Annotated in this window: 57 protein-coding genes, 1 tRNA gene and 3 pseudogenes (2 of these 61 running past the window's edge); 34 read left to right on the top strand and 27 right to left on the bottom strand. The window is 70.6% G+C overall.

Translation table 11 applies throughout. The features are described from left to right. From dnaB to ACQPXG_RS45930, 3 genes are all read left to right on the top strand, one after another. Positions 1-1,758: the 3' portion of a replicative DNA helicase gene (gene dnaB / locus ACQPXG_RS45940; protein ID WP_433465438.1), read on the top strand. It extends 867 nt beyond the left edge of the window; the window shows 1,758 of its 2,625 coding nt (coding positions 868-2,625); the start codon falls outside the window, past its left edge; it ends in the stop codon at positions 1,756-1,758. 106 nt (positions 1,759-1,864) lie between these two features. Further along, a complete protein-coding gene (locus ACQPXG_RS45935) occupies positions 1,865-2,356 on the top strand; it encodes a hypothetical protein (RefSeq protein WP_433465437.1) in 492 nt (163 codons plus the stop codon). 189 nt (positions 2,357-2,545) lie between these two features. After that, positions 2,546-3,295, top strand: a complete 750-nt coding sequence (locus ACQPXG_RS45930; RefSeq protein WP_433465436.1) for a hypothetical protein — start codon at positions 2,546-2,548, stop codon at positions 3,293-3,295. A gap of 148 nt (positions 3,296-3,443) precedes the next feature. On the opposite strand, the gene ACQPXG_RS45925 is transcribed toward ACQPXG_RS45930, so the two are convergent. From ACQPXG_RS45925 to ACQPXG_RS45910, 4 genes are read right to left on the bottom strand one after another with little or no spacing between them, the layout of a single operon-like run. Further along, positions 3,444-4,646: an ABC transporter permease gene (locus tag ACQPXG_RS45925; protein ID WP_433465435.1), complete on the bottom strand. Its 1,203-nt coding sequence runs from the start codon at positions 4,644-4,646 to the stop codon at positions 3,444-3,446. Next, on the bottom strand, positions 4,643-5,347 hold the full coding sequence (locus tag ACQPXG_RS45920; protein ID WP_433465434.1) for an ABC transporter ATP-binding protein: 705 nt from the start codon (positions 5,345-5,347) through the stop codon (positions 4,643-4,645). Before ACQPXG_RS45920 ends, ACQPXG_RS45925 begins: the two co-directional genes overlap by 4 nt. After that, complete coding sequence (locus ACQPXG_RS45915) at positions 5,344-6,495, bottom strand: hypothetical protein (protein WP_433465433.1); 1,152 nt, start codon at positions 6,493-6,495, stop codon at positions 5,344-5,346. The genes ACQPXG_RS45920 and ACQPXG_RS45915 overlap by 4 nt, the downstream gene beginning before the upstream one ends. A 12-nt stretch (positions 6,496-6,507) precedes the next feature. Next, the gene (locus tag ACQPXG_RS45910; protein ID WP_433465432.1) at positions 6,508-7,011 is read right to left on the bottom strand and encodes a hypothetical protein; all 504 of its coding nucleotides are present in this window, start codon (positions 7,009-7,011) and stop codon (positions 6,508-6,510) included. Between the two features lie 116 nt (positions 7,012-7,127). Here ACQPXG_RS45910 and ACQPXG_RS45905 point away from each other — a divergent pair, with 116 nt between their 5' ends. From ACQPXG_RS45905 to ACQPXG_RS45890, 4 genes are all read left to right on the top strand, one after another. Further along, the gene (locus ACQPXG_RS45905) at positions 7,128-7,784 is read left to right on the top strand and encodes a response regulator transcription factor (protein ID WP_433465431.1); all 657 of its coding nucleotides are present in this window, start codon (positions 7,128-7,130) and stop codon (positions 7,782-7,784) included. An 8-nt stretch (positions 7,785-7,792) separates the two neighbouring features. Next, the gene (locus ACQPXG_RS45900) at positions 7,793-8,992 is read left to right on the top strand and encodes a sensor histidine kinase (protein WP_433465430.1); all 1,200 of its coding nucleotides are present in this window, start codon (positions 7,793-7,795) and stop codon (positions 8,990-8,992) included. A gap of 157 nt (positions 8,993-9,149) precedes the next feature. Further along, positions 9,150-10,871 (top strand): NAD(P)/FAD-dependent oxidoreductase, encoded by a 1,722-nt coding sequence (locus tag ACQPXG_RS45895; RefSeq protein WP_433465429.1) that lies wholly within the window; start codon positions 9,150-9,152, stop codon positions 10,869-10,871. Next, complete coding sequence (locus ACQPXG_RS45890) at positions 10,868-12,298, top strand: hypothetical protein (protein WP_433465428.1); 1,431 nt, start codon at positions 10,868-10,870, stop codon at positions 12,296-12,298. The genes ACQPXG_RS45895 and ACQPXG_RS45890 overlap by 4 nt, the downstream gene beginning before the upstream one ends. A gap of 7 nt (positions 12,299-12,305) precedes the next feature. Here the strand turns inward: ACQPXG_RS45890 and ACQPXG_RS45885 are convergent, their stop codons facing one another. Beyond that, entirely contained in the window at positions 12,306-12,878 is a 573-nt protein-coding gene (locus ACQPXG_RS45885) for a PadR family transcriptional regulator (RefSeq protein WP_433465427.1), read from the bottom strand. Between the two features lie 138 nt (positions 12,879-13,016). Here ACQPXG_RS45885 and ACQPXG_RS45880 point away from each other — a divergent pair, with 138 nt between their 5' ends. Together ACQPXG_RS45880 and ACQPXG_RS45875 are read left to right on the top strand one after the other, a co-directional pair. Further along, positions 13,017-13,418, top strand: coding sequence for a nuclear transport factor 2 family protein (locus ACQPXG_RS45880; RefSeq protein ID WP_433465426.1), 402 nt, complete (start codon positions 13,017-13,019; stop codon positions 13,416-13,418). Between the two features lie 119 nt (positions 13,419-13,537). Beyond that, entirely contained in the window at positions 13,538-13,966 is a 429-nt protein-coding gene (locus ACQPXG_RS45875) for an MmcQ/YjbR family DNA-binding protein (protein WP_433465425.1), read from the top strand. Here ACQPXG_RS45875 and ACQPXG_RS45870 read toward each other — a convergent pair. The 4 genes from ACQPXG_RS45870 to ACQPXG_RS45855 all read right to left on the bottom strand — a co-directional run bounded on the left by ACQPXG_RS45870 (position 13,963) and on the right by ACQPXG_RS45855 (position 16,657). Continuing rightward, positions 13,963-14,472: a GNAT family N-acetyltransferase gene (locus ACQPXG_RS45870; RefSeq protein ID WP_433465424.1), complete on the bottom strand. Its 510-nt coding sequence runs from the start codon at positions 14,470-14,472 to the stop codon at positions 13,963-13,965. The genes ACQPXG_RS45875 and ACQPXG_RS45870 overlap by 4 nt on opposite strands. Positions 14,473-15,064: 592 nt before the next feature. Further along, positions 15,065-15,640 carry a DinB family protein gene (locus ACQPXG_RS45865; RefSeq protein ID WP_433465423.1) on the bottom strand — a complete coding sequence of 192 codons (576 nt, stop codon included), beginning with the start codon at positions 15,638-15,640 and terminating at the stop codon, positions 15,065-15,067. Positions 15,641-15,675: 35 nt separating this feature from the next. Beyond that, positions 15,676-15,795, bottom strand: a complete 120-nt coding sequence (locus ACQPXG_RS45860; protein WP_433465422.1) for a DUF397 domain-containing protein — start codon at positions 15,793-15,795, stop codon at positions 15,676-15,678. Between the two features lie 4 nt (positions 15,796-15,799). Then, positions 15,800-16,657: a helix-turn-helix domain-containing protein gene (locus ACQPXG_RS45855; protein ID WP_433465421.1), complete on the bottom strand. Its 858-nt coding sequence runs from the start codon at positions 16,655-16,657 to the stop codon at positions 15,800-15,802. A gap of 122 nt (positions 16,658-16,779) precedes the next feature. Here ACQPXG_RS45855 and ACQPXG_RS45850 point away from each other — a divergent pair, with 122 nt between their 5' ends. Beyond that, positions 16,780-17,169: an ATP-binding protein gene (locus ACQPXG_RS45850; RefSeq protein ID WP_433465420.1), complete on the top strand. Its 390-nt coding sequence runs from the start codon at positions 16,780-16,782 to the stop codon at positions 17,167-17,169. Positions 17,170-17,273: 104 nt separating this feature from the next. Here ACQPXG_RS45850 and ACQPXG_RS45845 read toward each other — a convergent pair whose 3' ends face one another. After that, positions 17,274-18,755, bottom strand: a complete 1,482-nt coding sequence (locus tag ACQPXG_RS45845) for an MFS transporter (RefSeq protein ID WP_433465419.1) — start codon at positions 18,753-18,755, stop codon at positions 17,274-17,276. Between the two features lie 282 nt (positions 18,756-19,037). Here ACQPXG_RS45845 and ACQPXG_RS45840 point away from each other — a divergent pair, with 282 nt between their 5' ends. Further along, positions 19,038-19,712 carry a TetR family transcriptional regulator gene (locus ACQPXG_RS45840; RefSeq protein ID WP_433470172.1) on the top strand — a complete coding sequence of 225 codons (675 nt, stop codon included), beginning with the start codon at positions 19,038-19,040 and terminating at the stop codon, positions 19,710-19,712. A 6-nt stretch (positions 19,713-19,718) separates the two neighbouring features. On the opposite strand, the gene ACQPXG_RS45835 is transcribed toward ACQPXG_RS45840, so the two are convergent. Both ACQPXG_RS45835 and ACQPXG_RS45830 read right to left on the bottom strand, forming a co-directional pair. Beyond that, on the bottom strand, positions 19,719-20,243 hold the full coding sequence (locus ACQPXG_RS45835; RefSeq protein WP_433465418.1) for a GNAT family N-acetyltransferase: 525 nt from the start codon (positions 20,241-20,243) through the stop codon (positions 19,719-19,721). 10 nt (positions 20,244-20,253) lie between these two features. Next, a complete protein-coding gene (locus ACQPXG_RS45830) occupies positions 20,254-20,715 on the bottom strand; it encodes a MarR family winged helix-turn-helix transcriptional regulator (protein ID WP_433465417.1) in 462 nt (153 codons plus the stop codon). An 89-nt stretch (positions 20,716-20,804) separates the two neighbouring features. Here ACQPXG_RS45830 and ACQPXG_RS45825 point away from each other — a divergent pair, with 89 nt between their 5' ends. Next, positions 20,805-21,188 carry a nuclear transport factor 2 family protein gene (locus ACQPXG_RS45825; protein ID WP_433465416.1) on the top strand — a complete coding sequence of 128 codons (384 nt, stop codon included), beginning with the start codon at positions 20,805-20,807 and terminating at the stop codon, positions 21,186-21,188. A gap of 2 nt (positions 21,189-21,190) precedes the next feature. Here ACQPXG_RS45825 and ACQPXG_RS45820 read toward each other — a convergent pair whose 3' ends face one another. The 3 genes from ACQPXG_RS45820 to ACQPXG_RS45810 all read right to left on the bottom strand — a co-directional run bounded on the left by ACQPXG_RS45820 (position 21,191) and on the right by ACQPXG_RS45810 (position 26,119). Further along, positions 21,191-24,436: a DUF4132 domain-containing protein gene (locus ACQPXG_RS45820; protein ID WP_433465415.1), complete on the bottom strand. Its 3,246-nt coding sequence runs from the start codon at positions 24,434-24,436 to the stop codon at positions 21,191-21,193. A gap of 41 nt (positions 24,437-24,477) precedes the next feature. Beyond that, entirely contained in the window at positions 24,478-25,266 is a 789-nt protein-coding gene (locus ACQPXG_RS45815; RefSeq protein ID WP_433465414.1) for an SDR family NAD(P)-dependent oxidoreductase, read from the bottom strand. A gap of 76 nt (positions 25,267-25,342) precedes the next feature. Continuing rightward, the gene (locus tag ACQPXG_RS45810; protein ID WP_433465413.1) at positions 25,343-26,119 is read right to left on the bottom strand and encodes an alpha/beta fold hydrolase; all 777 of its coding nucleotides are present in this window, start codon (positions 26,117-26,119) and stop codon (positions 25,343-25,345) included. Positions 26,120-26,261: 142 nt separating this feature from the next. Between ACQPXG_RS45810 and ACQPXG_RS45805 the strand changes: the two genes are divergently transcribed. Beyond that, entirely contained in the window at positions 26,262-27,119 is an 858-nt protein-coding gene (locus ACQPXG_RS45805; protein ID WP_433465412.1) for a helix-turn-helix transcriptional regulator, read from the top strand. 9 nt (positions 27,120-27,128) lie between these two features. On the opposite strand, the gene ACQPXG_RS45800 is transcribed toward ACQPXG_RS45805, so the two are convergent. Beyond that, complete coding sequence (locus ACQPXG_RS45800; RefSeq protein WP_433465411.1) at positions 27,129-28,250, bottom strand: methyltransferase; 1,122 nt, start codon at positions 28,248-28,250, stop codon at positions 27,129-27,131. 18 nt (positions 28,251-28,268) lie between these two features. Here ACQPXG_RS45800 and ACQPXG_RS45795 point away from each other — a divergent pair, with 18 nt between their 5' ends. Then, complete coding sequence (locus ACQPXG_RS45795; protein WP_433465410.1) at positions 28,269-28,640, top strand: YrdB family protein; 372 nt, start codon at positions 28,269-28,271, stop codon at positions 28,638-28,640. Then, positions 28,637-29,011, top strand: a complete 375-nt coding sequence (locus ACQPXG_RS45790) for a DUF6086 family protein (RefSeq protein WP_433465409.1) — start codon at positions 28,637-28,639, stop codon at positions 29,009-29,011. Before ACQPXG_RS45795 ends, ACQPXG_RS45790 begins: the two co-directional genes overlap by 4 nt. Here ACQPXG_RS45790 and ACQPXG_RS45785 read toward each other — a convergent pair. Continuing rightward, complete coding sequence (locus ACQPXG_RS45785) at positions 29,008-29,865, bottom strand: helix-turn-helix domain-containing protein (protein ID WP_433465408.1); 858 nt, start codon at positions 29,863-29,865, stop codon at positions 29,008-29,010. The genes ACQPXG_RS45790 and ACQPXG_RS45785 overlap by 4 nt on opposite strands. 95 nt (positions 29,866-29,960) lie before the next feature. On the opposite strand from ACQPXG_RS45785, the gene ACQPXG_RS45780 reads away from it, so the two are divergent. Then, on the top strand, positions 29,961-31,349 hold the full coding sequence (locus ACQPXG_RS45780) for an MFS transporter (protein WP_433465407.1): 1,389 nt from the start codon (positions 29,961-29,963) through the stop codon (positions 31,347-31,349). Between the two features lie 13 nt (positions 31,350-31,362). Beyond that, positions 31,363-32,118 carry an SDR family NAD(P)-dependent oxidoreductase gene (locus ACQPXG_RS45775; protein WP_433465406.1) on the top strand — a complete coding sequence of 252 codons (756 nt, stop codon included), beginning with the start codon at positions 31,363-31,365 and terminating at the stop codon, positions 32,116-32,118. 45 nt (positions 32,119-32,163) lie between these two features. On the opposite strand, the gene ACQPXG_RS45770 is transcribed toward ACQPXG_RS45775, so the two are convergent. Then, positions 32,164-32,526: a nuclear transport factor 2 family protein gene (locus ACQPXG_RS45770; RefSeq protein WP_433465405.1), complete on the bottom strand. Its 363-nt coding sequence runs from the start codon at positions 32,524-32,526 to the stop codon at positions 32,164-32,166. 186 nt (positions 32,527-32,712) lie between these two features. Here ACQPXG_RS45770 and ACQPXG_RS45765 point away from each other — a divergent pair, with 186 nt between their 5' ends. The 3 genes from ACQPXG_RS45765 to dnaN all read left to right on the top strand — a co-directional run bounded on the left by ACQPXG_RS45765 (position 32,713) and on the right by dnaN (position 35,929). Next, complete coding sequence (locus ACQPXG_RS45765) at positions 32,713-34,185, top strand: AlkA N-terminal domain-containing protein (protein WP_433465404.1); 1,473 nt, start codon at positions 32,713-32,715, stop codon at positions 34,183-34,185. Between the two features lie 9 nt (positions 34,186-34,194). Beyond that, positions 34,195-34,704, top strand: a complete 510-nt coding sequence (locus ACQPXG_RS45760; RefSeq protein WP_433465403.1) for a methylated-DNA--[protein]-cysteine S-methyltransferase — start codon at positions 34,195-34,197, stop codon at positions 34,702-34,704. A gap of 79 nt (positions 34,705-34,783) precedes the next feature. Further along, positions 34,784-35,929 carry a DNA polymerase III subunit beta gene (gene dnaN / locus ACQPXG_RS45755; protein ID WP_433465402.1) on the top strand — a complete coding sequence of 382 codons (1,146 nt, stop codon included), beginning with the start codon at positions 34,784-34,786 and terminating at the stop codon, positions 35,927-35,929. Positions 35,930-35,951: 22 nt separating this feature from the next. On the opposite strand, the gene ACQPXG_RS45750 is transcribed toward dnaN, so the two are convergent. Next, on the bottom strand, positions 35,952-36,530 hold the full coding sequence (locus ACQPXG_RS45750) for a helix-turn-helix domain-containing protein (RefSeq protein ID WP_433465401.1): 579 nt from the start codon (positions 36,528-36,530) through the stop codon (positions 35,952-35,954). 103 nt (positions 36,531-36,633) lie between these two features. Here ACQPXG_RS45750 and ACQPXG_RS45745 point away from each other — a divergent pair, with 103 nt between their 5' ends. The 6 genes and pseudogenes from ACQPXG_RS45745 to ACQPXG_RS45720 form a co-directional block, all read left to right on the top strand. Continuing rightward, the gene (locus ACQPXG_RS45745; protein ID WP_433465400.1) at positions 36,634-37,119 is read left to right on the top strand and encodes a DinB family protein; all 486 of its coding nucleotides are present in this window, start codon (positions 36,634-36,636) and stop codon (positions 37,117-37,119) included. A 398-nt stretch (positions 37,120-37,517) separates the two neighbouring features. Continuing rightward, positions 37,518-38,183: a B3/B4 domain-containing protein gene (locus ACQPXG_RS45740; RefSeq protein ID WP_433465399.1), complete on the top strand. Its 666-nt coding sequence runs from the start codon at positions 37,518-37,520 to the stop codon at positions 38,181-38,183. Then, a complete protein-coding gene (locus ACQPXG_RS45735) occupies positions 38,183-39,064 on the top strand; it encodes a DMT family transporter (protein WP_433465398.1) in 882 nt (293 codons plus the stop codon). Before ACQPXG_RS45740 ends, ACQPXG_RS45735 begins: the two co-directional genes overlap by 1 nt. A 44-nt stretch (positions 39,065-39,108) precedes the next feature. Further along, a complete protein-coding gene (locus ACQPXG_RS45730) occupies positions 39,109-39,330 on the top strand; it encodes a DUF397 domain-containing protein (protein ID WP_433465397.1) in 222 nt (73 codons plus the stop codon). A gap of 280 nt (positions 39,331-39,610) precedes the next feature. Further along, positions 39,611-41,281, top strand: a complete 1,671-nt coding sequence (locus ACQPXG_RS45725) for an IS1182 family transposase (protein WP_433465396.1) — start codon at positions 39,611-39,613, stop codon at positions 41,279-41,281. An 81-nt stretch (positions 41,282-41,362) separates the two neighbouring features. Continuing rightward, positions 41,363-42,406, top strand: a pseudogene (locus tag ACQPXG_RS45720) (IS701 family transposase); the annotation flags it as partial. A gap of 589 nt (positions 42,407-42,995) precedes the next feature. Here the strand turns inward: ACQPXG_RS45720 and ACQPXG_RS45715 are convergent. The 6 genes and pseudogenes from ACQPXG_RS45715 to ACQPXG_RS45690 form a co-directional block, all read right to left on the bottom strand. After that, the gene (locus ACQPXG_RS45715) at positions 42,996-43,607 is read right to left on the bottom strand and encodes a hypothetical protein (protein ID WP_433465395.1); all 612 of its coding nucleotides are present in this window, start codon (positions 43,605-43,607) and stop codon (positions 42,996-42,998) included. After that, positions 43,607-44,206: an RNA polymerase sigma factor gene (locus ACQPXG_RS45710; protein ID WP_433465394.1), complete on the bottom strand. Its 600-nt coding sequence runs from the start codon at positions 44,204-44,206 to the stop codon at positions 43,607-43,609. The genes ACQPXG_RS45715 and ACQPXG_RS45710 overlap by 1 nt, the downstream gene beginning before the upstream one ends. A gap of 271 nt (positions 44,207-44,477) precedes the next feature. Then, positions 44,478-44,792, bottom strand: a pseudogene (locus tag ACQPXG_RS45705) (transposase); the annotation flags it as partial. A gap of 767 nt (positions 44,793-45,559) precedes the next feature. Beyond that, positions 45,560-45,647: transfer RNA gene (locus tag ACQPXG_RS45700), tRNA-Ser, on the bottom strand. A 10-nt stretch (positions 45,648-45,657) separates the two neighbouring features. Next, positions 45,658-46,095 (bottom strand): tRNA adenosine(34) deaminase TadA, encoded by a 438-nt coding sequence (gene tadA / locus ACQPXG_RS45695; protein ID WP_433470171.1) that lies wholly within the window; start codon positions 46,093-46,095, stop codon positions 45,658-45,660. An 88-nt stretch (positions 46,096-46,183) separates the two neighbouring features. After that, positions 46,184-46,621: a hypothetical protein gene (locus ACQPXG_RS45690; RefSeq protein WP_433465393.1), complete on the bottom strand. Its 438-nt coding sequence runs from the start codon at positions 46,619-46,621 to the stop codon at positions 46,184-46,186. Positions 46,622-46,807: 186 nt separating this feature from the next. Here ACQPXG_RS45690 and ACQPXG_RS45685 point away from each other — a divergent pair, with 186 nt between their 5' ends. Then, positions 46,808-48,133 (top strand): alkaline phosphatase family protein, encoded by a 1,326-nt coding sequence (locus ACQPXG_RS45685; RefSeq protein ID WP_433465392.1) that lies wholly within the window; start codon positions 46,808-46,810, stop codon positions 48,131-48,133. 21 nt (positions 48,134-48,154) lie between these two features. On the opposite strand, the gene ACQPXG_RS45680 is transcribed toward ACQPXG_RS45685, so the two are convergent. Continuing rightward, positions 48,155-48,640, bottom strand: coding sequence for a tRNA adenosine deaminase-associated protein (locus ACQPXG_RS45680; protein WP_433465391.1), 486 nt, complete (start codon positions 48,638-48,640; stop codon positions 48,155-48,157). A gap of 155 nt (positions 48,641-48,795) precedes the next feature. Next, a complete protein-coding gene (locus ACQPXG_RS45675; protein WP_433465390.1) occupies positions 48,796-49,152 on the bottom strand; it encodes a hypothetical protein in 357 nt (118 codons plus the stop codon). A 77-nt stretch (positions 49,153-49,229) separates the two neighbouring features. Between ACQPXG_RS45675 and upp the strand changes: the two genes are divergently transcribed. The 7 genes and pseudogenes from upp to ACQPXG_RS45640 form a co-directional block, all read left to right on the top strand. Further along, positions 49,230-49,868 carry a uracil phosphoribosyltransferase gene (gene upp, locus ACQPXG_RS45670; protein WP_433465389.1) on the top strand — a complete coding sequence of 213 codons (639 nt, stop codon included), beginning with the start codon at positions 49,230-49,232 and terminating at the stop codon, positions 49,866-49,868. 197 nt (positions 49,869-50,065) lie between these two features. After that, entirely contained in the window at positions 50,066-50,302 is a 237-nt protein-coding gene (locus ACQPXG_RS45665) for a hypothetical protein (protein WP_433465388.1), read from the top strand. Between the two features lie 147 nt (positions 50,303-50,449). Then, positions 50,450-50,608 (top strand): hypothetical protein, encoded by a 159-nt coding sequence (locus ACQPXG_RS45660; RefSeq protein WP_433465387.1) that lies wholly within the window; start codon positions 50,450-50,452, stop codon positions 50,606-50,608. Positions 50,609-50,615: 7 nt separating this feature from the next. Beyond that, positions 50,616-51,125: pseudogene (locus ACQPXG_RS45655) on the top strand (PH domain-containing protein); the annotation flags it as partial. A gap of 411 nt (positions 51,126-51,536) precedes the next feature. Then, positions 51,537-52,982 (top strand): helix-turn-helix domain-containing protein, encoded by a 1,446-nt coding sequence (locus ACQPXG_RS45650; RefSeq protein ID WP_433465386.1) that lies wholly within the window; start codon positions 51,537-51,539, stop codon positions 52,980-52,982. A 129-nt stretch (positions 52,983-53,111) separates the two neighbouring features. Beyond that, a complete protein-coding gene (locus ACQPXG_RS45645; protein ID WP_433465385.1) occupies positions 53,112-53,837 on the top strand; it encodes a FadR/GntR family transcriptional regulator in 726 nt (241 codons plus the stop codon). 93 nt (positions 53,838-53,930) lie between these two features. Beyond that, positions 53,931-54,097, top strand: the 5' end (the start) of a protein-coding gene (locus ACQPXG_RS45640; protein WP_433465384.1) for a CynX/NimT family MFS transporter. 1,087 nt of this gene lie beyond the right edge of the window; the window shows 167 of its 1,254 coding nt (coding positions 1-167); the start codon lies at positions 53,931-53,933; its stop codon lies beyond the right edge, outside the window.

Here is a 54,097-nt window from a genome sequence, read left to right as displayed (position 1 = left end):
CAGTGGCGCACCTCGACCCGTGCCAGCCGACGGCAGCAGGCCGAAACGAAACGCTCTTACTACTGGCCTGATGAGGCGATCAACCGCGTCCGCTGGGCAACTGCGGACGCCAACGAGCAGCCCCGAGGGCTCATCACCCATCGCGAGGCGATGGCCGAGGTCGGAGCGGAGTTCAGAGATGCCCTCTATGCGGTGACGCGGGAACTCGGTCACCGTGGTGAGGTGGACACGACCGTTTCGAAGCGCCAGCCACGTTACGAATGCACGAGCCTTTATCGAGGTTTGTTGCACCGGGTGGTCCGACCCATGAACTTTGCGACCACCGCGCAGCACCGCCCTATAAAGACGACCGAAGAGATCGCCTCCACCCTGCGCAGTGACGCAGACAATCGCCCCAACCATGCTGTCGAAGTGGCCAGGCCGTTCCAGCTACCTGAAGCAGGGCTGCCGATCGAGCCGTACATCCTTGGGGCTTGGCTCGGGGATGGGTATAGCTCACAGGGTGTGCTGACCTGTTTTGATGAAGAGATACTCGCCGAAATAAGGTCGATTGGTCAGTTCGTCGTTTCGCCGCATTCGACGCCAGGGCGCTACGGGCTTCTAGGGCTTAAACGCGTTCTCTTGGATACCGGGCTGCTCAAGCGCAAGCACATCCCTGACATGTACCTGCGGGCATCCGAAGCCCAGCGACGGGCATTGCTGGCCGGGATGCTTGACACCGACGGGTATGTCTCAGAGATCGGGCAGGTGCAACTTGGGTTCGTCAACAAGCGGCTGGCCGAAGACGCTCATGAGCTCATCCTGAGCCTTGGCTATCGCGCGACGGTGACGACAAAGAAGGTCAAGGGGCGTTCTCCGGAGACCTCGACCTTCTGCCGGATCCACTTCACTCCGGCAGAGACGGTGTTCCGGTTGCCGCGTAAGGCGGCTCGGCAGCGGGCAAAGGTCCACCCGAAGACGCGGGTGCGATACATCGTGGATGTGCGGCCTGTCGAAAGCGTGCCAGTTCGGTGCGTCCAGGTGGACAACGCGGACCACATGTACCTGGCTGGACGTTCCTGCATCCCCACGCACAACTCGACGCTGGCACTCGATTTCGCCCGGGCTGCGTCTATTAAGCATGGGTTGACCTCGGCATTCTTCAGTCTGGAGATGGGGCGGAACGAGATCACCATGCGGCTTCTGTCCGCCGAGGCGCGGGTGGCGCTGCACGCGATGCGGTCCGGCACCCTGCAGGACGAGGACTGGACGCGTCTCGCGCGGCGCATGAGCGAGGTCGCCGAGGCGCCGCTGTTCATCGACGACTCGCCGAACATGTCGATGATGGAGATCCGCGCGAAGTGCCGACGTCTCAAGCAGCAGCACGACCTGCGGCTCGTCATCATCGACTACCTGCAGCTGATGAGTTCGGGGAAGCGCGTGGAGAGCCGCCAGGTCGAGGTTTCGGAGTTCTCTCGGTCGCTGAAGCTGCTCGCAAAGGAGCTGGGCGTCCCGGTCATCGCGTTGTCGCAGCTCAACCGTGGTCCCGAGCAGCGGACCGACAAGAAGCCCATGGTGTCCGACCTTCGCGAATCTGGATCGATCGAGCAGGATGCGGACATGGTGATCCTGCTGCATCGCGAGGATGCCTACGAGAAGGAGTCGCCGCGCGCCGGTGAGGCCGACCTGATCGTGGCCAAGCACCGCAACGGCCCCACCGCCACCGTCACGGTCGCCTTCCAGGGCCACTACAGCCGCTTCGTCGACATGGCCCAGTAACCCCCGCCCGGCGCGCGGGACGGCACCGCAGTCAAGGGACGCGCTATCGGGCGACCGCCGAGTTGTAGAGTGCGCTCAACGCAACCGCCACGTCGTGGAGCCGCAGGTGAGCATGCCCGCCGAGCCGCCTGAGCTGAGGCGCCTGGGAAGCCGCCGCCGTCTCCCCGGCGTGTCCGCGATCGTGTTCGTCGCAGTGATCTTCGTGTTCCCAGGCGTGCTGCTCGCAGCCGGAGCGGTGTCCGGGGCGTCCAGGACGGTGGATGCCTATGAAGCCGCGCATGAGGGAGTCGCCGGAACCTTCACCGTGGAGTGGAGCGACCGCAAACCCAAGGGCGGGTACAAGACGAGCGGCATGTTCATCTCCTCTGCGGGCACCGTCCCAGACGTCCGCTTGGACGGTAACCACCGACATCGGTACGGCGAGCGGTTCCCGGTGCGGGCATCCGGACCGCACCCGCACGAGGTCTACCGGAACGGCTCGAACCCCTGGGTCGGCGACCTCGTCACGACCCTGCTCGCCGGGGCGCTTCCCGTCTGCGCACTGGTCATGGGGGTCGTCATCGTGATCAGGAGAGGTCGACGCCGGTCGCCTGGGTGATTCCGGCGTGTTCACATGGCCCAGTAACCCGTGGCCCTGCCACCGGCCGGGCGTCCCTGCCCGGCCGCGTCGGCTCGATGGCCGCATCTGCGTCGGGCCGGACGGTTGTCACTAGCGACTACCGGACATCGGTGTCGTCAGGCTCTCGGAGCCGTCACAGATCTGGACCCAACGAAAAGGAAGTGAACCATGGCCAAACATGGTCCGCAGAAGATCACCCGGGAACGTCTGAGCGACCTGGGCTTCCACGCCGTCCCGTCGGCGGACGGCCCCTCCTACGTGATCGTGGGGGCGGTCAACGACGACCTGGAGGGCGTAACTCACCTGTTCGTCGTCATGGAGTCCGAGACGGAGCAGCCGTCCGTGCACCTGGTGACCGAGTGGGGTGTCGTCGACCTCGACGGCCTCCGTGGCATCGAGTCACTGATCGCGCGAGGAATGGGACTGGCGGTTTCGGCGGAGCGCTACCGTCGGCCGCTCAACGAGCTCAGCTGGTACGACCGGTGGAGGATCCTGCACTGGGACTACCGCGGGCTGGCCGGCGGGGTACGGCCGGACGAGTTCGCCCGTCTCCGTGAGTCCCCTGGGACCTGCGGGCTGAGCCTGAACGAGCTCGAAGCGCTCCGCTTGATCATTGACCGCTTCCGTACCGGCGGCAACGACCTGGAAGCGCTGTTGCGCGAGGACCATGGGCCGGACGGTGAAGGAGAAATCGGGACCTACTTCGGCCTCAGCTGCAACTGGCTGCGGTCGAAGACGCGGCGTCCGGCCACCGTCGGCGAACGGGGGCTGGCCATGACGCTGGCGGTCCTCCGGGCAGTGCAGAAGCTGCGGTTGCCCACCGGCCGCATGACGCGGGCCATCGAAGATCGCCTGCACCGCGATGTCGTGCTCGCGACGGTGGTCGGCTCTACAACGCTCCCCGAGATCAACAAGTAAGGGTCTGGGGGCATCTACCCCCAGGCGCCATGGCGCCCAGGGCCACCACACCGGGGCGTCACCTCAACCGCGGCGGCCTCCCGCACCGGCAGCCTCCCCCGTTGCAGAACGGGGAGGCTGCCGCTTCTTGAGGAATGCCATTGGGTGGTCACAGGGTGCGGAGGGCTTCGGTGGGGGAGAGGCGGGCGGCTCGCAAGGCCGGGAGCAGGCCGGCGATCGCGCCGATCACGATCGCGGCGCCGATCCCGCCGGCCCACGCCTGGACCGGGATGACCACCGCCCAGCCCTTGGTGTTCGCGTAGATCACGGTGGTCAGCACCCCGGCCGCGACTCCGGCCACCCCGCCGAGCAATGCGAGCATGACCGCTTCGGACAGGAACTGGGTGCGGATGTGTCCGCGGGTCGCGCCGAGCGCCCGGCGCAGCCCGATCTCCGATCGCCGTTCCAGCACCGAGATGATCATGATGTTGGCGACTCCGACCGCGCCCACGATCAGCGCCACCACGCCGAGCCCGAGGAACAGGCTGTTGAAGGCGCCCTCCGCGGCGGCTCGCGCGGTGAGTGCGTCGGACGGCTGGCTGACGTCGACGTCGCTGGGCGCCTCGGGGTTCGCGGTCTGCGCGAGCACCTCCTGCACCGAGTTCACCTTGTCCGTGCGGGCCCGCACGTACACCGTCGTCGGGGGTCCGGCAACCGCCTTGCCTTTGTCGACGGTCGCGTAGCTGAGGTAACGCTCCGCGGCCGGGTAGCCGATCAGGGCGCTGGTGTCGATGTCGGTCGACAGCGTCGCGGGCTGCAGGATGCCGGCGACGTAGAACCACTGGTTCTTCACCCAGATCCGTTGCCCGGGGTAGACGCGGTCGATCCCGAGGCGCTGTGCGGCGAGCGCGCCGAGCACCGCGACCGGCCGGCGCTCGGTCGCCGTGTTCAGCCAGCGGCCCTGCGCCACGCCGGTTCCGATCACGTCGGGGAGGTTGAGGCTGGCGGCCCGTACCTTCAGGGAGTTGGTGTTGATCGCCGGGATCAGCGGGCTGCGGTACACGTTCGCGTCGTCGATGGCGCCGGCGTGCGCCACCTGCTCGACGTCGGGCAGATGGGAGATCCGTTGCGGCGCGGCGACCGGGAGTTGTGCCGTCCCGCCGGTGACCGACTGGCCGTTGTTGGCGGTCAGCAGGTTCGTGCCGAGCTGGTCGATCTGTGCCAGAAGCCCGGCCTGGGAGGACGCCGACAGGCCGAGCACCGCGACGATGGCCGCGGTGCCGATCGCGATCCCGAGCGCGGACAGGGCGGCGCGCAGGCGGCGAGCCCGGATTCCGATGCCGGCCACGCGCATCTGGTCGGACAGCCTCATACGCCCTCCATCGAACGCGTCGCGCTGTCGACCACGATCTTCCCGTCGAGGACGTGCAGCTGGCGGGGCATCTGGGCGGCCAGCCCGGTGTCGTGCGTGATCATGAGGATGGTCGCCCCGCCGGCGTTGAGCTCGTGCAGCAGCTCGATGATGGCCGCGCCGGTCCTGCTGTCGAGGTTTCCCGTCGGCTCGTCGGCGAGCACGATGGCCGGGCGGCCGACCAGCGCGCGGGCGATCGCCACGCGCTGGCGCTGCCCGCCCGAGAGCTTGCCCGGGCGGAAGCCCGCCCGGTCCTCCAGCCCGACCCGGCTGAGCGCCTCGGCCGCTCGCTCGCGCCGCTCGGCGCGGCCTGCGCCCCCGTAGAGCAGGCCGTCGGCGACGTTCTCCAGGACGGTGGTGTGCTCGGACAGGAAGAACTGCTGGAAGACGAAGCCGATGCTGCGCGCCCGCAGGGCGGCGAGTTCGCGGTCGGTGAGCGTCGCGACGTCCTCCCCGTCGATCCGTACCGTGCCCTCGCTCGGCCGGTCGAGCGTGCCGAGGATGTGCAGCAGCGTGGACTTGCCCGACCCCGACGGGCCGACGATCGCGACCAGTTCCCCGCTCCGAACGGTGAAGCTCACGCCGCGCAGCGCGTGGACGGGAGGCTGCGTGTCGTACGTCTTGGTGACCCGCTCCAGTTCGAGGACGTTCCTCTCGCTCATGTCGACGGCACCACCACTCGGTCCTTGGTCGTCAGGGCGCCGGAGACCTGCACCCGTCCGTTGGCGTTGTCGAACAGTCCCAGCGTGACCGGCACGATCCGGGTCCGGCCGGTGTCCCCCACCGCGGCCTCGACCGCGTATCCCCCGCCGGCCTGGCCGATGAGCGCGGTCACCGGCACGATCAGCGCGTGCTTGACGCCGCCCGTGGTGATCTGTACCTGGACCGGTGCCTGATCAAGAGTTCCGGCGTCCTTCGGGTGCTTGAGCGTGACGTAGACCGGGAGCGTGGCGGGCTTGTCCTTGTCGGCGGCCGCGACCGTGCCGATCCGGCTGACCACGCCGGACGTCGTCCGGTTGTCCGGCAGCGTGATCTGCGCCTGGTCGCCCTTCTTGACCTCCGACTGCTGGGACGCGTCCAGTTGCACGATCACCTCGCGCCGGTTCGACGACGCCTCCATGATCGGATGGCCGGGGCCCGCGCCGGTGCCGTTCTTGGCCGTCACCTTGGTGATCCGCAACGGGCCGGGCAGGAACACCGCCTGACCGAGGTCCAGCCTGCCCGTCACGTCCGAGCCCCGTTCGTCCTGAAGCTTCTCCAGGGCCTCTGCGGTCTCCCAACCGAAGTGATCCCAATCGGAATCGAGCTCGGACTTGTCGGCGTAGCCCTCGCTCACCAGGGTCTTGTTCAGCGCCCGGACGTCCTTGCCGTCGTCGCCCACGGCCAGGTCCCGGTATGCGGGCGTGCTTCCGCAGATCAGGATCACCGGTTTCTGGTCGACCTTGTACAGCGTTTCGCCGCAGTCGATCTGGGTGCCCGGCGCCGGCACACGGGTGTACGTCCCCTTCGCCTGGTTGACCACCGGGTACGGGGTCCCGTCGGCGCCGCCCGCGTACGAGAGCGTCCCGCTCTGGTCGACCTGCGAAGAGAGCGGGCCCTCCTGGACCGCCGCGAGCGACGTCCCGCCGCCGGCGTTCGTGGTCGCTTTGTCGTCGTCGCCGAACGGGCCCGTCATGGCGAGGGCCACGCCGCCGACCGCGACCACGATCGCGACGCAGCCGCCGAGTATTCCGCGGCGCTTGCTCCGTCGCCGTGGCCGTGCGGGCGTTCCTCGCGTCTCCAGGCCTGGTTCGGTCGTTCTGGTGCTCATCGAGTCCCTCACTCAGCCGCCGTGGCCCTTGGCCCCGCCGACTTCGAGAGATCGGCAGGCCTGCACGGCCTTCTTGAACTGCGGTGAGTTGCCGTCGATGCTGCCCCGCGGCTTGATCAGAATCTTCCCGTTCTGCGGGTCGGGGAAGTTCGGGACGCCGTTCGTGCGCATGCACTGGGCCCACTTCAGCATCTTCCGCTGGAGCTCGGCGTTCTCCGGCGTACCAGGCCGGTTCTCGGGTGGCTCCAGCGACTGGCACGCCTGCTCCGCCTTCTTGAACTCCGGAGAGTCGCGGTCCGGGAGGTTCGGCTTCTCCCCGCTGTCCTGGCCGGGGTCGGGGTAGCCCGGGAGGCCGTTCTCGCGCATGCACTGCGCGTGCTTCACTCCCTGGTCGGTCGACGCATTCGCCTTCGCGCCGGACGAGCCGGCTTTCGCGTCGCCGGAGCCGCCGCATCCCGCGGCGGTGAGGGCGAGGGCGGCGGCCGAGACGGCCAGCAACATGGAGGCCTTGTTCATCGTTCCCCTTTCCGGGGGGTATCGCTTACAAGGCCATTTCTAGAGAAGGGGCGGTCACATGACGGTGCGAGAGGCTGTGACCCCGCTGTGACCGCGACACGGGCATGCTGACGGCGATGAGAGTGCTGGTGGCCGAGGATCATGAGGAGCTGGCGGACTCGGTGGCCCGGGTCCTGCACCGCGAGGGGATGGCGGTCGACATCGCCCTTGACGGCCAGGCCGCGCTCGACCGCACGGCGCTGACCGACTACGACGTGGTCGTGCTCGACCGCGATCTCCCCGGGGTGCACGGCGACGACGTCTGCCGCGCGCTGGTGGCCGGGCCGGGCCGCCGGACACGGGTCCTGATGCTCACCGCGTCGGGCACGATCGCCGACCGGGTCGAGGGGCTCAGCCTTGGAGCCGACGACTACCTGCCGAAGCCGTTCGCGTACGCCGAGCTGGTCGCCCGGATCCGAGCCCTCGGGCGGCGGGCGCAGCCGGCGCTGCCGCCGATCCTGGAGCACGGCGACCTGCGGCTCGACCCGGCGCAGCGGGTCGTCACCCGCGCCGGGCTGCGCCTGGCGCTGAGCCCTAAGGAGCTGGCGGTGCTGGAGTACCTGCTTTCCGCGGGAGGGCGCGTCGTGTCCGCCGAGGAACTGCTGGAACGCGTCTGGGACGAGGCGGCCGACCCGTTCACCACCACGGTCAAGGCGACGATCAACCGCCTGCGGGCCAAGCTGGGGTCCCCGCCCGTGATCGAGACCGTCCCGCAGAGCGGCTACCGGATATGAGGCCGCTCATGCGAAACGTTCCGCGGACGGTCCGGATGCGCCTCACGCTGCTGTACGGGGCGTTGTTCACCGCCTCCGGCGTGGCTCTCCTGGCGATCACTTTCCTGCTCGTCCGGAGAAACGCGGTCTTCAAGGTGCTGGTGCCATGCTTCGGCATCAAGGCAGAGGACTGTTCGTATTACCAGGGTCCGCGCGTGGACCCCGACATGGCCGATCCGAAGCGCGCACTGGCGCGGCAGCAGGATGCGCTGCTGCACGGGTTCCTCGTCCAGTCCGGGATCGCACTGGCGATCATGCTGGGGGTCTCTCTGCTGCTCGGCTGGTTCGTCGCGGGGCGAGTGCTGCGCCCGCTGCGCACGATGACGACGACCGTCCAGCACATCTCGGCGCGCAACGTGCATGAGCGGCTGGCTTTCGCCGGCCCGCGCGACGAGCTCAAGGACCTCGCCGACACCGTGGACGGCCTGCTCGGGCGCCTGGAGACCGCGCTCGACGCGCAGAAGCGTTTCGTCGCCAACGCCGCGCACGAACTCCGCACCCCGCTCACGCTCGAACGCGCTCTGCTGGAGGAGACGCTCACCGACCGCCGGGCGACCATCGAGGCGTTCCGCACGACTTTCGAACGGGTCGTGACGATCAGCGACCAGCAGGGACGGCTGCTGGAGTCCCTGCTCACGCTCGCGACCAGCGAGCGGGGGCTGGAGAGCCGCGTCCCGGTGGACCTCGCCGCGCTCACCGAGCGGGTGCTGGCGGCCCGGCCGGAGCCGGCCGCCGGCGACCCGCGCCTGTACCCGCGGATCGAGCCCGCCGCGACCGCGGGTGATCCCGCGCTGGTCGAGCGCCTCGTGGCCAACCTCGTCGACAACGCCGTGCGGTACAACGTGCCCGGGGGGAGCGTCGACGTGGTGACCGGGACGCGGGACGGGCAGGCCGTGGTCAGCGTGAGCAACACCGGGCCGGTCGTCCCGCCCGAGCAGGTGGCCCGGCTGCTCGAACCGTTCCAGCGGCTGGACCGGACCGCCCGTGGCGACGGGCATCACGGGCTCGGCCTGTCCATCGCGCACGCGATCGCGCTCGCGCACGGCGGGACCCTCAGCGCGCTCCCGCGCCAGGACGGCGGTCTCGTCGTACAGGCCGCCTTCCCGGCCGAGCTCGGCCTCGGCGAAGCGGATCGATCGGTCAGGCTGGAGCGCGGCACCGCGGCCTGAATGATCCCGGCCCGCTGAACCCGGTGGGGGCGTGTGGACGTACCGGGAGCAAGGACTTGGGCGGGGAAGTCGCAACGGGGGCTGGACAAGGCGGCGTACTCGTGCGGCACTGAGGTGAGCGGGCGACCCCGGACGGGCGGGGGACGGGTGATGCGGCATGCGGCTGCGGGAGTACGGGCCGACGGCGCCGGGTGACGGTGCCAGGCTGCTCGCCGGGATGGGCAGCGGGCTGGTGTCGGGGCTGGCGGTCGGCGCGCTGATGGCCTGGCAGGACCTGCTCGCGGTGCACGGCGCGTACGGGTGGGCGGTCTTCGCCCTGTACGCGGCGGTCACCGGTGAGCTGCTCGGCGGGTTCGTTGGGCGGCGGCCGGCCGGCCCGGCCGTCTCGGCGGCGGGCGGGCTGCTGCTCGGCCTGCTCGGCTGGACGTTCTGGTGGCTGACCGTGGACTCGCTCATCCGGGGCACCACGCCGACCTGGTCGATCGCGGCGGCGACGGACGTCTACCCGGAGCTGATCGGCTCGCTGCTGCAGGGCACGCTGGCCGGGCTGCTCTTCCACGTCGTCGTGCGGCGGTTCGGGGAACGGTCCGCCAAGCAGAGGCCCCGCGCGCCGCGCGTGGTCATCGTCGGCGGAGGCTTCGGCGGCGTCGGTGCCGCGCGCCGGTTCGAGCGGCTGAATCTGCGGGGGCACCGCATCGACGTGACGCTGGTCAGCGACTCCAACCACCTGCTGTTCACGCCCATGCTGGCCGAGGTCGCGTCGGGTGGTCTGGAGGAGCGGCACATCAGCTCGCCGGTGCGGGCCGCCGTGGCGCACACGCGGTTCCGGCACGGGCGGGTCGCCGAGGTCGACGTGGCGCAGCGGGTCGTCCGGCTGGAGGCGGACGGTGAGGCGATGCCCTACGACCACCTGGTCCTCGCGGTCGGGTCGGTCCCGGGTTTCCCGGATCTGCCGGGCGTGGCGGAGTACGCGTGCACGCTCAAGTCGCTCGCCGACGCCGTCCGGCTCCGGGACCGGGTGCTGACGCTGCTGGAGCGCGCCGACCAGGAGGACGATCCCGCCGAGCGCGCACGGCTGCTGTCCTTCGTGGTGGCGGGCGGCGGGTTCGCCGGGACGGAGGTGATCGCCGAGCTGTACGACCTCACCCACGACGTGCTCCACTTCTATCCGGGCATCGACCCGGGCGAGCCGCGTTTCGTCCTGGTCCATTCCGGCGAGCGCATCCTGCCGGAGCTGTCGGAGCGGCTCGGCGACTACGCGCTGGGAAAGCTGCGGGCGCGCGGGATCGAGTTCCGTCTCGGTGTCCGCCTGAGCGCCGCCACCGGGGCGGATGTGCGGCTCGACGACGGCGCCGTGATCCCGGCGGGGACGCTGGTCTGGGCGGCGGGCAATCGGCCGGGCCCGCTGCTGCGGGCCCTTCCGGGCGAACACGCCGCCAACGGTTCGGTCGTCGTGGACAGGACGCTGCGCGTGTTCGGGCTGGACGGCGTCTGGGCGATCGGCGACTGCGCCCGGATCCCCGACGAGAACGGCGCGCCGTACCCGCCGACCGCTCAGCACGCGTCGCGGGAAGGCCGGGCCGTCGCCGACAACATCGCGGCCGTGCTGAAAGGGGGCCGGCCTCGGCCGTTCCGTTTCCGGACGCTGGGCGTGTTCGTCGCGCTCGGCCATCGCACCGCCGCCGGGGAGATCCGCGGACGTCCCTTCTCCGGGTTGAGCGCGTGGCTGCTGTGGCGCGGCATCTACCTGGCCAAACTTCCCGGCGTCGACCGCCGCGTCCGGGTCCTTCTCGACTGGGGGCTCGACCTCGTGTTCCCCCGCGACATCGTGGTCACCGGCCCGGCGGAGGCGCCGGTGCCCGCGCAGGACGTCCGGTGACGGCCGAGGCGGTCCGCCGCGCCCCGGGCCTGCTGCGCGGGGCGGGGACCGGCGGCGTCGCGGGGCTGGCCGGAGGGCTGGTCCTCGGGGCGGCGATGCGTTCGCTCGGCATGCTCCCGGCCGTCGCCGTGCTCGCCGGGTCGGGGTCGCTGGGCGTCGGGTTCGCGTTGCACATGGCGATCTCGGTGCTGGTCGGCGCCGGGTTCGGGCTGCTGGCGGTGCGCCAGCGGATCCGGTCGAGCGAGCTCGTGTTCTGGGGGCTGGCCTACGGGGTCTTCTGGTGGTTCCTCGGGACGCTGACCCTGCTGCCACTGCTGACCGGCGTCCAGATGACATGGAGCCTGGAGAGCGCGCAGGCGGCCTTGCCGAGCCTGCTCGGGCATCTGTACTACGGCGCGGTCACCGCGGTCGGTTTCGCTCTCCTGCACCCGGACGGCCGGTTCGCGGTCAGGGATCATCTGCGACCGAAACCGCTGCTGCGCGGGCTGATCGCCGCGGGGATCGTGGCGGGAGTCCTCGTCCTGGCGTTCGGCGTGGGCGCGGGGGCGCGCCTGGGGTGGCTGCCCGCCGTCGCCGTCTGCATGGGGGTCGGCTACCCCCTCGTGTTCACCGGACGTCCCGAGGGGACGGGTCCGGCGCTCGTCCGCGGCACCGCCTACGGGTTCCTGTGGTGGATCGTGGTGGAGTCGACGCTGCTGCCGCTGGTCGAGGACGGCGCGCTCGCCTGGTCCCAGCCGGCCGTGGCGGAGGCGACGGCGCGGCTGCCGGCGTACCTGCTGGCGGGCGCGGGCATCGCGGCCGTGTTCGGCTGGCTCGGCTCGCTCGCGCGCGGCCTGTTCGTGGACGACGTCCGGCTCCTGCACCACGGGATCGGTACACGCGGGCTGCGGGCCGTCGGCTACGGCGCGCTGGCCGGGCTCGCCGGCGGGGTCGTGTTCGGTTTCCTGTGGGGGAGCGTGGACGTGCTGCCCACCGTCGCCAGGCTGGTCGGAGCGCGCGGGGCCGTGGCGGGGTGGGTCGTTCATCTCGTGATCGCCCAGATCATCGGGGTGTCGTACGCGCTGTTCTTCCGGGGGCGCAGCTATGACCTGGTTTCCGGGGTGGGCTGGGGGCTGTCGTACGGCTTCTTCTGGTGGGTGCTCGGTGCGCTGACGCTACTGCCCGTCCTGCTGGGGCAGCCGCCGCGGTGGAGCGCCGTGGCGATCGCGGCGGCCTTCGCGAGTCTCGTCGGGCATCTCGCCTACGGCGCCGCGCTGGGCACCGTGTACGCCTGGCTGGAGCATCGGGAGAATCCGTGGTGGGTCGCGCGCAGCGACATCGAGGCGGTCCGCGCGACGGCCCGCCGCGAGCAGATCCTCGGGTCGGCTCCCGCGCTGTGGACACTGACCGTCCTGATCGCGCTGGCCGTCCCGGTCATGGTGGCGTGACGCCGGCTCACTCGGCGCGGACGCGGGATTCGGCGCGCCGGTCGAGGATGGCCAGGGTCTCCCGGCACCAGCGGAGGTTCTCGCGTTCGAACGCGAGCCCGCGCATCAGCGTCAGGTAGGGGCCGATGCGGTCGGCCGTGGCCAGGTGCTCCTCCTCGGTGCGGCCGTCCAGGAACCGGGCGCGGATCCGCTCGAAGCGGGCGATCTTGGATTCGGCCCACGTCATGCGTTCTCTGATGGCGTTCATGACGGCCTGCACGTCCCCCGCGTCCACGGCCTGGACCTGCACCATCAGCTCCTCGCGCATCGCGCCGGGGCGCGGAGGGGCGGCGGTGAACTCGTACAGGGCGCGGCGCCCCGCGTCGGTGAGGGAGAACAGGCGTTTGTTGGGACGGCGTTCCTGCTGGACGACCCGTGCCTGGATCAGGCCCTCGGCCGCCATCCTGTCCAGTTCCCGGTAGAGCTGCTGGGGCGTGGCCATCCAGAAGTTGGCCACCCCGGCGTCGAAGCTCTTGGACAGGTCGTAACCGGACGCTTCGCCTTCCAGAAGCGTGGCCAGGACCGCGTTCCGCAACGACATGGTCCGAGCGTAGCGACCTGCGAGGTTCCTCTCACCTCCGGGCGATTATGTGACCATCGCCACGGTTCTGGACGGCCGCTCCGGCTACTCTTAGTGTCATCCGCACTTAATCAACAAGTTGCCTATTGGAGGTGCTGCATGCATCCGTTCCGGCGCGCGGTGGAGACCGGGGACACATCGGCGATCGAGGGCCTGCTGGCGGACGACGCGGTGTTCACCAGCCCGGTGGTCTTCAAGCCGTACCAGGGAAAGGCGATCACGGCGGCGATCGTGCGGGGCGCCGCGCGGGTGTTCCAGGACGTCCGCTACGTCAGGGAGATCGTCAGCGCGGACGGCCGCGACCACGCGCTCATGTTCCAGGCGATGGTGAACGGCCGCCAGGTGCACGGGTGCGACTTCCTCCACCTCGACGAGGACGGCCTGATCGACGACCTCACCGTCATGGTGCGCCCCCTGTCGGCCGCCAACGCCCTGGCCGAGGCGATGGGCGCCCAGTTCGACCAGATCCAACGCGAGGCTTTCGGCGCACAGACCCACTGACAAAGGACGCCCCCCGCCGCCCCCGCACGCCCGTTCTCCTGGGACCACCGGTACCAGGCAGGCCGCTGCGGGGGACGGCCCTGCGGGCGCTTCGCCGGTGTTCCGGTTACGCTGCGGGCATGCGGGGAGACGAGCGCCCTGCCCGGGTCGAGGACGTGCACGACCTGGCCCTGGGCATGCCCTATGTCACGGTCGTCCACGGGTCGAGCGGCAACCCCGTCTACCAGGTCGGGGGCAAGTCGTTCGTCTTCTTCCGCACCCCGCGTCCGGACGCGGTCGACCCGGTCACGGGCGAACGCTACCCGGACGTGATCGTGTTCTGGGTGCCGTCCGAGTCCGACAAACTGGCGCTGATCCAGGACGAGGCATCGCCCTTCTTCACGACGCCGCATTTCAACGGGCACCGCTCGGTGCTGCTGCGGGCGTGCCGGGTCGGCGAGCTCACGCGGCGGGAACTTGCCGAGATCGTCCAGGACGCGTGGCTGTCCCAGGCCTCGCGCAGGCGCGGCGAAGCGTGGCTACGCGACAATCCCGACCCGGAGTCCTAGCCGGTCGCGTTAGTGTCGGTCCAGGCGATCTCGAAGTACCTGACGCGTTCATCTTGTCCGGCCGGCCGCATGCCGGCTGCCACCATGACGTGCTGGGACCCGAGGTTGTCGTGGTCGGCGTCGCCTTTCACACAGGTGACGCCGCGTGCTCGCGCGAACAGCAGCAGTTCGCGGAGGGCTTCGGAGGCGTATCCCTTGCCTCGCGCTGACGGGATGAGGCCGTAGCCGATCGTGACGCTGCCGTTCTCGTCCGCAGGCCCGTGGAAGCCCAGGCCGCCGATCGCCTGACCGTCCTCGCGGCGACGGATCTCATAGATACCGAACGGCTGGGGATCACCAGTGTTCGCGCAGGTGCCCAGGAATCGCCTGGCGGCGGCCACGTCCCCATCAGTGGGGTAGCCGGGCGCCCATCGGGCACCGCGATGCGACTCGCCCGCCACCACTCGCTCGGCCTCGCCGACGGTCATCGGATGAAGCACGAGCCGCGCCGTCACAAGATCGCCCATGGCAGGGAGGAGTATCACGCTGGGCGACCAGACCGCACTTTGATTATCCGGTTCAGGGTGCTGCTCCTGCCGGGGAACTCCTCGTCCAGCGACCGTCCCGCCGCAGTCGCGCGTGCCAGCTCGACCTCGCGGGCGTAGGTGGCGAAGTCGGCTTCGGCGCCGGCGGCGTCGCCGAGACCCTCCAGGACGCGTGGCTGTCCCAGGCATCACGCAGGCGAGGCGAAGCGTGGCTGCGCGACAATCCAGGCCCGGAGTCCTAGGCGTGTCCCAACGCACGGCCGGCCCTTTGGAGTAGAGGCGGCGCCCGCCGCCGTGGTTGTCATTGTGCTCGGCCGAGTCGGCCAACCCCGGGTTGCTGATGATCGACAACCCCGGACAGTTCTGTGTGTTGGGTCCACAGGACTCGACCCCCCGCGCTCACAGGGCGCGGGGGCAAACAAAAATCCTTCTACCTACGGTTGGCCCCACGGCCAATCGCTCCACTTGGACTGGTCCGCACCTGGTGTAGGGCCGGTTTTCTTTTTGGTGGGGCCACGTTTCCCCCGGCTGCCGTCATGGTGGAGGCCATGACAGCCGGTCGCGTCCGTGTAGATCACTCCCCCGTGGCGCCGTCGATGGCTTCGCGGAGAAGGTCGGCGTGACCGTTGTGGCGCGCGTACTCCTCGAACATGTGGAGGTAGACCCAGCGCAGATTCAGGGTGCTGCTCCTGCCGGGGAACTCCTCGTCCAGCGACCGTCCCGCCGCAGTCGCGCGTGCCAGCTCGACCTCGCGGGCGTAGGTGGCGAAGTCGGCTTCGGCGCCGGCGGCGTCGCCGAGATCGAAATCACCGTCCGGGTGTTCCTCGCTGCAGTACAGGTCGCTGAGCTCGGTGTTCTGGTCGAACCTGCGACGGAACCACCACCGCTCGTTCTCGGCGAGGTGGCGCACAAGCCCCAGCAGGCTCAGCGTCGTGCTCGGCAACGGCCTTGACGCAAGTTGCTCACCGTTCAGCCCGCTGCACTTGAGCAGCAGGGTGTTGCGATGAAAGTCGAGAAAAGCCGCCAGCGATGCCTGTTCGTCGCCAACAGCAGGGAAGTCGCCGCGTTCCACGGCAGGCGCGATCCATACCATGGCGAGATCCTCGCCACCGCGAACCGGGCGGTCAACGGAATTAGTGGACGCCCGCATCCGGTCCACCCTGGCCTGCCCCCGAGCCGCCGGGGTCAGCGCTTCAAGCCCTCCACCAACTCGCGGAAGATGGCGCGGGTGACGACCAGCTTGGGCCCCTCCGGGTCCTTGGAGTCACGCAAGGCGATCGCCTCGGGGAAGCGGCCGACCTCCACGCAGTCACTTCCGCCCTGGGTTCCGCTGTAACTGCTCTTGCGCCACGTCGTTGTCACTGAACGCCTCCATAGCCTTCGTGATCAGCTCCCTGGACCGGCCTTCGGGCAGGGCCTTGGCACTGATCCGCGCGAACAGGATCGCGTACTCCGCGACTTCTGTGGGTGAAGATACAAGCCGTCCACCACCGAGCGACTCGGTGTAGGCCACCTCACCGAAATCGTCTCCGGTGACGAGCTTCAGACCACCGTCCAGCCCTGGGTACGCGCCAGTCTCGAAGCTCTGGGGGATGACGTGGACGACGACGTTCGGGCGCTCGGCCATTTCGAGGAGATGCGCGAGCTGTGCGCGCATGATCTGGGGGCTACCCACCGGCCACCGCAACGCGGCTTCGCTCAGCAGCAACATGACGAAGGCCCGGTCGAGGATGCCCTTTCGGTCCATCCGCTCGGCGACGAACGGCTCGGGGTCGGCCATGCCGCCGCCTGTCAGGAGCGCTCGGGCGTAGTCCTCGGTCTGAAACAAGCCGGAGATGAGGAGCGGTTCGAAGATGCGGATGATGCGTGCTCGCTGCTCGAAGGTCGAAAGTTGAGCCAGCCATTGCGAGTCGTGGCCGATGCTGGCGTACCAGACCAGGAGAGCGAAGACCCCGCCGGTCTCCCAGGTCTTGTCCAGAAGGGCCGCGCGTGGCCCGTCGAGGCGGTCGATGCCGTTCTCGATGCGTGAAACGGTCGCCTTGCTCGCGTTGATGAGGCGGCCGACGGCCTCGCCGGACAGCCCTCGCTGGTTGCGGCTGAAACGCAGGTAGTAGGCGATGAACGCCCACATGCCGTCCTTGGGATCGGGTGACGCATTGGTGGCCATGAGGGGAGAGCCTCCGCGTTCCGTGTTGTTGCGACTGCGCTGCGTACACGAGCCAACTTAGCTTCGCGGTGTGACTCTGTGTCGTGGTTCGAACACATCTCCGGACTCCGAAGGTCGTAGCGATGCGCACTGCACTTGTCCCCGAGGTCCCGACACTCGTCCTCGACCCGACTGATCAGGCTCCTCGTCTTGCGCGGGGGTTTCTGGCCGAGCGGTTCGCTGAGTGGGGCATCGCTGACGACTACGTGGGGCGGCTCGTGGTGTGCGAGCTGGTCACGAACGCCTACCGGCACGGGGAAGGGGCGATCGTCGTGCGGGTGTTCCGGGACGAGCGTGACGGCCTCGTGGTCGTGGAGGTGTGGGACGGCGGAGAGGGACAGCCGATGATCCCGCCGGAGAACCACGCCGCGACGTCCGGCCGGGGGCTCATGCTCATGGCGCAACTGGTGCAGGCATGGGGCGTCCGTCCCCTGAACGAAGGCGGGAAGGTCACATGGGTCAAGCTTCGTTGATGATCCCGGGGTCCGTCCTATCCCGATCGGACGCGTCGCCGCCGGCCGGCCGTTCCACTCCGGTCGTCATGGCTTCTCCGGTTGCCGGGTGTGAGGGCGGCGGACTATGCCTTTTGCCCGGGCGTTGCGGTGGCAGCCGTCTCGGAAGGGGCCGCGGGCGATGCGGCGGCATCGCGCCGGCGGGGGAGGAAGGAGGCCAGGAGCATCGCGACGAGGGCGGCGCCGCAGCCGATGGCCATGACGACCTTGAAGGAGTCCTCGGAGGGTAGGGCATGGCCGGCGAAGTCGATGGTCATCTGGGCGAGGATGACGCCGGAGGCGGCACTGGCGATGGAGCTGCCGATCGAGCGCAGCAGGGTGTTGAAGGCGTTGGCGGCGGCGGTCTCTGAAACCGGGACCGCGCCCATGATGAGCATGGGCAGGGCGCCGTAGGCGAAGCCGATGCCGGCGCCGATGATGCAGGAGACCAGGACCAGATGCCAGATCTCGCTCATCAGGAAGAGGTTCAGCGCGTAGCCGGCGGCGACGATGAGGGCGCCGATCATGAGGGTGAGCTTCGGTCCCCTGGCCTGGGAGATCTTCGATGACAAGGGCGCGGCGAACATGACGATCAGGCCCTGGGGCGCCAGCACCAGGCCGACGGTGAGCAGATCCTGGCCCAGGCCGTAGCCGGTCTGCTCGGGCAGCTGGAGGATCTGCGGGACGATCAGCTGGATCGCGAACAGGGAGAAGCCGAACGCCAGGCCGGCGAGGTTGGCGAACAGGACCTGGGGGCGCGCGGTGGTGCGCAGGTCGACCAGCGGCTGGGCGGTGCGCAGTTCGAGGAGACCCCAGAGGAGGAAGATGGCGACGGCCGCGCCGAACAGGCCGAGGATGGTGCCGCTGTGCCAGCCCCAGTCGCCGCCCTTGGAGATGGCCAGCAGCAGGCAGACCAGGCCGCCCGCCAGGCCGAGGCTGCCGACCAGGTCGAAGCGCCCGCCGGTGCGCACCCTGGACTCGGGCACGAGCGTCAGCACGGCGACGAGGGCGAGGGCGCCGAGGGCGGTGGAGGACCAGAACAGGGCGTGCCAGTCGAAGTTGTCGGCGACGAAGGCGGCGATGGGCAGCCCGAGGGCTGCGCCGATGCCGAGGGAGGCGCTCATCAGCGCGGTGGACGCGCCGAGCCGGTCTTCGGGGAGTTCGTCGCGCATGATGCTGAGCCCGAGGGGGATGACGCCGGCCGACAGGCCCTGCAGCAGGCGGCCGACGATCATTGGGGTGAGCGAGTCGCTCAGGGCGACCGCGGCCGAGCCGATGGTCAGCAGGGCCAGGCTGGTGAGGAGCATGCGGCGCTTGCCGTACATGTCGCCGAGACGTCCGGCGATGGGAGTGGCGACCGCAGCGGCGAGCAGGGTGGCGGTCACCGCCCAGGCGGTGTCGGAGGCCTGGGCGTTCAGCAGTCTGGGCAGCTCGGGCACGATCGGGATGACCAGGGTCTGCATCAGCGAGACCACGATGCCGGCGAAGGCCAGCACGGCCACGATCATGTTCGGATTCGGTGGCGAGGACGCCGAGGTGTTCGCGGGTGGTGCGGGGGTGTCGGGCATGGCTGGTCTCTCCGTTCCAGGCGGGTGTGTCCGAGTGGGCCCGCTTGTATTAAATCAACGGGTTGATTTAACATAGCTCGGGTGGCCGGGCGACTTCAAGTCCGGTCCGCTGAATCCGGCGGGAACGCCGCGTGGGGAGGCTGTGGATGGGACTGGCCCTGGACCGGCAGCGCCATTGCGTACGCTTTCGTCGTTCGACCTCGCCAACCCGGTCGAGGGGTCTGCGGCGGCCTGGGGACGGGCCTGCGCGGAATGGTGTGATGTCCCGAAGCGGTGGTGATGATGGCCGGCAGGGTGAGGCGTGACGAGCGGGTCAGTGCGACGCGGGAGGCGCTTCTGGACGCGGCGGAGCGGCTGTTCGCCGAACACGGGGTGCACGCGGTCGCCAATCGGCAGATCAGCGAGGCTGCCGGCCAGGGCAACAACGCCGCGGTCAGCTATCACTTCGGCACCAAGATCGACCTGGTGCGCGCCATCGCCCGCCGGCATGCCGAAGGGATAGAGGTGGGCCGCCTGCGCATGACGGCCGAGATCGGGGACTCCACCGACCTCCGGGACTGGGTTGCCTGCGCGGTTCGCCCCGTCACCGATCATCTGGAGACTCTGGGCACGCCCAGCTGGTATGCCCGGTTCATTGCCCAGGTCACGGCCGACCCGGCCCTGCGCGCGGTCACGGCGGAGGAGTTCGCGGTCGGATCACCCTCGATGCAGAAGCTGCAAGACGGCCTGGACCGCTGCTTGCCGGACTTGTCACCCGAGGTGCATGCCGAACGTGCTGCCATGACGCGTCACTTGATCACGCAGATGACCGCCGAACGCGAACGAGCCCTTGCGGACAACGTGCCCACGTCCCGCGCCACCTGGCGTGGGACGGCGGACGGTCTGGTCGATGCCATCGTCGCCTTGTGGCAGGCGCCGGCCACTCGCGAGGACCGGACGCCGGCGCCTGGAAGGTGAGGCGTTCTACGGGTTCCGTACAGAGGCGGAGCGTTCGTAGATTAGTTCGCGGCCGTCGTCTTCGTCCCATTGCTCGCCGATGTGGGTGAAGCCGTGGCCCGCGATCGTGGCGAGGGACGCGTCGTTCTCCGGACTGATCGAGGCGCGGACGGTCGTGACGGACGGTTCGGCGGCGGCCCGCTCCAGGAGGGCGGCGAGCATCGCGCGGGCGTAGCCCTTGCGGCGGTGGGCCGGGTCGACGGAGTAGGCGATCTCGACCGTTCCGTTCGCGTTCGGGGCGCCGTGGAAGCCGGCGTGGCCGACGACCACGCCTTCGGGTTCGGCGACGGCGGCGCGCACGATCCAGGGGGCGTGGGACGGGTCGCGGTCCAGTTGGGCGAGGCGGAAGCGCCAGAGGAACTTCGCCTCGTCGGTGACGAAGTAGGCGGTGAGGGGGATGCCGGCCGCGTCGCCGGCGGCGGACAGGTCGTCGTCCAGCAGGGCTTTCATGGCGGCGGGAGGCAGTTCGACGAAGCGGATGGCGGGCGGCACGGGCGGCTCCTCAGGGTCGGTGGCTCTTGGCGTGGTGGTCGGCGACGCGGGTCAGCAGGTCGGTCAGCCGGCGGCGTTCGGCGGGTGAGAGCGGGGCGAGCAGGTCGTCCTGGATGCCGGACACGACCTTGTCCAGTTCGACCAGGTGGCGGGAGCCGCCCGGGGTGAGGGTGACGATGTTGCGGCGCCGGTCGGACGGGTCGGCGGAGCGGGCGATCAGGTTCTTGGCGGCGAGTTCGTTGAGGGCGGCGACGACGTCGCTGCGGTCGATGCCCGCGCGGCGTCCGAGGTCCGCCTGGCTGGACGGGCCGTACTCGTCCAGCGTGGCCAGTAGCCGGTAGTGGTAGCCGCGGGCGCCGGCGGCGGCGAAGCCGTCGGCGACCAGGCGGTGGCTGTGCGCGGAGACCAGGTTGATCAGCCAGCTCGCGGCGTCCCGGAGCCGCGCGGGTGTCTGGGCGTCGGCCGTCGTCATGCGGATCAGTGTACGGGGTTGTTGGACCGCCCAACGATTGACTATTGTTGGGCGTGCCAATGTTGGGATACCCAATGAATGGAGGAGTCGTGGACGATCGTTACGAGGTGTCCGTACTGGTCAGCCGGCTCGGGCTGTGGCTGGACGAGAAGAGCCCCGACGAGGGCCGCTCCCTCTTCACCGACGACGCGGAGGCGCACACGCCGGGCGGGGTCGCGAAGGGAGCCGACGCCCTCGTCGAGCAGGCGCGAAGAAACCACAGGGTGCCGACCCAACACCTGATCACCAACCCGATCATCGACGTGGACGGCGACGAGGCCATGATCGGCGCGAACCTCATGGTGGTGTTCGCGCACGAGGACGGGCCGCGCCTGCTGGGCGAGCGGTACGCGCTGGAGGCCCGCCGGACGAAGGACGGCTGGCGCATCTCGCGGGTCCAGGCCCGGCCGATCTGGGAGGTCGCGAACGCCTGAGATCACGCCGTGCGGCCGTCGGTGAGGTGGAGGATGTCGTTGAGGATCTCCGAGGCGTTCATCGCGTCGAGGTCGGCGAAGGTCGCGCCGTGGGGGGCGCGCCGGGACGGGTCGTGGCCGGGGATGATGCGGACTTCCTTGATCCGCTGCTCCGGCCAGTCCCCCGGAGCGACGACCGAGATGCCGGGGTCCAGGTCCAGGACGACCGTCCGGGCGCCGGGGAGGCGGCGCGAGATCCAGAAGATGATGCCGTTGTCCTGCGGGACGCCGCGGTCCCAGCCGCGCCGCTCCATCCCCTGGACCGCGCCGGTCGTGACGGTGAGGCCGCGGAACCGGTCCAGCACGGCCTCGGCGCACTCGCCCTCGGTCAGCGTGTGGACCGGGCGGCCGAGCTGGGGGAACGGCTGGACGATCTCGTAGTCGGCGAAGACGTCGGACCACGCCGCCAGCTCGCCCGCGGGCACGTGCAGGGGGTGGGCGAGCCCGACCTCCTCGGTGCCGGCCAGGGCGGGCTCGGCGTCGTCGATGTCGGCGAGCGAGCGGTCCTCGGCGATCCGGAACGTGCGGCCCCCGGCCGTCCACAGCAGCCGGCGGGCGATGTGCCAGATCAGGGGATGCCCGACGATGAGCTCGCGGAACTCGTCCGCGCTCCAGCGCCGCCCGGTGACCATCGCCCGCTCCAGCCGCTCCAGCTGTGCGGCCGCGGTGGCCCGCACCTCCTTCTTCAGCTCGGTGAACCGTTTGTGCGCCGCCGGGGCCAGCTCCGCATCGTCGCGTGCGCCGGGCTTGGGGAGGCTCGCCCGCCGCTTGCCGTCCTCGTCGAGCACGAACGGCTTGAGCTGCTCGTCGAACCCGACCGTGAACCGGCGCGGGCCGTAGTCGAGGACGAGCGTCCCCGCCGCGTCCAGGCCCAGGTCGGGGACGAGCCGGTCGGCGAGCCGCTCCGCGGTCAGCCCGCGGTCGGCGGCGAGCCCGGCGATCCGGTCCCGCGCCTGGCCCTGCAGGCCCTTGTACTTGATCCGTTCGGCGATGCCGTTGAGCCCGCCGAGCGCGGTGTCGGTGCCGATCGCGACGAGCGCGTCGAGGCCCGCGACGGCCATGCGGTTCCCGTTCATGCCCGGCCACCTGCGGATCACCGGGGTCAGATCACGGGCCGTGGAGTCGTCCCCGAGCAGGCCCAGCGCGGCCATGACCCAGCCCTCGTTCTCGAGGCCGCGGCCGCCACCGCGTTCGCGCAGACCGGACAGCTCGAAGATCTTCCAGGCGAAGGCGGCGAGGGAACCGGGGTCGCACGCCTCCCGCACCGCCTCCACGCCGGGGTGGACGTCGTCGAGCTCGCACACGGCGAGGAGCGTGACCAGGTGGCCGGCCGCCGCGCCGGGCATCGCCCGCCCGTCCCGCAGCAGCACCTGGGGGATCAGGTGCGGGTCCAGCCAGTCCGGGGCATCGGGGATCTGTGCGGGGAGGGCGGCCGCCATCGGGTCGAGCGCGACCAGCGCCTCGATCTCGGCGGCCGCCTTGGCGCCGTGGTCCCGGCCGGCCGCCAGAACGTCGCCGGCATGCCCATGCGAGGCGAGGTGGACCAGCGCCATCTCGGCGTCGCGCCGCGCCCGCCGGTCGGCGGACTTCTTCGCGGCGGAGAGGGCGGCGGGGACCAGCGCGCGTGCCGCGGCCGCCGTGTGCCGCGCGAACCAGCGTTCCGCGATGGGGCGCAGCGCCGGGCGCCGCAGCCGCCACTCCGCCATCCGCGCGGCGATTCCGGCGTCGCAGAACGGGAGCAGGAGCTCCGCGGTGGCCGCGGGCCGCCCTTCGGCCATGTCCAGCGCCGCCGGGGCGGCGTCCGCGGAGAAGCGCGCCAGGATCGGCTCCAGCCGTTCGGGGGCGGCCTCGGTCAGGCTGGGCCTCCAGCGGGCGAGCAGGGGGCGGACGTCCTCCACTGGGCCGGAAAGGAACAGGTCCCACTGCCGATCGGCGGGCAGCCCGCGGTCGCGGAAGAGCTCGATCTCCTTCTCCCAGTCGACCTTTTCGCCGGCCGGGGGAGCGGCCCAGCGCTCGCGTTCACCGGGCTCCCATACCGTCGTCCGCTCGGCCGGGGGTTCGAGGCCCTTGACGGCGGCGCGCGTCCGGTCCGGCAGGCCCTCGGCCCAGGGCGGGTCGGCCAGCACGGACGGCAGGTCCTCCGGCGCGGCCTCGTCGGCCCACCCCGCCTCCCGCACCGCCGGGCCGCCCAGCAGACGCGCCGCGTACCGGGCGATCTCCTCGGGGCCGGAGTCCACGGCGTCGCGGAAGGTCCGCCGCGCGCGTTCTGGAAAGCGCTCCGCGGCCGCGACGACGGCCGTGTGCACGCCCGGCCGGTCGAGGCGTTCCACCAGGGCCTTGAATGCCTCGTCGGACGGCAGGATGCCCATGACCTCCAACGCCAGGGGATCGGCCGTGCGGTCGATGAGGTCGGCCAGGATCGGGGCCAGTGCCGGGCCGAGCCCGTCGGCCGCGGTGTGCAGGACGTGGTCCCTGACCAGCCACCCCCACGGCTGCGGCGTCCCGCGGAACTGCGTGACCTGGTCCGCCGTGCCGAGCGAGCACATGACCCGCTGCGCCAGGCAGGGCGGCAGATCGCCGGGCAGTTCGGCGCACAGGTCGTCCACCCAGCCGGTCTCCGACGGCGCCAGGAACGCCGTGGCCATCCGCGCGATCAGGTCCTGGCGGCATTCCGCCAACGCCGCGACCACATCCCGGTACTCCTCGTCGCCGGCAGCCGCGATGAGCGCGCGCACGCGGGGGGCGACGTCGTCGAAGGCCGCGTCGCCGCGACCCCAGAAGAATGCGTGGTCGTCGTGGCGCACCAACTGAAGACGCCGGCCCCTGCCTCCTCCGTCGGGCTCGACCCGGACGCGGGCGAGCTCGGCCGTCGCCGCGGCCGCGAACGCCAGACCGTGCTCGGCGGCCCACGCGTCCGCGAGGTCCTCCGTCTCGATGGGTCCTTTCGCGACGGCGGCCGCGAAGACCGCCGCGCCGGTGGGGTTCGCGGGGCCGTTCAGGTGGGCGCGAGCGGGTTCGACCAGTTCGGGAGCGCTCTCCCCGTGGCCGAGCAGCCTTTCGGCCCTCTCCCGCGACTCCGCCAGGGCCTGGTGCAGCCGTTCGGCGGCGCCGGGATCGATGGCGGTGGGCGTCGCGGGCGTGCCGCCCCCACGCCGGGGGTGAAGGCGGGTTCGCTGATTCTCGGGGATCACGAGCGCGTTCTCGGACATGGACGAGCACGCTAGCGCCGCCAGCCGACATCGACGCCGCTTCAGGGAGAGGCGAGGTCGTCCGAGAGAGCCTTCAGCCGGGCGCGGGCATCGGGGTCGTATGCCTGGGGGTCCGCGCGTGATTCGCGGAGGCCGTCGAAGAAGCGGCCGGACACGTCGTCCAGGGCCGGATCGGTGACGAGGCGGTGCGTCGCGCGGACGCCTTCTTCCAGGGTGCTGATGGGCGAGGGGACCATCTTGGTCGGCATGTAGGTGGCCGGGTGCAGGGCGTTCGCGGTGACGCCCGTCCCCGCCAGCTCGTCGGCGAGGTCGATCGTGAACAGAATCTGGGCGAGCTTGCTCTGGCAGTACGCCCGCGTCCCGCTGTACCGGCGGTTGATCATGACGTCGGCGAAGTCGATCGCCTGCTGGCCGAGGCTGCTGACGTTGACGATCCGCGCCGGCGCGGACGCGACGAGGGTGGGCAGCAGCAGCCGGGTGAGCAGGTAGCCGGACAGGTAGTTGACCTGGAACGTCAGCTCGTGCCCGTCGGCGCTCTCCTGCCGCGAGCCAGTGGTGCCGATCCCGGCGTTGTTGACGAGCACGTCCAGGCGCGGGTGGTCGGCGCGGACGGCGTCGGCCAGGGCGCGGGTCTCGGCGAGTGACGACAGGTCGGCGCGGTACCAGGAGGCGCGGCCGCCGATCTCCTGAAGGGTCGCCTTGCCGCGCTGGTCGTCCCGTCCGTGGACGAGGACGGTGGCGCCTTCGGCGGCGAGTTCGGCGGCCAGTGCGCGACCGAGCCCGTCGGTCGCGCCCGTGATGAGAATGGTCTGCTGGTCGATGGGACGCATGTCCCCCATCGTGCTCGGCGCGCGCGCCCGGTAACCAGGGCTGGCCCAGCCTGGTATGCGGAGTAACAGGCTCCGCCTACGCCTGGTGCAGGAAGTCCCGGACGAGCTTGGCGAACTCGTCGGGCCGCTCCGCCATCGCCACGTGGCCGGTGTCGAGTTCGGCGTAGTCGCTGCCGCGGATGCCCGCGAACAGCTCCCGGTGGTTCTCGACCGGGATCGTCTGGTCCCGGGTCGCGCCGATGACCAGGGTGGGCGCCTCGATCCGGGGCAGCAGCGGGCGGATGTCGATCCGCCGGACGAGGTCGATCTGGCGCAGCAGGCCGTCCGTCGGACGCATGAACGCGTGCGCCTGCTCGACCGCGTCGTGCCCGATCTGGTTGAGGAACTGCCTGCTGTAGGCGGTGACCGTCGCGAACCGGCCGAAACCCTCCGGGGTCCCGGCGAGGTTCAGCCAGGCGGTCATGTACTGCCGGACGTACTCGTCGCCCGCGTGCGGCAGGCCCGCGATGGGCACCAGCCGTCGGACGAGGTTCGGGCGCAGCGCCGCGGCGGCGGCGACGGTCGGCGCGCCGAGCGAGAACCCGACCACGTCGGCCGGGCCCGTCCCGGAGTCCTCGATCACCGCGGCGACCTGCCCGGCGAGCGCCTCGATGGTCAGCGGGGAGCCGTCGTCCTCGGCCGGGTCGCTGCCGGCGAGGTCGGGCAGGAGGACGGTGTGGCGGTCGGTGAACCGGTCGAGCACCCCGTCCCACATGATCGAGCCGGGCCCTGCGCCGTGCACCAGGACGAGCACGGGACCAGAGCCTTCGACGCGGTAGGAGATGGTCGCGTTTCCAACGGTGAGCTTCGGCATGATCGGTGGTCCTTTCCAACGTTCCGGACACCGACGACGCTGCCAGCGTGAGGCGGCGATGAGGAGCGGACCGTTCTGGCTAGGACAACCGGTCCCAGCCTCCGCTCTACGGACCTACCGGCCGGCGAGGAATCATGGGGGCATGGACATGGACCGCAAGGAGCTCGCCGACTTCCTCCGGCGTTCCCGCGAGCGGCTCCGCCCGCAGGAGGTCGGACTGACGACGGGCCCGAGGCGCCGCACGCCGGGGCTGCGGCGCGAGGAGGTCTCGCAGCTCGCCGGGATGTCCGCGGACTACTACATGCGGCTTGAGCAGGCGCGCAGCCCGCAGCCGTCCACACAGCTGCTCGGCGCGCTGGCGCGGGCGCTGCGGCTGACCATCGACGAGCGCGACCATCTGTACGTCCTCGCCGGGCACCGCCCGCCCGCCGGGCCGTTCGCGGGCGAGTTCGTCCGGCCGAGCATGCTGTACGTGCTGGACCGGCTGCACGAGACACCTGCGCAGATCATCGGTGACCTCGGCGACATGCTGGCGCAGAACGCGCTGGCCGAGGCCCTTTTCGGGTGTGTCTGCACGGTCGAGGAGCCCGATCGGAACATCGTGCTGCGGTGGTTCACCGACCCGTTCGTCCGGGAGGCGTATCCAGAGGACGAACACGAGCAGCACAGCAGGCGGCACGTCGCCCACCTGCGCGCCGCCGTCGCCCGCCGCGGCAATGACGCCGCCGCGTCCGCCCTGGTCAAGCGGCTGCACGCGGCCAGCGCCGAGTTCACGCGGCTCTGGGAACTGCACGAGGTCGCCATCCACCGCACCAGCCGGATGAAGGTGCTGCACCCCGAGGTCGGCCTCATCGAGTTCGACACGGAGGCGCTGCTGACTCCGGCAGAGGACCAGCGGCTCTTCGTCTTCACCCCGCCGCCCGGCACCGGCGCGATCGAGGCGGTCGAGCTTCTGCGCGTCATCGGCCCCGAGACCGCGCATCGCAGTCACCGCGCCTGACCCGGGCCGTCACCGGGCGGTGAGCCGCCAGAGGGAGGTGACCTCGGCGGCGCGGGCCGCGTGGAGGGGGTCGTCTGGGTCGGCGGCGCGCGGGTGGCGCGGCCTGGTGTCGAGCCTGCCGGCGACCTTCAGGCCAGAAGCCTCGAACAGCGCCAGGAGGTCGTCCCGGGTCCGCAGGCCCAGGTGTTCGGCCAGGTCGGACAGGATCAGCCAGCCCTCACCGCCGGGTTCGAGATGGCCGGCGAGGCCGGAGAGGAATCCGCGCAGCATCTGGCCGCCGAGATCGTAGACGGCGTGTTCGAGGGGCGAACTGGGCTTGGCCGGCACCCAGGGCGGGTTGCAGACGATGAGGCCGGCGCGTCCGTCCGGGAAGAGGTCGGCCTGGGTGACCTCCACCTCCGCACCCAGCCGCTTGAGGTTCTCTTGGGCGCAGGCAAGCGCGCGCGGGTCCTGGTCAGTGGCGACGACACGTTCTACGCCGCGACGGGCCAGGACAGCCGCTAGGACGCCCGTACCGGTGCCTATGTCGAACGCTGCTTTCGTCGGCGGCAACGGTGCCTCGCCAACGAGGTCCACGTATTCGCCCCTGATCGGCGAGAAGACACCGTAGTGCGGGTGTATCCGGTCGCCGCCCAATGCGGGGATCGGGACGCCCTTCTCACGCCATTCGTGGGCGCCGACCAAGCCGAGCAGTTCGCGCAGTGAGGTGACGTAGGGCTGGTCGTCCGGGCCGTAAGCCTCGGTGCAGGCGTCGTGGACGTCCGGTGCACGCCGTAGCGGAATGACGTGGCCCGGGGTGAACGGTATGAGCAGCATGCCGAGCGTCCGCGCGCGCTGGGCGCGCGCCTGACGGTGAAGGTGGAACGCCTGCACCTGGGAGGGTTCCGGCTTGTTGCGGCGCCGGCGTGGGGGACGGTCGATCCGCCGCGCCATCGCATTGAGGAGTTGCCGCGCGTTCTGGAAATCGCCGCGCCACAGCAGAGCGGTGCCTTCGCTGGCCAGGCGGAACGCGTCGTCCGCGCGCGTCTCGTCGTCGGCGATCACCACGCGGCGGGGAGGTGGCGCGCCGCTCTCCGAACGCCAGCGGACGCGATGGTCCCGGCCGTCCTCCTGCCAGGAGATCTCGTCCACGAGTAGTACCGTATCGGCGTGCGACTACCTGGGCCATTGCATGCCCTGAACGAGGCCCTCGCCTTCGTGTTGGAGATCGTGGCCATCGTCGCGCTCGCGTGGTGGGGCTTCACGACCGGCGGGAACATCCTGGTCAACGTCGTCCTCGGCGTGGCGACGCCGGTGGCGGCGATGGTCCTGTGGGGCCTGTTCGCGGCGCCCCGGGCCCGCTTCAAGATCGCGCTCCCGCTCGTCCTCCTGGTGAAGGCCGTCGTGTTCGGCGCCGGCGCGCTCGGGTTCTACGGCATCGGCCACCCGGGGTCCGCGCTCGCCTTCGCGGTGATCGCCCTGCTCAACACCGCTTTGGCGACGGCGGACCGCGAAGCCCACTTCCGCAGGGCCGCCGGATGAGCCAGTACTTCCAGAACGGCGACGACGTCCTCTGGAACCCGGCCACCAGGGTCGCCGGGCTCTTCATGGACATGGCCGCCGCGCACGCGCGGCTCCTAGGGACGCCGTCGGGTCTCGGCCCGATGGAGTCCGACGAATGCCAGGTGGACGTCCCCGCGTTCGCCGCCTTCACCGACGCGGTCATCCGGGACTACGCCCGTTCGCATCACCTGATCAAGAGGTCGATGACGGCGGGTTTCGCGGCGACCGCGCTGGCCGTCGCGCGACTCGGCGGCGGCACCGTCCCGGCGACCGAGGAGTTCGCGGACGATCCCGCCGTCCGCCGCCTCGCCGAGATGGCCAGCGAGAACGCCGCGGCCATGCCGCGTTAGGCGAGGTCGGCGCTGGAGAGGCAGCCGGACGTCGCGGCCAGCTCGCGGAGGGCGGCCTCCGAAGGAGATCCCGGTTCGGCCGCGTAGAGCATCAGGCGGCTGAGGTCGGGATCGCCGGGCAGGTGCAGCGTCTCGAACGGCAGGACGAGCCGCCCCACCTCGGGGTGGTCGATGCGGGCCTCGCCATGGGTCAGGTCGGTGACATGGTGCGCCGACCACATGTCCCGGAAGTCCGGGCTTCGCTCCCGCAGGCAGTCGATGACCGCGCGCAGGTTCGGGTCGTCCGGATCCTGCCCGGAGCGGAACCGCAGGTAGGCGGCGTTGCGCCGGGCCACGGCCGGCCAGTTGTCGCCGAGCCGGGCCTTGTAGTCGCCGTTCAGGTGGATCTGGTGCGACCAGGTCCGCTCGTCCGGCGGGACGTTCGCCAGGTCGACGAACACCGCGGCGGTGAGCCGGTTCCAGGCGACCACGTTCGTGTAGTGGCCGACGACGTACGCGGGCGCGTGGGTGAACGAGTCGAGCAGGTGCTGGAGCGGGGCGCGCAGCCGAGGAGGGCCGGTGAGGGGCGCCCGGCGCGGCGGATGCGCGAGCCGGTGCAGGTGGGCGTGCTCGTCGCCGTCGAGCCGAAGCGCCCGCGAGATCGCGTCCAGCACCTCGGCGGACACGCCCTCGGCCGTGCCCTGTTCGAGTCGGATGTAGTACGCGACGCTGACGCCGGCCAGTTGCGCCAGCTCCTCGCGCCGCAGCCCGGGCACGCGCCGCCGCGTCCCGAATGAGGTGACGCCGACGTCCTCGGGACGCAGCCGCGCGCGCCGCGACCTGAGGAACTCGCCGAGGTCGCCGTTCCGTGCCATGCCGCCGAGGCTATCCGGCGAAGAGCCTGCCACTGGGAGTAGTACGAACAGGCGGGGGCTGGGTAGCCGCGCTCTGCGCAGCGATGGTCTGTGGCATGACCGCACTCACCACCGCCGTGTCCGCTCCCTCTGAGCGGATGTCGTCGCGGCACAAGCTGATACTGATCCTTCTCCTTGGCGCGCAGTTCATGCTTGCCATCGACTTCTCCATCCTGAACGTGGCGCTGCCGGTCGTCGGCCGGGGACTGGGCTTCGGGCTGGACGAACTGCAGTGGATCGCCACGGCATTCGCGCTGCCCGCCGCCGGATTCACGTTGCTGTTCGGTCGCGTGGCCGATCTGTTCGGACGGCGCCGGATGTTGCTCACGGGCATGGCCCTCCTGGCCGGAGGGTCGCTGGTCGGCGGGCTGGCCACATCGCCGGCGATGCTGCTCACCGGACGGGTTCTGCAGGGGCTGGCCACGGCGATCGCCACGCCGGCCGCCCTGTCGCTGCTCACCACGTCCTTCCCGGAGGGGCCGCTGCGGACGCGGGCCCTCGGGCTGAGCGGCGCGCTGATGTCGGCCGGGTTCACCGTAGGCGCGATCCTCGGCGGCCTGCTCACCGACCTGCTGAGCTGGCGCTGGGCCTTCCTGATCAACGTGCCGGTGGCGGTGCTGATCTCCGCCGTCACGCCCGCGGTGGTCGCGGAGAGCCGGTCCCGGGACGGGGCGAGGCTGGACGTTCCGGGTGCGGTGACCGTGACCGGCGGGCTGCTCGCCCTCGTCTACGGGATCACGTCCGCCGGATCGGAAGGCTGGGGCTCGCCGCTCGCGCTCGGCGCGCTGATCGGCGCCGCCGTCCTGCTCGTCGCGTTCGTGCTGGCCGAGCGTCGGTCACCGGCCCCGCTGGCGCCGCTGAGCGTCCTGACGCGGCGGACCGTCACCTGGGGCAACGTCGGCGGGTTCGTCGCGTTCGCCACCGAGACGTCGCTGGTGTTCCTGATGACTCTCTACCTCCAGAAGATCCTGGGCTTCTCGCCGCTGACGACCGGGCTCGCGCTCGGCGTCCTCGGCGCCGGAACGTTCGCCGGCGGCGTCGCCGCACCCCGGATCATGGGGCGGCTCGGCGGCCGGGCGGCGCTCGTCTCCGGGCTCGTCCTCCAGGCCGCGGCGACGGCCGTGCTGCTCGGGCTCGGGGAGTCGCGCGGCGGGCTCGGCCTGATGCTCGCCGCGACCGCGATCGGGGGCTTCGGGAACCTCGTCGCGATCGTCGCGTTCATGGGGACCGCCACGTCCGGGCTGCCGGACGGCGAGCAGGGCCTCGCGACCGGCCTCGCCACGATGACGCAGCAGGTCGCCATCACGCTGGGCATCCCGGTGATGAGCGCCGTGGCCACCGCGAACGCGTCCGTCCTCGGCGGCGTCCACACCGCGACGGCGGTGAATGTCGCGATCGTCCTCGCCGGCGCGGCCCTCGTCGGGTCGTTCCTGCGCCGCTCTTGAAAGGGGCTCCGCCATGGATCTCGGACTTGAGGGCAAGGTCTACATCGTGACCGGTGCGTCCGCCGGAATCGGTGACGCGGTCGTGCGGCTGCTCGCCGGCGAAGGCGCCTCCATAGTCGGCGTGTCGCGCTCCTCCCCCGACGTCGCCGCCGACCTCACCGACCCCGGCTCCGCCCAACGCGTCGTGGACATCGCGCTGGAGCGGCATGGACGGCTCGACGGCCTGGTCAACAACGCGGGTGCGCTCGAATCCCGGATCGGGTTCCTCGACGTCACCGACGCCCAATGGCACGCGACGTTCGAGTTGAACTTCCACGCGGCCGTGCGCATGGCCCGTGCCGCGCTGCCCGCGCTGATCGACCAGGGGGCGGGGAGCATCGTGCACGTCTCCAGCGAGGCCGGACGGTTTCCCGACACCCCGCTGGTCGACTATGCCGCGTCCAAGACGGCCCTGTTGTCGGTGTCAAAGACGCTGGCGGGGGAGTTCGGCCGCTGCGGCATCCGCTCCACCGTGGTCACGCCCGGCCCCACGCGAACACGGCTGTGGGACGAGCCGGGAGGGTTCGCCGACCAGTTGGCCGCCCAGTACGACCTACCGGTGGAGGAGGCGATCGACCGGTTCGTCCGTGAGGAGAGGCGGCTCCCGACGGGACGCCTCGGCACGCCCCAGGACGTCGCACGGGTCATCGTCTTCCTGCTGTCCCCGTTGTGCGCCCAGGTGACGGGCGCCGAATGGGCCGTGGACGGGGGAGCGCTGCGGCAGCTGTGAAACGGTGGCGTGCCGGACGCCCGGCACGCCACCCCACCCCGCCTCTCAGGCGGGCACCTTGTCGAGGAACCCGGTCACGCGGTCGAACCGGCCGTCGTCGTCGAACGCCGCCACGTCGAAGCCGACCACGATCGCCTCGCCGCCCTCGGGGCCGAGCTCCCAGGTGAAGCGGGCCACGTTGTGGTGGGCGTCCACGGTCCCCGCCGCGCGGAACACCAGGCCGGGGAACTGCTGCTGCGCGCCGCCGACGAACGCGTCGATCGCGTCCCGGCCCTCGGCCACGCCGAGGGGGTCGACGTAGACCGGGTTCTCCGTCCACACCTCGGCGATCGCGGCGCGGCGCGCGGCCGGGTCGGTCTCGTTCCAGATGGCCAGGTAACGCTCGACCCGCTGCTGAACATCGCTCATTTCAAGACTCCCGTCTGATCGTTCGGGTTCGTCGTCCGATGTCCCCTACGCTGCCGGTTCGGGCGCGGAAGATCGATTACCTGGGACGTCATGCTCGCCGCCCGGCTCCTCCGGGATGGCCTGCGCTCAGGATGATGTCGTTTTTTCGCTAGTGGTGGCCGGGTCCGTCCGTGGATGCTGGGAGGCATGCACGAGGACGTGGAAAGGTGCGTGCGGGCCGTCCAGGCGAAGGACGCCCGCTTCGACGGATGGTTCTTCACCGCGGTCGTGACCACCGGGATCTACTGCCGCCCCAGCTGCCCGGTGGTGGCGCCCAAGCCGGAGAACATGCGGTTCTATCCGAGTGCGGCCGCCGCCCAGCAGGCCGGGTTCCGTGCCTGCAAGCGGTGCCGGCCTGACACGTCCCCAGGCTCGCCCGAATGGAACCATCGCGCGGACGTGGTCGCCAGGGCGATGCGCCTCATCGCCGATGGTGTCGTCGACAGGGAGGGCATTCCGGGCCTGGCCGGACGTCTCGGCTACAGCACACGCCAGCTGGAGCGTCAGCTCAACGCCGAACTGGGCGCCGGCCCGCTCGCCCTGGCGCGGGCCCAGCGCGCCCAAACGGCACGGCTCCTGATCGAGACGACCGTCCTTCCCATGGGGGACGTCGCGTTCGCCGCCGGGTTCGCAAGCATCCGTTCGTTCAACGACACCGTCCGCGAGGTGTTCGCGCTGACTCCGAGCGCTCTGCGCGACCGTGTCGCGAAGGGACATCCGCCCGCCGGCTCGGGCGCGCTGTCGCTGCGGCTGCCGTTCCGGGCGCCGCTGTGCCCCGACAATCTGTTCGGGCATCTCGCCGCGACCGCCGTCCCCGGCGTGGAGGAGTGGCGGGACGGTGCGTACCGCCGCGCCATGCGGCTGCCGCACGGGCATGGGATCGCCACCCTGCGGCCCCGGCCCGACCACGTCGCCTGCACGCTCCACCTCAGCGACCTGCGCGACCTCACCATCGCGATCAGCCGCTGCCGCTGGATGCTCGATCTCGACGCCGACCCCGTCGCCGTGGACGACCTGCTCCGCGACGACCCCGTACTCGCGCCACTGGTCGACAAGGCGCCCGGACGGCGTGTCCCGCGCACCGTGGACGCTCCGGAGTTCGCCGTCCGGGCCGTCCTGGGCCAGCAGGTGTCGACGGCGGCCGCTCGAACCCATGCGGCGCGCCTGGTCACCGCCTACGGCGAGCCCATAGACGACCCAGGCGGCGGACTCACGCACCTCTTCCCCACGCCGTCCGCTCTCGCCGAACTGGACCCGGAGGACCTCGCCTTCCCGAAAACCCGCCGCACCACGCTGACGACCCTCGTCGACGCACTCGCCACAGGGGAGATCGACCTCGGGGTAGGCAGCGACTGGGACGAGGCCCGCGCGCGCTTGTCCACCCTCCCCGGATTCGGTCCCTGGACCATCGAGACCATCGCGATGCGTGCTCTCGGTGACCCGGACGCGTTCATCCCGAGCGACCTGGGGATTCGTGCGGCGGCACGTTCACTCGACCTCCCCACCACGCCGGCGGCCCTCACACGACGCGCCGCCCAATGGCGCCCTTGGCGCGCCTACGCCGTCCAGTACCTGTGGGCCACCGGCGACCACGCCATCAACCTGCTTCCCGCGAACTGAAGGACTCCTGTGGAACCAACGCACGTCGTCATAGAAAGCCCTGTCGGCCCCCTCACCTTGGTCGCGACCGACGGCGCTCTGTCCGGGCTCTACATGGACGTGCAGCGCCACCGTCCGCCAGAGGAGACCTTCGGTGCGCCCGACGACCCTGAGACCAAGCCCTTTGCGCCCGTCGCCGAACAGCTCGCCGCGTACTTCACCGGCGAACTGACCGAGTTCGACTTGCCGCTCCACCTCGCCGGCACGCCCTTCCAGTTGCGCGTCTGGGCGGCGCTCCAGGAGATCTCCTACGGAGAGACCACCACCTACGGTGAACTCGCCGCCGAGATCGGCAGACCGTCGGCGTCCCGTGCGGTCGGCCTCGCCAACGGACAGAACCCGGTCAGCGTCATCGTCCCCTGCCACCGCGTGATCGGATCCACTGGCTCCCTCACGGGCTACGGCGGCGGCCTCCCCCGCAAGCGCTACCTCCTCGACCTCGAAAGCAGGACCCGGGCCACCGAGGAGGCGCTGTTCTGAAACTGTCGGACCCCGGGGATAACGTGCCTGTCATGGCCGGGTCCCCGGCCGTCAAGCAGTCGCGGAAGGGCTGATCGAGGTGGAGTTCCGAGTCGACCGCCAGACGTTCGCCGACGCGGTGGCGTGGGCGGCGCGGACGCTGCCGGCCCGCCCCGCCCTCCCCGTCCTCGCGGGCATGCTCATCGAGGTCACCGGCGAGGGAGAGCTCACCCTGGCCGGGTTCGACTACGAGGTGTCCGCGCACGCACGGGACGAGGCGGCCGTGGCCGAACCGGGCCGCGCCCTCGTCCCCGGGCGGCTGCTGTCCGACATCGTCCGGAACCTTCCGGCGGAGCCCGTGGACGTCTTCGCGAAGGGGTCCGAGGTGGTCGTCCGCTGCGGCCCCGCCGAATTCGGCCTCCAGACCATGCCCGTCGAGGACTACCCCACCCTCCCCGAACCGCCCGCGCGCGCCGGAACGATTCCCGGCGACCTCTTCGCCGCCGCCGTCGCCCAGGTCACCCCCGCCGCCGGACGCGACGACACCCTCCCCATGCTCACCGGCGTCCGGATCGACATCGAGGGCGACACGATGTGGCTCGCCTGCACCGACCGCTACCGCATCGCCGCCCGGGAGCTGACCTGGGTGCCCGACGACCCCGAGTTCACCGCCGGCGTCGTCGTGCCCGCCCGCACCCTCGCCGACACGGCGAAGGCGATCAAGCGGGGCGCGGACGTCGCCATCGACCTCGGCGGCACCGCCGACACCCTCATCGGCATCTCCGGCGGCGGCCGCAGGATGACCAGCCGCCTCCTGGACGACCAGTACATCAACTACCGGTCACGCCTCACCGGCACCTGGACGTCCGTCGCCGAGATCCGCGTCGCCCCGTTCGTCGAGGCGATCAAGCGCGCCGCGCTCGTCACCGAACGCGGCACCCCGATACGGCTGGCCTTCACCGCCGACGAGGTCCGCATCCGCGCCGCCACCGGCGACTCCGCCCGCGCCAACGAGAGCCTCGGCGCCCATCTCACCGGCGACGACATCGACATCGCGTTCGCCCCGCAATACCTCCTGGACGGCCTCGCCGGCATCGACACCGAATCCGCCCGCCTCGAATTCGCCGGCCCCACCAAGGCCGCCCTCCTCACCGCCATCCCTGACAAGAAGGACGACGAGGACGCCCCGGCGGAGTCCGACACCGGCTACCACTACCTCGCCATGCCTGTACGCCTGACCTCCTGATACGCGGGCGGGCCAGCGCCGTTCAGAGGTCGAGCACGGCTAGGACGAAACGGACATCGGCGTCGCCGCCATTGCCGTACGAGTGGGCGCGGTCACCGGCGAACACGGCGGCGCTCCCTTCCTCGACGAGGTCGGTACGGCCGTCCACGCTCAGGGTCAGCGTGCCTTCCTCCACGTACACGATCTCCTTGGTACCCGGCACGTGAGCGTCGCTCTCCCGCGTCTCGCCAGGCCGGAGCACCCAGTTCCACAGCTCCAGCGACGGCCGCGGATCGCTCCCGGCGAGCAACGTCCCCGTCCCGCCCTGCTCCCCCTCCCACAGGACGACATGCCGCTCAGGCCGGAACAACCGCACCGGCGGCTCCTCCTCCACCTGCACCAGCCGCGTCAACGGGACCCCGAGCGCGTCCGAGATCCGGATGAGCGTCCCCAGGTTCGGGTTGCCGCGGCCCTGCTCCAGCCCGACCAGCACCCCCTTGCTCACCCCGGCGCGCCCGGCCAGCTCGTCCAGGCTCCACCCGTGCCCGGCCCGCAGCGCCCGCACCGTCCGCGCCACGGCCTCCCCGATCGCGTCCTGCCCGCCCAAGCGTCCTCCGCTCATCACTTCGACCCTGACGCTACCGTCTTGCCAGAACCGCAAGATTTCGTGCGAGGTCGTGGAGGTCCTGGGAGAACTGAGTGCACCCGACCAGAGGGAGAGCACGATGCCCACCGCTTCCCGCCGCAGTGACACCCCGCCGCCCCGGACCGGAAGCGGCGAGGTCGAGGTCCTGCGCGGCTTCCTCGACTACCTGCGAACCTCGATCGCCGCGAAGGTGGACGGCGCCCCGGAACCGCAGGTCCGAACGGCCGGAGTGCCGTCGGGCACGAACCTGCTCGGCCTGCTCGACCACCTGACCTTCGTCGAGCGCTCGATGTTCCTCGGGGACAAGGTCACCGACTGGCAGGCGACGTTCCAGGCCGCACCGGCGGACAGCGTCGCCGACGTCGTCGCCCGCTACCGAGAGACGGTCGAGCGTGCGAACGAGGTTCTCGACGGCTGCACCGACCTCGGCGCCCCGGTCCCCCGCCCGGGAAGGCCCGCTCCCAGCGTCCGCTGGGCACTCACCCACATGATCGAGGAGACCGCCCGCCACGCCGGCCACGCGGACATCCTCCGCGAACAGATCGACGGCACGACCGGCCGCTGACTCCAACATCCGCTCCAGGGTCGCTTCTAGGCTCCCCGCACGGGACGCCGCAGACGCGCGCCTGAGTGAGACCGGTGACCTGACCCGCCAGGACCTGGGCGACTTCATCAAGCTGGAGTTGGACGTCCACCGCCCTGGGCAACTCGTCGCGACCTTCGAGCTGATCAGTCGGATCCCGTCCCGGCCGAGCGAAGGCCCGTTCCGAGTCGACTGGTCGGACGTCGATCTCGACCAGCCGTCGGAGCCTCGGCTGCCACCGGGGAGGCCGGTGCGCATCCAGAACCTGCTCTGTTTCTGAACACATGCAGGTCATGCGGGGCGGACGCCTTGGATGACGCCCTGGTCGGTCGGTATAGTGGTATCTCGATGTCATTAAAGTGACCGTCCGGAGGTCGAGAATGCTTGAGCGGGTCGCCGTGGACGAGGCGGTGCGGGAGTTGCGTCCCGATTTCGCCGTGCTCGTCATGATCGCCGAGGGGCTGGGGAACGGGCCCAGTGATCAGGCGTCCGAGGGGTGGCTGGCCGAGGCGGCCCAGAAGGCGGACGCGAGCGACCCGCATGTGGAGGCATGGCGCGAGGCCTACCGGGCGTTCGGGGCCAAGCCGCAGCGCACCCGGCCCTCGGTGGACGCGCTGCTCCGTCGCGTCGATGCGCTCCCGGCCATCAACAGGGTGGTGGACGCCTACAACGCCGTGAGCGTCGAGTACGCGCTGCCCATCGGAGGCGAGGATCTTGACGCCTACCAGGGGCCAGCGCGGCTGGTCAGAGCCACGGGCGACGAGCCGTTCGACGTGATCGCCGGTGGGGAGCCCGCCGTCGAGCACCCGAACCCCGGCGAGGTCGTCTGGCGGGACGACCAGGGGGTCACCTGCCGGCGCTGGAACTGGCGGCAGTGCGTCCGGACGCGGCTGACGCAGACCACCAAGAACGGCCTCTTCCTACTCGAACGCCTTGAGGTCTACCCGATCGACCGGCTCACCGAGGCCGGCGACCGGCTCGCGGAGCGACTGCGGACGATCTCCCCGGACGTCCGGATCGAGACCCGGCTGATCGGCGGAAGGTGATGGTCACGGTTCTCGCGCTGAGCGCCGCGCTCGCGTACGGCCTGGCCGACTTCCTAGGCGGCACCGTGACCAGGAAGTCGACGGCGATCCGGGCGCTGACCTGGTGCGTGCCGATCGGCCTGGCGGTCGTGCTGGTGTCCGCGCTGCTCAGCGGCGGCAGCCCGAGCCCGGTACCGATGACCTGGGGGTTCGTGGCCGGGCTCGGCGGCGGGGCCGGACTGATCGCGTTCTACCGGGCGCTCGCCCGGGGCCCGATGAGCGTGGTGGCGCCGGTGTCCGCGCTGGCCGCGGCCGTCCTCCCGGTCGCCGTGGGGATCGCGCGGGGAGAGCGGCTGGACGCGTCCGTCCTGCTCGGCGTCCTGTTGTGCCTCGTCGCGATCGGCTTGGTCAGCATGGAGGCGAACGGCGACGGGGCGGCGGCCGGGCCGCGTCCGGACGGATGGCGGCGGCTCGTCGACTCGGGCCCCCTCATGGCCGGCGTGTCCGGCACATGCTTCGGCGTTTTCTTCGTCCTGCTGAAGGAGGCGGGGGGCGGCAGCGGCCTCTGGCCGATCGTCGGCGCGCGCCTTGGCAACCTGGTCATCGTCGCCATCGCCCTGCTGTTCCTGGCGATCCGCGGCGGCGACACGGGCCCGCGGGTCTCCGGGTGGACGCTGATCGGGCTGGCACTGCTGTCCGGCACCCTGGACGCGGGGGCGAACGTGCTGTACTTCCTCGCGGTCCACAACGGCATGCTCAGCCTCGCCGCCGTCCTGACGTCCCTCTACCCGGCGATCACCGTTCTCCTTGCGAGAGTCGCCTACAGCGAACGCCTCCGCGCCGTCCAACGCGTGGGCATGGCCGTCGCCATCGCAGGCGTAGCCCTGGTCACAGTCGGCTGAAACACCAAGAGCCGCGCTCCAAAATCGGAGCGCGGCCTTGGCATATGCGGCTGATCGACGGCCACTCCCGCATGTCGGGCTACTCGAGGAGTGAAATGAACAACGAAGAGTGGTATAGGTCGTCGTTCAGCGGCGGCAACGGCGGCAACTGCGTCGAGCGTCAGCGCGGGCGCGGGCCCGTAAAGATCCGGGACTCCAAGGCTCCGGTTCGGGGAACTCTGCAGTTCTCCCACCAGGCCTGGGGGCCGTTCGTGAAGTCCCTCTAAGTCACCGGTAATCCAACTGCCCCCTAGGCGATGTGGTCTGTTGCCTAGTACTCCAGCCGGACTTGGAGATCTCGGTCTGATCGAGGCCGGGACGTGAGACGACCACCGTTGTGATCGTGTGGGTGTGTTGGAACCAGACGATCGGCGGTGGCCGTGCCGCCCACTGAGCGACTCTGTCGGGAATCTTGGGGCTCGTCGGCGCGTCTCACGGGGTGGCCGATGAGTGACCGACAAACTACCGCGGGTTCATGATGACTCCCATGTCCCCCGAGGTGGTTACGTGTCGGTTCGTCCCCGGTCTGGTGTCGAGATCCCAGAGCTGACCGCGCGGGTGGCCCGCGCCAGTAATCCGAAGGGGACCGCCGCGATGTGGGTCCGTGACCGCCTCGACGGGTTGTGGAGCGATGAGGATTTCGTCGCCTGGTATCCGCGTGACGGGCGCGCGGGTATCTCGCCTGCGCAGCTGGCCACCGTCAGTGTCCTGCAGTTCCTGCACAATCTGTCCGACCGGCAGGCGGCCGAGGCGGTCTGCTGCCGGATCGACTTCAAGTACGCGCTCGGCCTGGAGTTGGACGACCCCGGCTTTCATCACAGCGTGCTGGGCGACTTCCGTGAGCGCCTCGCGCGCGAAGGCCGCGCCGATGCCCTGCTGGACCTGGCGTTGGAGCGGCTGAAGGCGGCGGGGCTGGTGCGTGAGCGAGGACGGCAGCGCACCGATTCCACCCGCATCCTGAGCGCCGCGCGGGTGCTGACTCGGCTGGAGTTGGTGTTGGAGACGGTGCGGGCCGCGGTGGAGGAGGTGGCCCGCACCGCCCCGGAGGTTCTGGACGGGCTGGTCACGGCCGAATGGGGCGAGCGTTACGGGCGGCAGGTGCGGATGTGCAGCCAGCCCAGTCGTCCGGTGTCCCGGCTCACCCAGGCCGGCCTGGACGCTCACGCCTTGCTGACCGCCGTTGGCGCACAGACCCCCTGGTGTCAGGCAGGCAGGCAGGTACGGGTGTTGCGGCAGGTCCTGTTGCAGCAGTTCTACACCGATGCCGGCGACCGGCTGCGCCCCCGCGATGAGAAGGCCGGCCTGCCACCGGCGGGGCGCCGGATCCAATCGCCCTACGACACCGACGCCCGCTACGTCAGCCGCAACGACACCAAGTGGACCGGCTACCTCGCCCACGTCACCGAGACCTGCGACGACGAGGGCACCAACGTGATCACAGATGTGGCCACCCTGGTCTCGGCAGGTGACATCAAGGCCCTGCCCGGCATCCACCAGCGGCTCGCCCACCGGCGGCTGCTGCCCGCTCAGCACCTGGTCGACGCCGGCTACACCTCGGCCGTCGCCATCGATGACACTGCCCGCGCGCACAACACCGAATTGGTGGGTCCGCTGGCCGCCCGAGGCCCGAACCGGCACCGCAAACAGCAAACCGGTTTCGCCCGAGAAGACTTCGCCATCGACTTCGACCACCGCACCGTGACCTGCCCGAACGGCAAGGTCACCGCCAACTGGGTCCAGGCCCCGGCGATGGCCCCCTACCTGGTGGCCCGCTTCCACAAAAATCACTGCGCGCCGTGTCCCGACCGGTCCCGATGCACCAGCGGAGCCTCACCACGAACGATCAACTTCCTGCCCCGGCATCTGCACCAGATCCAGGCCAAGAACCGCGCCGACCAGCACGATCCCGCCTGGCTGCGCCTCTATCACTCCCGCTCGGGCGTCGAGGGCACCGTCAATGAGATCGTCAACGGCCATCGAATGCGCCGCTGCCGCTACCACCAGACCGCCAAGGTCCACCTCCAGCATGTCCTGACCGCGATCGCGATCAACATCCAACGCCTCAGCGAACAGGACCCGGAGACTTCCGCTTACCGGCCCCGCCCGCCGACCGCGTTCCAGCAATACCTCCAGCAACGCGAATTCCCCCGGCCCATGTGGTGGCGCCAGGGCAAGTGATCTAACACCCCAAGATTCCCGACAGAGTCCCTCACTGTAGAAGATGTCGCCCCGGCCGGGTGGGCTGATGGGTTCGATGAGCTGTTCGCGCGGGTGGTGGCCCCGTTCTTCGGCCGGCGGGAGCCCAGGGTGCGGGCCCGGTCGTATCTGCTGGGGCTGTTGAGCGGGCTGGAGCGCAAGAACGGCTGGTCGTTGGCGGAGTTCGCCGGGGACGCGCGGCCGGACGGGATGCAGCGGCTGCTCAACCACGCCAGATGGGACGCCGACCAGGTGCGGGACGCGCTGCGGGCGCAGGTGGCCGAGCGGCTCGGCGACGCAGACGGGGTGCTGGTGGTCGACGACACCGGATTTGAGAAGAAGGGCCGCCGCAGCGCGGGGGCGCAGCGCCAGTACACCGGAACCGCAGGAAAGATCACCAACTGCCAGATCGGGGTGTTCTGCTCGTATGTCAACCCCGACCAGCAGCGGGTTCTCATCGACCGGGAGCTGTATCTGCCCGAATCCTGGTTCTGCGATCCCGGCCGGCTCGGCGACGCCGGCGTTCCCGAGCGCGCACCGTTTGCGACCAAGCCGGAGCTGGCCTGGCAGATGATCGAACGCGCCTGCGACGACCCGCTGCTGGTGTTCGGGTGGGCGACCGGGGATGAGGCCTACGGCGACAACACCCGGCTGCGGAGCCGCTGCACCGGCCGCGGGGTGAACTATGTGTTCGCGGTCTCCTGCGACCACCCGCTCATGCTCGGCGGCGCTCGCACCAGAGCCGACGCCGCGTTCGCCGACCTGCCGCAGACAGCGTGGCAGCGGGTCTCGTGCGGGGACGGGGCCAAGGGCCGCCGCTGGTACGACTGGGCGTGGATCGGCCTGGACGAGTACGAGGGCGGGCACGAATGGGTGCTGGCCCGCCGGTCGATCAGCGACCCTGCCGACCTGGCGTTCTACCGGTGCGCAGCGAACCGGCCGGTCGGCCTGGCCGAGCTGGTGCGGGTGGCCGGATCCCGCTGGAGCGTGGAGGAATGCTTCCAAGCGTCCAAGAACGAGGTCGGCCTGGACCACTACCAGGTCCGCAAGCACATCGCCTGGTACCGGCACGTCACCTTGGCCATGGTCGCCCACGCGCACTTGGCCTTCCTGGTCGCCGGCCCGCCCCCAGACCCCGGCGACACCGAGGATGGCGAGGCTGACGACCTCGCCACACAGGGGCCCGACCAGCCGGGACGATCACGTCCCGTCGACGCGGACCGGGACGAACCCGACGAGCTGGTCCCGCTCACCGTCAACGAGATCCGCCGCCTGCCCGCCTATCTCCACCAGCCCCAGCACCCACCCCGACACCGATTCCGCTGGTCACACTGGCGACGCCGCCACCAGGCACGCGCCCGCCGCTGCCACTACCAACGACAACGACGCCTCATCGATCAACAAATGCGGCTGGAATATTAGAAGCACTCGAAGAACGCAAGCGCCTCGACGAATAGCTGCGCTTGGCTGAGACGGCACCGGGCGCGGATGCCAGGATTGCTCCTGGCATCCGCGCCCCGTGCCGCTCGCCGAACCAACCGTGCGTCTTTCAAGGCAACGGGTCCTGACGGTCAGTTCCTCCCGGACAGCGCCGCACGTGCGTACCGCGCCGCAGCTAAACAGGTCTGACGAGCATCGCGTTCAGCCGGCGGTTCAGAGCCGGTGACAGAGTTTTCGGCGCCAACAGGTCAGCGCATCAAGAGCCAGGGCCGTCGACGAGCTTGCAGGCTTTCACTGGCCCATCCGTGATCACTGAACTCATCCCGGCGGTCCCCCCTGACCCGAATCCCCCGAGGGCGAACTCCAGCACGACGGTCTGCCCGCTCTTGACGACCCGCGGATCAATGGCGAAGACGCCACGATCCCTGTCAACTTTCGGGCGTACGGACAGTTTCGAGCTGGTGGGCAGGCGGTTCTGGACACGAGGCTCAGCGCACTGCTTGCCGTCGGGTAGGAAGTCCACCACCGCGTTGAGGCCCATTTCCCGCAGGTCCCCTTGCAGCCTCTTGGGGTTCTTCATGTCGCCCAAGGTGATGAGGATGGTGCCGTCCTTCTGCTTGGAGACGGCGTACGCCGCCTCATTGCCACCGAGGACTCGGGGGGCTCCGATGGCCACGGCCGCGGCCGCGGCCAGCACCGGGACCAGTACGGCGGGTCGCAGCAGCAGCAGCCGCCGCTTCGGCTTGACTTCCTGCCGGATCTCGGTCATGACGAACTCCTTGAGGTGCCGTTGCCGATCCGGTGGGAGTCGAGGCTCGTCCCGAGGCGGCAGCAGCCGCGCCAGTTCCTCGCGCTCGCCGTCGTTCATCAGTGCGTCTCCTCTGCGGACCGGACCGCGTTTTCTCGGTCACCTCTTACCTGTCGCGGCATGGCGCGCGGTTCCCGATCGGTGACGGCCTTCTCCAATTTCCTGCGCGCCCGGGAAAGCCGGGACCGCACCGTCCCCACCGAGATGCCCAGCGCCTCGGCCGCTTCCGCATAACCCAGTTGCGACCACACCACCAGCGCGAACACGTCCTGTTCCTGCCGCCGCAGATGCCGGTACGCCCTCCGCACCGCGGCCAGCCGCTCCGCGTCGTCGATCCGCTCCGCCACCTCATCGGCGAAATCCGGGACCTCCCCCCTGCTCGGCATCCTGGCCACCGCCGCGTCGTACCTGCGCGCAGCTCTGCGCTTGTTGCGCGCCACGTTCGTCGCGATCCCCAGCAGCCATGGCCGCAGCGATCCGCCCTCGGGATCGATCCGCGCCCTGAGCCGCCACGCCTCGAGGAACGTCAACGACATCACGTCCTCGGCGGCCGACCAGTCTCCTGTCAGCCGGAACGCGTGCCCGTAGACCGATTGGGCGCACTCATCGAAGAGCTGCTCGAACGCCTCGGCGTCCCCGTCCCGGATCCGTATTCGCATCGACATGTCCACATAGACGTACTGTCCGCACCATCCCGCGAGTTCCCGCCGAGTCCAGAGCCGAATCCCAGAGAATCAGAACCGCACCGCTCGTTGGTGCTCGCGTCTCCGATCGGACCAGCTCAGGACGAGGTTCTGTCGGTGGTGCTGCGCCGGAAAGATCTCGACAATCGATCACCTGGACGCGGCCCAGCATGGCACCGGGTGGCGTTCCCCTTGTGACCGATGCCGGCTCTTCCGCCTCAAGTGCGGAGGAGCCCGGCCTTATGGGGAATTGCCGTTGCACCCCCGTTGAGCGGCGGCCCTTCTTACTCAAACCCGGTGTCGTAGACCACCAGCACCCCGTCCAGATCGCCGAGCCGCTCGGCCACCTGCGCCCGCAGCGCGGCCCGCACCTTGTCGGCGTCCCATCTGGCGTGATTGAGCAGCCGCTGCATCCCGTCCGGCCGCGCGTCCCCGGCGAACTCCGCCAACGACCAGCCGTTCTTTCGCTCCAGCGAGCTCAGCAGGCCCAGCAGATACGACCGGGCCCGCAACCGCGGCTCCCGCCACCGAAGAACGGAGCCACCACCCGCGCAAACAGCACATCGAACCCATCAGCCCACCCGGCCGGGTCGACATCTTCTACAGTGGACGGCACGGCCACCGCCGATCGTCTGGTCTCCAACACACCCACACGATCACAGCGGTGGCCGCCTCACGTCCCGGCCTCGATCAGACCGAGATCTCCAAGTGCGGCTGGAGTACTAGGGGGTGCACCCTTTGTTCATGGTTCTAGCCCAGCCGCATATGCACACAGGCGGCCGACCGCCATACACGGGCTGCCTCTGCGATGACCAGCCACGCCTGAACGCGTTCGGCGTCGACTCCGACCAGGCGCGCTAGATTCGCGGCCCGGACCGACGCCCGTTCATCCAGCATGATCCGTATCCGGCGTGGCCGCCGCCGCTCGAAGTACGTCCATGGCTGTGAGGGCGAGTCCTGCGGCCGCATTAAGACGCCATCTCATCGGGCTCAGCACTCGTGACGGCCGGACTCCGTGAAGCTCGGCTGCACGACGCCCGGCACACGGCCGCGACGGTCCTCCTGATCCTCGGGGTCCCGACACCGACCGCGATGGCCATGGGGTGGTCGAGCGCTGCCATGGCCAAGCGATATCGGTGAGCGACGTCATCCGGAGCGACGTCGCCGAGCGTGTGGCGGGGCTCCTCTGGGAGCTGGCCGAGGACCAGGACGACGGCCCTGAGGGCAGCCAAGGGGCCGCCTGAGAACGGCAACTGAGACTAGAAAGCGCTGAGGGCGGGACCACGGGTCCCGCCCTCAGGGGGTTTGGCCAGGTGTGTGGCCATCTGGTGGCGGTGGTGGTGGGATTCGAACCCACGGAAGCTTGCACTTCACACGCTTTCGAGGCGTGCGCCCTCGTCCACTAGGCGACACCACCGCGGGAGAGCCTACCTGACTCTGCGGTGCGCGAAGAACTCGATTAGCAGCGCCGCGCACTCGTCCGCCATCACCTCGGCGATCACTTCGGGCCTGTGGTTGAGTCGCCGGTCGCGGACGACGTCCCACAGCGATCCCACCGCGCCCGCCTTCGGGTCGACGGCGCCGTAGACGACGCGGTCGAGACGCGCCTGGACGGCGGCTCCCGCGCACATGGTGCAGGGCTCCAGGGTCACGACCATGGTGCACCCGGACAGCCGCCACTCGCCGAGGGACGCCGCCGCCTGCCGCATCGCCACGATCTCCGCGTGCCCGGTCGGGTCGGCGGACCGCTCGCGCTCGTTGTGCCCGGCCCCGATGATCCCGCCGGACGCGTCCAGGACGACGGCGCCGACCGGGATCTCCCCGTCCTCGAACGCCCGGCGGGCCTCCTCCAGCGCCAGCCGCATCGAAGGCAGGAACCCCTCGATGACCGGGTCGCCGTCCCCGGGGCCCGGCGGGGGCTGCGCCTTCGCGCTCCGTCCGGAGGGGTCGGCGTCAGTCACGGAGGCGGTCGAACTCTTCGCCGAAGCCGGCATGTTCGGCGACGGTGAGGAGGGCGTCGCCGGGGAGGGCGCGTTCGCCGAGGTCGTTCAGGCGCTCGGCGTCGAGCCCGAGGTCTTCGAGGAGCGTCGCGTCGCCGCCGGAGTCGCCGTCGGGCACCTCGCCGACGAGCTGCTGGAACAGTGCGGCGAGGCCGTCCTCGCGGACGGTGGACACGAAGGCGCGCGGTTCGTCCTGCCCGTCAAGGCGGACGACGGCGAACCAGTCGTCGTCCTGCTCGACCAGCAGCACGACCGGGTCGCCGTAGGACTCGACGGCGGCCTCCCGCATCAGGTCGGCGACGTCGTCGACGTGTTCCGCCTCGGCGAGCACGGCTTCGGTCCCGACCCAGCCCTGCGGGGTCTGCGCGAACACGGCGGCGAAGTAGGACACGTGCTCATTGTGACCCACCGGGTTGCGCCGCTCACACCCCCCTTTCCCACGGAATCCGGGCACCGCTGCCCGGATCCGGTTGTGAATAAACTTCATGTCCTGTCCGGTGCCGGACGGTCATCATTCTTCCCACGTGTCACAAATGTCCGCATACTGCTCAGCGGCCGCCATGCCGGGAGGAGAGCCATGGGCGCGGACGAACTGACCAGGCGCGGGTTTCTGGCGGGGACGGCGGGCGCCGCGGCGATCATCGCCACGAGCGCGGCCGGGGGGTCGTCCACCCAGGCCCACGCGGCGCAACTGGCCGCGACGAAACGCGCACCCGTCGCCGAACTCCCCGATCCGGACGACTCCGGCATCGACCACATCGTCGTCGTGATGATGGAGAACCGGTCGTTCGACCACTACATGGGCTGGCTGCCCGGAGCGGACGGACACCAGGCCGGGCTCACCTTCACCGACGCCGACGGCAACGAGCACGACACCCACCATTTGAAGGTGCCGTGGGGGTGCGGCTTCAGCGACCCCGACCACTCGTACCAGGGCGGACGAACCGAGTACAACGACGGCGCATGCGACGGATGGCTGCGCGCCGGCGACAACGACGTGTTCTCGATCGGCTACTACGAGGGCGCCGACCTCGGGTTCCACGGCCACGCCGCCCTCGACTGGACGGTCTGCGACCGCTACTTCCCCGCCGTCATGTCGTCCACCTTCCCGAACCGGATCTTCCAGCACGCCGGGCAGACCGACCGGATCTCCAACACGCTGACGATCTCCGAGATCAGCACGATCTGGGACCGGCTGAAGGCCAGGGGCGTCTCCTGCCGCTACTACTTCAGCGACGTGCCGTTCACCGCACTCTGGGGGCTCCGGAACCTCGACATCAGCAGGAACATCGCGGAGTTCCGCGGCGACGCGCGGAACGGCCGGCTGCCCGCGGTCAGCTTCGTCGAGCCCGCCTTCCTCGGCGAGATCTTCCTGCCCGGCATGTCCGAGGACGAGCATCCGCTCGCCGACATCCGCTTCGGCCAGGCGTTCCTCAACGAGGTCTACACGGCGGTCGTCACCTCGCCCAACTGGCCCCGCACCCTGTTCGTGATCAACTACGACGAGTGGGGCGGGTTCTTCGACCACGTCCCGCCGCCGGCCGGTCCGGACCCGCGGCCCGACCTCGGCACCGGGCTGCGCGGCTTCCGCGTCCCCTGCCTGCTGATCTCCCCGCGGGCGCGGCGCGGCGCCGTCGCGCACGAGGTGTACGACCACACGTCCGTCCTGAAGGCGATCGAGTGGCGCTGGGGGCTGGAGCCGCTGACCGTGCGGGACGCCGCGGCCCGCAACATCGCCGAGGTCCTGAACTTCACCGACCCGCCCGACCCGCGCGCTCCGCGCTACGACGCCAAGCGGCCGATCAGCCTCGGTTGCCTCGACCCTGCGCACAGCCACACCGGCGACGACTGGGCCGGCCTCAATGTGTTCGCCCGGCAGAACGGCTTTCCCCAGCCGCACTGACCGAAGGGCCGGCCCCTGGGACTAGGGGACGGCGTCCAGGGCGCGTTCGAAGGCGGGGGCGAAGCCGATGCGGCCGGCGATGCTGAGGAGCATCTCGTCCGGGTAGAGCTCCAGGTCGCCGGAGATCGCGCCGAGCTCCATCTCGTCCAGGCCGAGGTCGGCGAAGATCGACATGTCGCCGACCGGGAGGACCTGGTCCAGCTCCTCGTCCTCCGGGATCGGGATGTCCAGGTAGTCGAGGACCTGGCCGGCGAGCGGCCAGTCGACCGACGCCGTGACGTCCGACAGGAACACCATGACCTCGTCGCCTAGCAGGCGGATGGCCACGAAGAAGTCGTCGCCGACCGAGACCAGCCCGACCGTGCCGCCGAGGCTCGGCTGCTGGCGCAGGGCGTGGATCAGCCCCGCGAGGTCCTCGGTCAACGCCACCGGGAGGATCTCGGCCTCCCAGCCCTCGTCTTCCCGGTACACCACGACGGCGAAGTCCGTCGCGTCCACATCCGTCATTTCCACCCCACCGGCGCGTCTCCTGCCAGGGCATGGTCGCAGATGCGGCGCGTGCTCGCGCGCCCCACCACCAAACTCGCCGCCGCACCCCGATGTGAGGCCGGGAGTCAGCGCCGCATTTCGGTGCCCAGCGGGATGAACCTACTCGATCCGCGTCAATTCAGACGGAAGGTGCGGCGGCGCAGCTGCGCGTGGATCCGCGCCCGCCGGGACCGGTGCGGGGTCACCCGGCGGCGCAGCTCACGGGCCTCGGCCAGCTCGCGCAGGAAGATCGCCCGGCGGCGGAGATGCTCGCGCACCTGCTCGGGGGAGATGTCGCCCTGGGGGCCGGGGCGCTGCGGGGTCTCCTCGCCTGTGACTTCGGTCACCGGGTCGCCGGGCGGGGGCGCCGCCTCGGGAGCAGGGGCGGGAGCGGTGACGCCGGGGGATTCGCGAGCAGGCGCGGGCGGATCGGGCACGGACTCGCGGGCCCGTGACGGGCCACTCGGCTGCTGATCGCTCTCGCTGTTCATACCGCCATACTGCCCAGCTCAGCGGCGACCTATCCAGTCGCGGGGGGCGGCCCCGACGGGTGGGCTACGGTGAGCGCATGCAGACCCTCGCCGTCGATCATCCGCTCGTCGCGCACAAGCTCACCACGCTGCGGGACGTCCAGACCGACTCCCCCACGTTCCGCCGGCTGGCCGACGAGCTGGTCACGCTGCTCGCCTACGAGGCCACCCGCGACGTCCGGGTCGCGGAGGCCACCGTGCGGACCCCGCTCGTCCCCGCCACGGGCGTGCAGCTGGCGAGCCCGAAGCCGCTCGTCGTGCCGATCCTGCGCGCCGGCCTCGGCATGCTGGACGGGATGACGCGGCTGCTGCCCACCGCCGAGGTCGGGTTCCTCGGCATGATCCGGGACGAGGGCACCCTGCAGGCCCAGACCTACGCGACCCGGCTCCCGGACGACCTGTCGGGCCGCCAGTGCTACGTCCTGGACCCGATGCTCGCCACCGGCGGGACGCTCGCCGCCGCGATCCGGCTGCTGTTCGACCGCGGCGCCGACGACGTCACGGCGATCTGCCTGCTCGCCGCCCCCGAGGGCCTGAAGTATCTGGAGCAGGCGTTCTCCGACATCTCGGCGCCGATCAAGGTGGTGACCGCGGCGATCGACTCCCACCTCAACGAGCAGGGCTTCATCATGCCGGGCCTCGGTGACGCGGGGGACCGGCTCTACGGCGTGGTCTGATCCCGTCCCACGGGGCCGCGCCGCGCTTCTAAACGCGACGTGACCTGCGATGTTCGTTCGGGACGGGGTGGGGTACCAACCCCCTACGGAACGCCACTGCGCGTTCCCCTCCGCCGCCTCGGCACAGGGGACCGTTACGGACCGGGCGGTGCGAGCGAGCTCGAGGACACGTGATGGCTCACCAAGGGGATGGCGACATGTCGCGCTACGCCGCGATCGGGGAGCGGCTCGCCGAGGAGTTCGACGGAGTGCACGGCGCCGACACGGTGAACCGGTGCGTCGCGGCCGCACGGTACGGGGCGGAGGAGGTCACGGGGGACGCACCGCCCGACCTCGTCGAGCGGATCGCCCGCCGGCACCTGGAGGTGCTGGCGACCGTCGCGGCCGAGAAGCGCCGCAAGGCGCGCCGCTCGTCCCTCGACAACGCGCCATAGGCCGGCGGACGCGCCGGGGCGACGTCGAAGCGGGCCATGGGCCCGGCGAACGTGTGACTCGCGCGCGCTGCAGGGCTTGCTTTGCCGGTCGTGGCGGCTGTGCGAAACTGAACCGGGGTCCGTGGCTCAACGCTCCGGGAGGCAGCCGTGCCCGCCAAGAAGTACATCGCGTGGGCCGCTGCGGCCTTCGTGGCGTTCTACGTCATCAACCAGCCGGACGGCGCGGCCCAGTCGGTGGAGAGCGCGGCCAGCGGCATCGCGTCCGCCGCCGATTCCCTGGCCACCTTCGTCAACGCGCTCGCCTGAGGCCGGCATGAGGCTAGTCACCCCCGGCGACTCCGCGCCGGCATCGGTCAACAAGTACCTGCTCCCCCACGAGAACCAGGTGATCACGGTACGGCGGCACCCGGCCGTGCTGATGGTCCCGGTCGGGCTGCTGCTCGGCGGTCTGATCATCGCGGGTGTGCTGACCAACACGGTCGCCAGCGACGCGGGCACCGTCATCAGCTGGATCTGGTGGGGCTGGCTGATCCTGCTCGCGTGGTTCGTCTGGCGCGTCGCGGAATGGTCCGTCGACTACTTCGTCATCACCAACCAGCGGATGCTGCTGACCACCGGCCTGATCACCCGCAAGGTCGCGATGATGCCGCTGGCCAAGGTCACCGACATGAGCTTCAAGCGGACGATCGCGGGCCGCATGCTCGGCTACGGCGAGTTCATCCTGGAGTCCGCCGGCCAGGACCAGGCCCTCACCAACGTGGACTTCCTGCCCTACCCCGAGCAGCTCTACCTCGAAGTCTGCGAAATGATCTTCCCGAACAAGAACCCGGCACCGGAGGAGAAGACGCTCCCGCCGCCTCCGCCCCCGCGCCGGCCCCGCGAGGCGGAGGACGCTCCGACCGCCCCGCTGCCCGACGACAACTCGGACGCCGACGCGTAGAACCGCCCGCGGTGGCCGGAAAACGCGGCGGGCTGGTCAATATCGGCGGCTGCCGGAAGGTTGCCTGGAAGGTCGGATACCGTCGGCGGGGTGGCAGTCCTCGCGATCGCCGGGCGATCCACTGACGCGAACCGGCGCACCTCGGTGTCCTCGCAGCGTGCGCGCGGGTGTCGGCCCGAGCCCCCCGGCCGGTCACTTCTTCCGCTGCTTCATTACTCTCGATGTGCGATAACCCGCGATATGCAATCATGTCGGCACCCCAGCCGCCTGTTTACTTCCGCTAAGTGAGTCCACATGCCGGGTCCAGGCAACGTCGGCGAACGTGTCCGCAACCTGCGGCTGACCAGACGCTTGTCGCAGGCACAGCTCGCCGGTCACGACCTCTCCGACAGCTACATCTCTCTGATCGAGTCGGGTAAGCGCACTCCGACGCCGACCGTCCTGCGCATGCTGGCCGAGCGCCTCGGCTGCACCCCGGAGTACCTCGCCGAGGGCGTCGAGCCGGAGCAGCGCGCCCACCTCGAAGTGCGGGAACGGCACGCGCACCTCGCGCTGCTGCGCGGCGACCCGGCCACGGCCGAGTCCGGGTTCGACGAGGTGATCGCCCGCAGCGACGACCCCGACCTGACGGCCCGCGCCCGCTGGGGCCGCGCCCGCGCCCTGGAGGAGCTGGGCCGCACCGATCGCGCGATCGCGCTGTTCGAGGAGCTGCGCGAGCAGGCCGAACGCGACCCGGGCCGGGCGAGCTGGCTGCCCCCGGTGATCGCGCTGGCCCGGTGCTACCACGCCGTCGGCGACCTGGGGCAGGCCGTCGCGCTGGGGGAGCGCGCGCTCGAACGGCTGGACAAGCTCGGCCTCAGCGCCGGCCACGAGTACACCGAGGCCGGGCGGATCCTGCTGCTCGCCTACGTCGACCGCTCCGATCCGGTCCGCGCGCACGAACTCGGACGGCGCCTCCTCCGCCCGGAGAGGGCGGCCGATCCCGAGCCGGTGAGCGTCCACTACCAGCGGGCCAGCATGCGCGCGCTGGAGGAGGGGACCGTCGGCGACTCGCTGTACCTCGCCGACCAGGCACTGGCCGCGCGCTCCGACACGTCTCCGACCCAGGCTCATGCGCGCCTCGCCCTTGCCGGCGCCAAGGCTCTGCTCAGGGGCGTCAGGCCCTTCTCGGACGCCCCGGTGCCCGATGTCGCGCCGTCCGGTGAGTTCGGGTTCGAACGTCCGCGCGCAGAGGGCTCGCGTGAGGCGGCGCAGGAGGCGCTCGACCTTCTCCAGGGGACGACGGACCTTGAGGGTGCCGAGGCCACCGAGAGCACCATCGCCAGGGCGCGCGCGCTCGTGCTGATAGGCGAACTGGACAGCGCGATCGCGACGCTCGAACAGTTCCTCAACACGGGTATGGCGCTGGCGGCCCCAACGAGCAGTCGCTCCGTGGCCACGCTGCCTGGAAGCGACCTCGCCGTGCGCACCCAGAAGTCCGTCTTGGCCCGTCTCGTCCTGGCTCGTGCACGCGTCGCCCAGGGCGACCGCGCCGCCGCCCAGCTCGTCCTCGGGGCGGCTTCCGAGCAACTGGCGACACTGCCCAAGGGCCGCCCGGCGGCCCACCTGTACAGGGAACTCGGCGAGCTCTACGAACTCGTCCATGCCCCGGAGAACGCCGCCGCCGCCTACCGTCAGGCACTCGAAGCCGCCGGGCTCTCCGCGTCCCCCTCACCCACGGACGCCAGAGCCCACGTGTAGATCCGCCTTGGCGATGTAACCGAGGGCGTTCGGTCGTCCCCCGCATGCTCCCGGGCCCCCGGAATAAAGTCGGCACCTCGGGTGTCCTATCATCGAAACATGGGATGACTGGTTGACTGGAGGTTCAACGTGACTCTGCGGACGGCGCGCCGGTCCTCGCTGGTCGACCAGGTGATCGACCAGCTCCGGGACGAGATCGCCGGCGGCGGCTGGCCGGTGGGCGGCAAGATCCCGCCGGAGCCGGTGCTGTCGGAGACCCTCGGGGTCGGGCGCAACACCGTCCGGGAGGCCGTGCGCGCGCTGACCCACGCCGGGCTGCTCGAAAGCCGGCAGGGCGACGGGACGTACGTGCGCGCGACGAGCGAATTGTCCGGGGCCGTCCGGCGGCGGCTGGAGACGGCGGAACTCGTCGAGATCCTGGAGGTCCGGCGCGGGCTGGAGGTGGAGGCGGCCCGGCTCGCCGCCACCCGCCGGACGGACGCCGACATGGCCGCCATCGCGGTCGCCCTCGCGCGCAGGGACGCGGCATGGGCGGCAGGCGAGCACGCCACGTTCGTCGAAGCGGACCTCGAATTCCACACCGCCGTCGTCGAGGCCACGCACAACCGCGTCCTGACGGACCTGTACCACGACTTCAGTGCCGCGCTGCGGGCCAGCATCGGCGCCGCCGGCTCCCTCCTCGAACACGTCGACGTGCCGCACGGCCCCATCGCCGCCGCCATCGAGGCGAGCGACGCCGAGGCCGCGACCCGGGCCACCCACGCCTGCCTTGACCAGATCCTCGCCTCGACCCTCCCCGCCCCGGAAGCGGGCCGGGCGTCCGAGGGCCCGGCGGAGCCCGGCGCGGACGCCTGACGCGCCCCGAACCGACAACTGAACCAGCGCTTGACGCCATGGCGACGCACGCCACCAGGCGGCCGGCGCTCTACGGACCGACACGAAGGTGACATGAACAGCTCTCAGACTCCCGTTTCCCGTGGCGCGGCGGTGTGGTCGCTCGTCGGCCTGGTGCTGCTGACGATCAACCTGCGCGCCGCGATCACCGGGATCTCCCCGGTGCTCGGCGACCTGCGGGACGCGTTCGGGCTGTCCGGCGCCGAGGTCGGCGTCCTCAC

This window comes from Spirillospora sp. CA-128828 (assembly GCF_050945415.1).
In the GTDB taxonomy this organism is placed as follows: Bacteria; Actinomycetota; Actinomycetes; order Streptosporangiales; family Streptosporangiaceae; genus Spirillospora.
Note: the sequence above shows the minus strand (reverse complement) of the source record. Positions and strands in the feature narration are given on the sequence as shown.

What these genes read in the sequence shown, in the direction of transcription:
- ACQPXG_RS45930 (WP_433465436.1), top strand. Translation starts at nt 2,546, where the DNA reads ATGGCCAAACATGGTCCGCAGAAGATCACCCGGGAACGTCTGAGCGAC.
- ACQPXG_RS45925 (WP_433465435.1), bottom strand. Translation starts at nt 4,646, where the DNA reads ATGAGGCTGTCCGACCAGATGCGCGTGGCCGGCATCGGAATCCGGGCT.
- ACQPXG_RS45920 (WP_433465434.1), bottom strand. Translation starts at nt 5,347, where the DNA reads ATGAGCGAGAGGAACGTCCTCGAACTGGAGCGGGTCACCAAGACGTAC.
- ACQPXG_RS45915 (WP_433465433.1), bottom strand. Translation starts at nt 6,495, where the DNA reads ATGAGCACCAGAACGACCGAACCAGGCCTGGAGACGCGAGGAACGCCC.
- ACQPXG_RS45910 (WP_433465432.1), bottom strand. Translation starts at nt 7,011, where the DNA reads ATGAACAAGGCCTCCATGTTGCTGGCCGTCTCGGCCGCCGCCCTCGCC.
- ACQPXG_RS45905 (WP_433465431.1), top strand. Translation starts at nt 7,128, where the DNA reads ATGAGAGTGCTGGTGGCCGAGGATCATGAGGAGCTGGCGGACTCGGTG.
- ACQPXG_RS45900 (WP_433465430.1), top strand. Translation starts at nt 7,793, where the DNA reads ATGCGAAACGTTCCGCGGACGGTCCGGATGCGCCTCACGCTGCTGTAC.
- ACQPXG_RS45895 (WP_433465429.1), top strand. Translation starts at nt 9,150, where the DNA reads ATGCGGCTGCGGGAGTACGGGCCGACGGCGCCGGGTGACGGTGCCAGG.
- ACQPXG_RS45885 (WP_433465427.1), bottom strand. Translation starts at nt 12,878, where the DNA reads ATGTCGTTGCGGAACGCGGTCCTGGCCACGCTTCTGGAAGGCGAAGCG.
- ACQPXG_RS45880 (WP_433465426.1), top strand. Translation starts at nt 13,017, where the DNA reads ATGCATCCGTTCCGGCGCGCGGTGGAGACCGGGGACACATCGGCGATC.
- ACQPXG_RS45875 (WP_433465425.1), top strand. Translation starts at nt 13,538, where the DNA reads ATGCGGGGAGACGAGCGCCCTGCCCGGGTCGAGGACGTGCACGACCTG.
- ACQPXG_RS45870 (WP_433465424.1), bottom strand. Translation starts at nt 14,472, where the DNA reads ATGGGCGATCTTGTGACGGCGCGGCTCGTGCTTCATCCGATGACCGTC.
- ACQPXG_RS45865 (WP_433465423.1), bottom strand. Translation starts at nt 15,640, where the DNA reads ATGCGGGCGTCCACTAATTCCGTTGACCGCCCGGTTCGCGGTGGCGAG.
- ACQPXG_RS45855 (WP_433465421.1), bottom strand. Translation starts at nt 16,657, where the DNA reads ATGGCCACCAATGCGTCACCCGATCCCAAGGACGGCATGTGGGCGTTC.
- ACQPXG_RS45850 (WP_433465420.1), top strand. Translation starts at nt 16,780, where the DNA reads ATGCGCACTGCACTTGTCCCCGAGGTCCCGACACTCGTCCTCGACCCG.
- ACQPXG_RS45845 (WP_433465419.1), bottom strand. Translation starts at nt 18,755, where the DNA reads ATGCCCGACACCCCCGCACCACCCGCGAACACCTCGGCGTCCTCGCCA.
- ACQPXG_RS45840 (WP_433470172.1), top strand. Translation starts at nt 19,038, where the DNA reads ATGGCCGGCAGGGTGAGGCGTGACGAGCGGGTCAGTGCGACGCGGGAG.
- ACQPXG_RS45830 (WP_433465417.1), bottom strand. Translation starts at nt 20,715, where the DNA reads ATGACGACGGCCGACGCCCAGACACCCGCGCGGCTCCGGGACGCCGCG.
- ACQPXG_RS45820 (WP_433465415.1), bottom strand. Translation starts at nt 24,436, where the DNA reads ATGTCCGAGAACGCGCTCGTGATCCCCGAGAATCAGCGAACCCGCCTT.
- ACQPXG_RS45815 (WP_433465414.1), bottom strand. Translation starts at nt 25,266, where the DNA reads ATGCGTCCCATCGACCAGCAGACCATTCTCATCACGGGCGCGACCGAC.
- ACQPXG_RS45810 (WP_433465413.1), bottom strand. Translation starts at nt 26,119, where the DNA reads ATGCCGAAGCTCACCGTTGGAAACGCGACCATCTCCTACCGCGTCGAA.
- ACQPXG_RS45805 (WP_433465412.1), top strand. Translation starts at nt 26,262, where the DNA reads ATGGACATGGACCGCAAGGAGCTCGCCGACTTCCTCCGGCGTTCCCGC.
- ACQPXG_RS45790 (WP_433465409.1), top strand. Translation starts at nt 28,637, where the DNA reads ATGAGCCAGTACTTCCAGAACGGCGACGACGTCCTCTGGAACCCGGCC.
- ACQPXG_RS45785 (WP_433465408.1), bottom strand. Translation starts at nt 29,865, where the DNA reads ATGGCACGGAACGGCGACCTCGGCGAGTTCCTCAGGTCGCGGCGCGCG.
- ACQPXG_RS45780 (WP_433465407.1), top strand. Translation starts at nt 29,961, where the DNA reads ATGACCGCACTCACCACCGCCGTGTCCGCTCCCTCTGAGCGGATGTCG.
- ACQPXG_RS45775 (WP_433465406.1), top strand. Translation starts at nt 31,363, where the DNA reads ATGGATCTCGGACTTGAGGGCAAGGTCTACATCGTGACCGGTGCGTCC.
- ACQPXG_RS45770 (WP_433465405.1), bottom strand. Translation starts at nt 32,526, where the DNA reads ATGAGCGATGTTCAGCAGCGGGTCGAGCGTTACCTGGCCATCTGGAAC.
- ACQPXG_RS45765 (WP_433465404.1), top strand. Translation starts at nt 32,713, where the DNA reads ATGCACGAGGACGTGGAAAGGTGCGTGCGGGCCGTCCAGGCGAAGGAC.
- ACQPXG_RS45750 (WP_433465401.1), bottom strand. Translation starts at nt 36,530, where the DNA reads ATGAGCGGAGGACGCTTGGGCGGGCAGGACGCGATCGGGGAGGCCGTG.
- ACQPXG_RS45745 (WP_433465400.1), top strand. Translation starts at nt 36,634, where the DNA reads ATGCCCACCGCTTCCCGCCGCAGTGACACCCCGCCGCCCCGGACCGGA.
- ACQPXG_RS45740 (WP_433465399.1), top strand. Translation starts at nt 37,518, where the DNA reads ATGCTTGAGCGGGTCGCCGTGGACGAGGCGGTGCGGGAGTTGCGTCCC.
- ACQPXG_RS45735 (WP_433465398.1), top strand. Translation starts at nt 38,183, where the DNA reads ATGGTCACGGTTCTCGCGCTGAGCGCCGCGCTCGCGTACGGCCTGGCC.
- ACQPXG_RS45730 (WP_433465397.1), top strand. Translation starts at nt 39,109, where the DNA reads ATGCGGCTGATCGACGGCCACTCCCGCATGTCGGGCTACTCGAGGAGT.
- ACQPXG_RS45715 (WP_433465395.1), bottom strand. Translation starts at nt 43,607, where the DNA reads ATGAACGACGGCGAGCGCGAGGAACTGGCGCGGCTGCTGCCGCCTCGG.
- ACQPXG_RS45710 (WP_433465394.1), bottom strand. Translation starts at nt 44,206, where the DNA reads ATGCGAATACGGATCCGGGACGGGGACGCCGAGGCGTTCGAGCAGCTC.
- tadA (WP_433470171.1), bottom strand. Translation starts at nt 46,095, where the DNA reads ATGCGGCTGGCGCTGGAGGAGGCCCGCCGGGCGTTCGAGGACGGGGAG.
- ACQPXG_RS45685 (WP_433465392.1), top strand. Translation starts at nt 46,808, where the DNA reads ATGGGCGCGGACGAACTGACCAGGCGCGGGTTTCTGGCGGGGACGGCG.
- ACQPXG_RS45680 (WP_433465391.1), bottom strand. Translation starts at nt 48,640, where the DNA reads ATGACGGATGTGGACGCGACGGACTTCGCCGTCGTGGTGTACCGGGAA.
- ACQPXG_RS45675 (WP_433465390.1), bottom strand. Translation starts at nt 49,152, where the DNA reads ATGAACAGCGAGAGCGATCAGCAGCCGAGTGGCCCGTCACGGGCCCGC.
- upp (WP_433465389.1), top strand. Translation starts at nt 49,230, where the DNA reads ATGCAGACCCTCGCCGTCGATCATCCGCTCGTCGCGCACAAGCTCACC.
- ACQPXG_RS45665 (WP_433465388.1), top strand. Translation starts at nt 50,066, where the DNA reads ATGTCGCGCTACGCCGCGATCGGGGAGCGGCTCGCCGAGGAGTTCGAC.
- ACQPXG_RS45650 (WP_433465386.1), top strand. Translation starts at nt 51,537, where the DNA reads ATGCCGGGTCCAGGCAACGTCGGCGAACGTGTCCGCAACCTGCGGCTG.